This window comes from Lysinibacillus sp. GW823-FHT02G10 (genome assembly GCF_058797135.1).
The window spans coordinates 865074-922744 of the sequence record NZ_JBXAJI010000001.1 but is presented as its reverse complement, the minus strand read 5'-3'; the positions used below and the strand labels follow the sequence as shown (position 1 = coordinate 922744).

66 protein-coding genes (2 of these 66 cut by a window edge) are annotated in these 57671 nt (G+C 40.3%); 10 read left to right on the top strand and 56 right to left on the bottom strand.

What is annotated here, in order from left to right:
* Together AC1RFD_RS04695 and AC1RFD_RS04690 are read right to left on the bottom strand one after the other, a co-directional pair.
* A protein-coding gene (locus AC1RFD_RS04695) for an SDR family oxidoreductase (RefSeq protein ID WP_054548741.1) crosses the window boundary here: on the bottom strand, window positions 1-429 show its 5' portion. The gene continues 192 nt to the left of window position 1, outside the view; 429 of the gene's 621 nt are visible here — the first part of the coding sequence; its start codon is at window positions 427-429; its stop codon lies off the left edge, out of view.
* Between the two features lie 76 nt (window positions 430-505).
* Window positions 506-892: a hypothetical protein gene (locus AC1RFD_RS04690; RefSeq protein ID WP_259949090.1), complete on the bottom strand. Its 387-nt coding sequence runs from the start codon at window positions 890-892 to the stop codon at window positions 506-508.
* Window positions 893-1129: 237 nt separating this feature from the next.
* On the opposite strand from AC1RFD_RS04690, the gene AC1RFD_RS04685 reads away from it, so the two are divergent.
* A complete protein-coding gene (locus AC1RFD_RS04685; protein ID WP_048393879.1) occupies window positions 1130-1630 on the top strand; it encodes a hypothetical protein in 501 nt (166 codons plus the stop codon).
* 116 nt (window positions 1631-1746) lie between these two features.
* Here AC1RFD_RS04685 and AC1RFD_RS04680 read toward each other — a convergent pair whose 3' ends face one another.
* Both AC1RFD_RS04680 and AC1RFD_RS04675 read right to left on the bottom strand, forming a co-directional pair.
* Window positions 1747-2046 carry a GPW/gp25 family protein gene (locus AC1RFD_RS04680; protein ID WP_048393880.1) on the bottom strand — a complete coding sequence of 100 codons (300 nt, stop codon included), beginning with the start codon at window positions 2044-2046 and terminating at the stop codon, window positions 1747-1749.
* Between the two features lie 158 nt (window positions 2047-2204).
* The gene (locus AC1RFD_RS04675) at window positions 2205-2405 is read right to left on the bottom strand and encodes a hypothetical protein (protein WP_048393883.1); all 201 of its coding nucleotides are present in this window, start codon (window positions 2403-2405) and stop codon (window positions 2205-2207) included.
* A gap of 75 nt (window positions 2406-2480) precedes the next feature.
* On the opposite strand from AC1RFD_RS04675, the gene AC1RFD_RS04670 reads away from it, so the two are divergent.
* The gene (locus AC1RFD_RS04670; protein ID WP_054548743.1) at window positions 2481-2786 is read left to right on the top strand and encodes a hypothetical protein; all 306 of its coding nucleotides are present in this window, start codon (window positions 2481-2483) and stop codon (window positions 2784-2786) included.
* Here the strand turns inward: AC1RFD_RS04670 and AC1RFD_RS04665 are convergent.
* The 3 genes from AC1RFD_RS04665 to AC1RFD_RS04655 are packed head-to-tail and all read right to left on the bottom strand — an operon-like array spanning window position 2783 to window position 4655.
* Window positions 2783-3466, bottom strand: coding sequence for a DUF1963 domain-containing protein (locus AC1RFD_RS04665; protein ID WP_054548744.1), 684 nt, complete (start codon window positions 3464-3466; stop codon window positions 2783-2785). The two genes, AC1RFD_RS04670 and AC1RFD_RS04665, sit on opposite strands and share 4 nt — an antisense overlap.
* The gene (locus tag AC1RFD_RS04660) at window positions 3456-4031 is read right to left on the bottom strand and encodes a DNA-3-methyladenine glycosylase I (RefSeq protein WP_048393888.1); all 576 of its coding nucleotides are present in this window, start codon (window positions 4029-4031) and stop codon (window positions 3456-3458) included. The genes AC1RFD_RS04665 and AC1RFD_RS04660 overlap by 11 nt, the downstream gene beginning before the upstream one ends.
* A 27-nt stretch (window positions 4032-4058) precedes the next feature.
* Window positions 4059-4655, bottom strand: coding sequence for a class I SAM-dependent methyltransferase (locus AC1RFD_RS04655; RefSeq protein ID WP_054548745.1), 597 nt, complete (start codon window positions 4653-4655; stop codon window positions 4059-4061).
* Window positions 4656-4777: 122 nt separating this feature from the next.
* Between AC1RFD_RS04655 and aac(6') the strand changes: the two genes are divergently transcribed.
* On the top strand, window positions 4778-5212 hold the full coding sequence (aac(6'), locus tag AC1RFD_RS04650; protein WP_054548746.1) for an aminoglycoside 6'-N-acetyltransferase: 435 nt from the start codon (window positions 4778-4780) through the stop codon (window positions 5210-5212).
* Window positions 5213-5274: 62 nt separating this feature from the next.
* Here the strand turns inward: aac(6') and AC1RFD_RS04645 are convergent, their stop codons facing one another.
* The 8 genes from AC1RFD_RS04645 to AC1RFD_RS04610 all read right to left on the bottom strand — a co-directional run bounded on the left by AC1RFD_RS04645 (window position 5275) and on the right by AC1RFD_RS04610 (window position 14080).
* On the bottom strand, window positions 5275-5466 hold the full coding sequence (locus tag AC1RFD_RS04645; protein WP_054548747.1) for a hypothetical protein: 192 nt from the start codon (window positions 5464-5466) through the stop codon (window positions 5275-5277).
* 456 nt (window positions 5467-5922) lie between these two features.
* Window positions 5923-7434: a right-handed parallel beta-helix repeat-containing protein gene (locus AC1RFD_RS04640; RefSeq protein ID WP_492474554.1), complete on the bottom strand. Its 1512-nt coding sequence runs from the start codon at window positions 7432-7434 to the stop codon at window positions 5923-5925.
* Between the two features lie 227 nt (window positions 7435-7661).
* The gene (locus tag AC1RFD_RS04635; RefSeq protein WP_288580696.1) at window positions 7662-8621 is read right to left on the bottom strand and encodes a hypothetical protein; all 960 of its coding nucleotides are present in this window, start codon (window positions 8619-8621) and stop codon (window positions 7662-7664) included.
* A 71-nt stretch (window positions 8622-8692) separates the two neighbouring features.
* Window positions 8693-10375: a methyl-accepting chemotaxis protein gene (locus tag AC1RFD_RS04630; protein ID WP_288580693.1), complete on the bottom strand. Its 1683-nt coding sequence runs from the start codon at window positions 10373-10375 to the stop codon at window positions 8693-8695.
* A 162-nt stretch (window positions 10376-10537) separates the two neighbouring features.
* Window positions 10538-10981 carry a hypothetical protein gene (locus AC1RFD_RS04625; protein WP_103117948.1) on the bottom strand — a complete coding sequence of 148 codons (444 nt, stop codon included), beginning with the start codon at window positions 10979-10981 and terminating at the stop codon, window positions 10538-10540.
* A 63-nt stretch (window positions 10982-11044) separates the two neighbouring features.
* On the bottom strand, window positions 11045-12601 hold the full coding sequence (locus AC1RFD_RS04620) for a YndJ family protein (protein WP_421926679.1): 1557 nt from the start codon (window positions 12599-12601) through the stop codon (window positions 11045-11047).
* Window positions 12570-13181, bottom strand: coding sequence for a DUF4166 domain-containing protein (locus AC1RFD_RS04615; RefSeq protein ID WP_421926677.1), 612 nt, complete (start codon window positions 13179-13181; stop codon window positions 12570-12572). The genes AC1RFD_RS04620 and AC1RFD_RS04615 overlap by 32 nt, the downstream gene beginning before the upstream one ends.
* A gap of 5 nt (window positions 13182-13186) precedes the next feature.
* Complete coding sequence (locus AC1RFD_RS04610; RefSeq protein ID WP_115673723.1) at window positions 13187-14080, bottom strand: DoxX-like family protein; 894 nt, start codon at window positions 14078-14080, stop codon at window positions 13187-13189.
* A gap of 105 nt (window positions 14081-14185) precedes the next feature.
* Between AC1RFD_RS04610 and AC1RFD_RS04605 the strand changes: the two genes are divergently transcribed.
* From AC1RFD_RS04605 to AC1RFD_RS04595, 3 genes are read left to right on the top strand one after another with little or no spacing between them, the layout of a single operon-like run.
* Window positions 14186-14800 (top strand): sigma-70 family RNA polymerase sigma factor, encoded by a 615-nt coding sequence (locus tag AC1RFD_RS04605; protein ID WP_310794740.1) that lies wholly within the window; start codon window positions 14186-14188, stop codon window positions 14798-14800.
* 52 nt (window positions 14801-14852) lie between these two features.
* Window positions 14853-15581: an ABC transporter ATP-binding protein gene (locus tag AC1RFD_RS04600; protein ID WP_376748000.1), complete on the top strand. Its 729-nt coding sequence runs from the start codon at window positions 14853-14855 to the stop codon at window positions 15579-15581.
* Window positions 15581-18055: an ABC transporter permease gene (locus tag AC1RFD_RS04595; RefSeq protein ID WP_492474553.1), complete on the top strand. Its 2475-nt coding sequence runs from the start codon at window positions 15581-15583 to the stop codon at window positions 18053-18055. The genes AC1RFD_RS04600 and AC1RFD_RS04595 overlap by 1 nt, the downstream gene beginning before the upstream one ends.
* Window positions 18056-18179: 124 nt before the next feature.
* Here AC1RFD_RS04595 and AC1RFD_RS04590 read toward each other — a convergent pair whose 3' ends face one another.
* From AC1RFD_RS04590 to AC1RFD_RS04570, 5 genes are all read right to left on the bottom strand, one after another.
* Window positions 18180-18911 (bottom strand): alpha/beta hydrolase, encoded by a 732-nt coding sequence (locus tag AC1RFD_RS04590; protein ID WP_054548755.1) that lies wholly within the window; start codon window positions 18909-18911, stop codon window positions 18180-18182.
* 32 nt (window positions 18912-18943) lie between these two features.
* Window positions 18944-19468 (bottom strand): tubby C-terminal domain-like protein, encoded by a 525-nt coding sequence (locus AC1RFD_RS04585; RefSeq protein WP_054548756.1) that lies wholly within the window; start codon window positions 19466-19468, stop codon window positions 18944-18946.
* Window positions 19469-19603: 135 nt separating this feature from the next.
* Window positions 19604-20320, bottom strand: coding sequence for a toast rack family protein (locus AC1RFD_RS04580; RefSeq protein WP_054548757.1), 717 nt, complete (start codon window positions 20318-20320; stop codon window positions 19604-19606).
* Between the two features lie 112 nt (window positions 20321-20432).
* Window positions 20433-20813 (bottom strand): SRPBCC domain-containing protein, encoded by a 381-nt coding sequence (locus tag AC1RFD_RS04575; RefSeq protein ID WP_048390658.1) that lies wholly within the window; start codon window positions 20811-20813, stop codon window positions 20433-20435.
* Between the two features lie 29 nt (window positions 20814-20842).
* Window positions 20843-22051 (bottom strand): MFS transporter, encoded by a 1209-nt coding sequence (locus AC1RFD_RS04570; RefSeq protein WP_054548758.1) that lies wholly within the window; start codon window positions 22049-22051, stop codon window positions 20843-20845.
* A gap of 136 nt (window positions 22052-22187) precedes the next feature.
* Here AC1RFD_RS04570 and AC1RFD_RS04565 point away from each other — a divergent pair, with 136 nt between their 5' ends.
* Window positions 22188-23045, top strand: a complete 858-nt coding sequence (locus AC1RFD_RS04565) for a LysR family transcriptional regulator (protein WP_115673718.1) — start codon at window positions 22188-22190, stop codon at window positions 23043-23045.
* A gap of 109 nt (window positions 23046-23154) precedes the next feature.
* Window positions 23155-24024, top strand: a complete 870-nt coding sequence (locus tag AC1RFD_RS04560; protein WP_048390652.1) for a DMT family transporter — start codon at window positions 23155-23157, stop codon at window positions 24022-24024.
* Between the two features lie 34 nt (window positions 24025-24058).
* Here the strand turns inward: AC1RFD_RS04560 and AC1RFD_RS04555 are convergent, their stop codons facing one another.
* The 19 genes from AC1RFD_RS04555 to AC1RFD_RS04465 form a co-directional block, all read right to left on the bottom strand.
* Window positions 24059-25048, bottom strand: coding sequence for a sensor histidine kinase (locus AC1RFD_RS04555; RefSeq protein ID WP_054548761.1), 990 nt, complete (start codon window positions 25046-25048; stop codon window positions 24059-24061).
* A complete protein-coding gene (locus AC1RFD_RS04550; protein WP_115673717.1) occupies window positions 25045-25716 on the bottom strand; it encodes a response regulator transcription factor in 672 nt (223 codons plus the stop codon). Before AC1RFD_RS04550 ends, AC1RFD_RS04555 begins: the two co-directional genes overlap by 4 nt.
* Before the next feature lie 2 nt (window positions 25717-25718).
* Window positions 25719-26702 (bottom strand): alpha/beta hydrolase, encoded by a 984-nt coding sequence (locus AC1RFD_RS04545; protein WP_115673716.1) that lies wholly within the window; start codon window positions 26700-26702, stop codon window positions 25719-25721.
* 126 nt (window positions 26703-26828) lie between these two features.
* Complete coding sequence (locus AC1RFD_RS04540) at window positions 26829-27248, bottom strand: DUF1801 domain-containing protein (protein ID WP_004228761.1); 420 nt, start codon at window positions 27246-27248, stop codon at window positions 26829-26831.
* Between the two features lie 41 nt (window positions 27249-27289).
* A complete protein-coding gene (locus tag AC1RFD_RS04535) occupies window positions 27290-29101 on the bottom strand; it encodes an ABC transporter ATP-binding protein (RefSeq protein ID WP_492474552.1) in 1812 nt (603 codons plus the stop codon).
* Window positions 29098-30831, bottom strand: a complete 1734-nt coding sequence (locus AC1RFD_RS04530; RefSeq protein WP_492474551.1) for an ABC transporter ATP-binding protein — start codon at window positions 30829-30831, stop codon at window positions 29098-29100. The genes AC1RFD_RS04535 and AC1RFD_RS04530 overlap by 4 nt, the downstream gene beginning before the upstream one ends.
* 520 nt (window positions 30832-31351) lie before the next feature.
* The gene (locus tag AC1RFD_RS04525; protein WP_492474550.1) at window positions 31352-32038 is read right to left on the bottom strand and encodes a hypothetical protein; all 687 of its coding nucleotides are present in this window, start codon (window positions 32036-32038) and stop codon (window positions 31352-31354) included.
* Complete coding sequence (locus tag AC1RFD_RS04520; protein ID WP_492474549.1) at window positions 32035-32529, bottom strand: ECF transporter S component; 495 nt, start codon at window positions 32527-32529, stop codon at window positions 32035-32037. Before AC1RFD_RS04520 ends, AC1RFD_RS04525 begins: the two co-directional genes overlap by 4 nt.
* A gap of 30 nt (window positions 32530-32559) precedes the next feature.
* The gene (locus tag AC1RFD_RS04515; protein WP_305193850.1) at window positions 32560-32952 is read right to left on the bottom strand and encodes a bifunctional adenosylcobinamide kinase/adenosylcobinamide-phosphate guanylyltransferase; all 393 of its coding nucleotides are present in this window, start codon (window positions 32950-32952) and stop codon (window positions 32560-32562) included.
* A complete protein-coding gene (locus AC1RFD_RS04510; RefSeq protein WP_492474548.1) occupies window positions 32904-33500 on the bottom strand; it encodes a histidine phosphatase family protein in 597 nt (198 codons plus the stop codon). The genes AC1RFD_RS04515 and AC1RFD_RS04510 overlap by 49 nt, the downstream gene beginning before the upstream one ends.
* Window positions 33473-34249: an adenosylcobinamide-GDP ribazoletransferase gene (gene cobS, locus AC1RFD_RS04505; RefSeq protein WP_054548802.1), complete on the bottom strand. Its 777-nt coding sequence runs from the start codon at window positions 34247-34249 to the stop codon at window positions 33473-33475. Before cobS ends, AC1RFD_RS04510 begins: the two co-directional genes overlap by 28 nt.
* A gap of 20 nt (window positions 34250-34269) precedes the next feature.
* Window positions 34270-34845: a bifunctional adenosylcobinamide kinase/adenosylcobinamide-phosphate guanylyltransferase gene (locus AC1RFD_RS04500; protein WP_492474547.1), complete on the bottom strand. Its 576-nt coding sequence runs from the start codon at window positions 34843-34845 to the stop codon at window positions 34270-34272.
* A gap of 12 nt (window positions 34846-34857) precedes the next feature.
* A complete protein-coding gene (locus AC1RFD_RS04495) occupies window positions 34858-35466 on the bottom strand; it encodes a histidine phosphatase family protein (RefSeq protein WP_048390631.1) in 609 nt (202 codons plus the stop codon).
* Window positions 35463-36557 (bottom strand): pyridoxal phosphate-dependent aminotransferase, encoded by a 1095-nt coding sequence (locus AC1RFD_RS04490; RefSeq protein WP_048390630.1) that lies wholly within the window; start codon window positions 36555-36557, stop codon window positions 35463-35465. The genes AC1RFD_RS04495 and AC1RFD_RS04490 overlap by 4 nt, the downstream gene beginning before the upstream one ends.
* On the bottom strand, window positions 36544-37500 hold the full coding sequence (gene cbiB, locus AC1RFD_RS04485) for an adenosylcobinamide-phosphate synthase CbiB (protein WP_103117929.1): 957 nt from the start codon (window positions 37498-37500) through the stop codon (window positions 36544-36546). The genes AC1RFD_RS04490 and cbiB overlap by 14 nt, the downstream gene beginning before the upstream one ends.
* Window positions 37497-38180 carry an adenosylcobinamide amidohydrolase gene (locus tag AC1RFD_RS04480; RefSeq protein WP_048390626.1) on the bottom strand — a complete coding sequence of 228 codons (684 nt, stop codon included), beginning with the start codon at window positions 38178-38180 and terminating at the stop codon, window positions 37497-37499. Before AC1RFD_RS04480 ends, cbiB begins: the two co-directional genes overlap by 4 nt.
* A 204-nt stretch (window positions 38181-38384) precedes the next feature.
* Complete coding sequence (locus AC1RFD_RS04475) at window positions 38385-38570, bottom strand: hypothetical protein (protein WP_048390624.1); 186 nt, start codon at window positions 38568-38570, stop codon at window positions 38385-38387.
* 104 nt (window positions 38571-38674) lie between these two features.
* Window positions 38675-40033, bottom strand: a complete 1359-nt coding sequence (locus AC1RFD_RS04470; RefSeq protein ID WP_492474546.1) for an aspartate kinase — start codon at window positions 40031-40033, stop codon at window positions 38675-38677.
* A 463-nt stretch (window positions 40034-40496) separates the two neighbouring features.
* Entirely contained in the window at window positions 40497-41249 is a 753-nt protein-coding gene (locus AC1RFD_RS04465) for a glucose 1-dehydrogenase (RefSeq protein ID WP_004228793.1), read from the bottom strand.
* Between the two features lie 202 nt (window positions 41250-41451).
* Here AC1RFD_RS04465 and AC1RFD_RS04460 point away from each other — a divergent pair, with 202 nt between their 5' ends.
* The gene (locus AC1RFD_RS04460) at window positions 41452-42063 is read left to right on the top strand and encodes a TetR/AcrR family transcriptional regulator (RefSeq protein ID WP_009371039.1); all 612 of its coding nucleotides are present in this window, start codon (window positions 41452-41454) and stop codon (window positions 42061-42063) included.
* 80 nt (window positions 42064-42143) lie between these two features.
* On the opposite strand, the gene AC1RFD_RS04455 is transcribed toward AC1RFD_RS04460, so the two are convergent.
* The 15 genes from AC1RFD_RS04455 to AC1RFD_RS04385 form a co-directional block, all read right to left on the bottom strand.
* Window positions 42144-42989 carry a nucleotidyltransferase gene (locus tag AC1RFD_RS04455; protein ID WP_492474545.1) on the bottom strand — a complete coding sequence of 282 codons (846 nt, stop codon included), beginning with the start codon at window positions 42987-42989 and terminating at the stop codon, window positions 42144-42146.
* 107 nt (window positions 42990-43096) lie between these two features.
* Window positions 43097-45226, bottom strand: a complete 2130-nt coding sequence (locus tag AC1RFD_RS04450; protein ID WP_492474544.1) for a type IA DNA topoisomerase — start codon at window positions 45224-45226, stop codon at window positions 43097-43099.
* A 160-nt stretch (window positions 45227-45386) separates the two neighbouring features.
* Window positions 45387-46487, bottom strand: coding sequence for an alpha/beta hydrolase (locus AC1RFD_RS04445; RefSeq protein ID WP_492474543.1), 1101 nt, complete (start codon window positions 46485-46487; stop codon window positions 45387-45389).
* Between the two features lie 502 nt (window positions 46488-46989).
* Window positions 46990-47307, bottom strand: a complete 318-nt coding sequence (locus AC1RFD_RS04440) for a hypothetical protein (protein WP_054548773.1) — start codon at window positions 47305-47307, stop codon at window positions 46990-46992.
* Window positions 47308-47454: 147 nt separating this feature from the next.
* On the bottom strand, window positions 47455-48279 hold the full coding sequence (locus AC1RFD_RS04435; protein ID WP_281216582.1) for a copper amine oxidase N-terminal domain-containing protein: 825 nt from the start codon (window positions 48277-48279) through the stop codon (window positions 47455-47457).
* Between the two features lie 216 nt (window positions 48280-48495).
* Window positions 48496-49611 (bottom strand): hypothetical protein, encoded by a 1116-nt coding sequence (locus AC1RFD_RS04430; protein ID WP_492474542.1) that lies wholly within the window; start codon window positions 49609-49611, stop codon window positions 48496-48498.
* A complete protein-coding gene (locus tag AC1RFD_RS04425; RefSeq protein WP_492474541.1) occupies window positions 49598-50095 on the bottom strand; it encodes an RNA polymerase sigma factor in 498 nt (165 codons plus the stop codon). Before AC1RFD_RS04425 ends, AC1RFD_RS04430 begins: the two co-directional genes overlap by 14 nt.
* Before the next feature lie 243 nt (window positions 50096-50338).
* A complete protein-coding gene (locus AC1RFD_RS04420) occupies window positions 50339-50842 on the bottom strand; it encodes a hypothetical protein (protein WP_131519913.1) in 504 nt (167 codons plus the stop codon).
* Window positions 50843-50981: 139 nt separating this feature from the next.
* On the bottom strand, window positions 50982-51488 hold the full coding sequence (locus AC1RFD_RS04415; RefSeq protein ID WP_081010929.1) for a GNAT family N-acetyltransferase: 507 nt from the start codon (window positions 51486-51488) through the stop codon (window positions 50982-50984).
* A gap of 90 nt (window positions 51489-51578) precedes the next feature.
* A complete protein-coding gene (locus AC1RFD_RS04410; RefSeq protein WP_054548777.1) occupies window positions 51579-51809 on the bottom strand; it encodes a hypothetical protein in 231 nt (76 codons plus the stop codon).
* A gap of 607 nt (window positions 51810-52416) precedes the next feature.
* Window positions 52417-52566 carry a hypothetical protein gene (locus AC1RFD_RS04405; RefSeq protein ID WP_196333027.1) on the bottom strand — a complete coding sequence of 50 codons (150 nt, stop codon included), beginning with the start codon at window positions 52564-52566 and terminating at the stop codon, window positions 52417-52419.
* A gap of 467 nt (window positions 52567-53033) precedes the next feature.
* A complete protein-coding gene (locus tag AC1RFD_RS04400) occupies window positions 53034-53345 on the bottom strand; it encodes a hypothetical protein (RefSeq protein WP_054548778.1) in 312 nt (103 codons plus the stop codon).
* 155 nt (window positions 53346-53500) lie between these two features.
* Complete coding sequence (locus AC1RFD_RS04395) at window positions 53501-54094, bottom strand: VanZ family protein (RefSeq protein WP_054548779.1); 594 nt, start codon at window positions 54092-54094, stop codon at window positions 53501-53503.
* A 177-nt stretch (window positions 54095-54271) separates the two neighbouring features.
* Complete coding sequence (locus AC1RFD_RS04390) at window positions 54272-54766, bottom strand: hypothetical protein (protein WP_250783399.1); 495 nt, start codon at window positions 54764-54766, stop codon at window positions 54272-54274.
* A complete protein-coding gene (locus AC1RFD_RS04385) occupies window positions 54753-54968 on the bottom strand; it encodes a helix-turn-helix transcriptional regulator (protein WP_054548780.1) in 216 nt (71 codons plus the stop codon). Before AC1RFD_RS04385 ends, AC1RFD_RS04390 begins: the two co-directional genes overlap by 14 nt.
* A 227-nt stretch (window positions 54969-55195) precedes the next feature.
* On the opposite strand from AC1RFD_RS04385, the gene AC1RFD_RS04380 reads away from it, so the two are divergent.
* A complete protein-coding gene (locus AC1RFD_RS04380) occupies window positions 55196-55687 on the top strand; it encodes a DinB family protein (RefSeq protein ID WP_048390596.1) in 492 nt (163 codons plus the stop codon).
* A gap of 167 nt (window positions 55688-55854) precedes the next feature.
* Here AC1RFD_RS04380 and AC1RFD_RS04375 read toward each other — a convergent pair whose 3' ends face one another.
* Together AC1RFD_RS04375 and trhO are read right to left on the bottom strand one after the other, a co-directional pair.
* Window positions 55855-56748: an SDR family oxidoreductase gene (locus AC1RFD_RS04375; RefSeq protein ID WP_054548781.1), complete on the bottom strand. Its 894-nt coding sequence runs from the start codon at window positions 56746-56748 to the stop codon at window positions 55855-55857.
* Between the two features lie 286 nt (window positions 56749-57034).
* On the bottom strand, window positions 57035-57671 hold the 3' portion of the coding sequence (gene trhO, locus AC1RFD_RS04370; RefSeq protein WP_054548782.1) for an oxygen-dependent tRNA uridine(34) hydroxylase TrhO. The gene runs 302 nt beyond the window's last position; only the last 637 of its 939 coding nucleotides appear in the window; its start codon lies off the right edge, out of view; the stop codon is at window positions 57035-57037.

Below are 57671 nucleotides of genomic sequence, written 5' to 3'. Positions count from 1 at the left end.
TTGCTGTAGCTGTTCGAATACACGTTGGTGCTCCTGTGCAGCAAAGGTCGATTTTCGTTTCGATTCCGTTGATTGGTAACGAAGAAGAGTCGGCGTTACACGACTTTGTAGAATCCCTGCTGTTCCAATCGTAATGATTCTTGTCACCTGTTGCTTTGTCATCGCTTCAAGAATCAATGGTAAGCTAGCCGATAATGTAGTGCCTCCATCTGTATTTAATGCACTCACCACCACATCCACATGATGCATTGCCTGCTCGATATCCTGCTTGTTTAAAACATCCCCTTTCATTACACACAGCTGTTGATGATGGTGCGGTAATTTATCGGGATTTCGGAGTAATAGGGTGACCTCATGCTGATCCTTTATTGCTAGTTCTACCAAATGGCTGCCGACACGACCACTCGCGCCTAATATTAATATTTTCATTTCTCTCACCTCTTTATCATTATATTACAATTCCCTTTATATGTAAAAAGGCACAGTTCACAGTGCCTCCCGTCTACTATTCACGCTCTAGTAATTGAACATCAACCATAAATAGATGCATATTATTCTTTTCAGCTAGCTCATCGATAATCGATTGAATTTCACTTTCTGTACTTACATCAATTTCTTCCCCATCGTGTAATTGAATAGTGATGACTTGATGCGCTGGAGAGTCTATTAGATAACCAACTGTACTATCAGGCGAGTAACCTGCCGACCGTATCGCCTGTAACACTTGTTTTGTAAAATTCGTAGCTTGTAATTTTTCGCCAAGCTCCTCAGCATAGGGAGTTGCTCTTTCGGTGCTCGGAGCTATAGCTAAAGGCTCCCTTTGTACCATCCACAATGACATCACAACCAGTAAGCACATGAATAAAAAGAAGATTTGCAGGACACTTTTCATACATTCGCTCCATTTCTCCATGAAATTTACAGGCGGAAGTCTAGCAATCTTTTTCCCTGAAATTGTTATTATTCTCACAGCTATGTATGGCTATTTCTCTCTTTAATTATTAAAAAATAATTTTCTTTTTGTACAAAGGGCAAATTACCAAGAAGTTTTGTTTGTGGCTTCATAGATTAGAAATGTAAAGGTTAGCGCTACCATTACTAAAAAACTAACAAAAAGGGAGATTAAAAGATGCAGGATAGTAGATATAGTCAATATATGAATTGGAATCATAAAAAAGAAAAGTGCTGTGAACAATATGTAAAATGCTATTGTCATTTAGAAAAAAAATGTGAACACAAACAAGAAGGATGCAAATGCAAACACAAGCATGAGCATTGCAAATGGGAACAGAAGCATCAGCGATGTAAGTGTCATGAAAAGGATGACCATTGTAAATGGGAACATAAGGAGGATTCTTGCTCTTGCAAAAAAGAGGAGGAAGAGTACTACTACGAGAAGGATTATTCCAAAGATCACAAGTGTAAAGGCTGTATTTGTCATCTATTAAGATGCTTATCTCCTGGCACTTTGGTAGATGTTATTTTAGCAGGTGGCGGTAGCTTTGCAGGAATTTTATTCATCAGCTTAGATCCTAAAACTTGCTGTGCTACATTCTTAGAGGTAGATGCTGCAGCAGCAACACCACTTATCATTGATTGCCAGCAAATTATTGCCATTAGAAACGCGTAACTGTTCCATTATCCTACTTGACACCAATTCATATACCATAATCCTACCACTATAAGCACATTTAATCTTCTGCCAGGTTCGTGAAACCATACCTGGCAGAATTCATATTTTTTCAGCTATTCATTGACAATGACTTTGACAATGGGCTCTAATTTCCCTCTATTCACATCGCCAAGATAATCAACATCTACTACGACAGCTCGTGGCTCAAAACGTTGGATACATTCTATGAGGCGTTTTGTGTTTATTTTCTTCATACGCTGGAAGGGTTTACGAATATCAGACCTTGTCACATATTCGCGGAGCGGACAAGGAATCGTAAACGTCGATAAAATAAATGCTACATTTTGTAATATACCTTCCACGCCTGTAGCATTACCATTAACATTACTTAAAGCCGTTACTTGATGTGTCATTCTATCAACCTTTCTTCTACGTTCATACAATTGGTACTTTGGAAAAGAGCACTTTGTTATTTATGCTTGCTCATTAAAAATTATGAACGCTTTGTTTTTATGTACCCAATGTTATTTTTATTCAAACAACATCTTAGTTGATAGGCTGACCTACAAGCTTAGCGCATGATGGCGTAGTAAATAACATACAGCCAGCTAAAACAGCCATGGATGATTGCCCAAATGATGGAGTGATGCACACTCCAGGAGATCGTAATCGCTAAAACCGAACCAAAGCCAATGCCATTTTTGACCACCGTTTTATGCTCCACTTTTTTCACCTTCCTAGTGCTTTTTAACTCTCCTTCTTGCCATCGCAATCGGTTTCCCTCCTATCGTTTTCTATGTTTATGCAGGAACGAACAAGGGCAATCTGAAAGAAAGGATGTGATGTTATGACAATTGTCATGCTGACTGCCACGATTGGTATCCCCAGCCTTATGGCATATCTTCAGCACAAATGGGCTAGCTTTCGCCTTCTTTTCAACATACTAGGTGTCCTTGCTGCGATTCTGTTTAGCACGATTGCCGCTACAGCTATAACGAACATTATTCTTGAGGATGTAGTCTTTATGACAACGATCCATGCTGTGTTCTTAAACCCTGTCTTTCTAATTACAGGGGCGTACCTTGGCTTATATCTGATTTACCGGTTCATCATGATGACAATTCATGAAAGAGACAGGCCGCCATCCCTTTAGTAGAAATCACAATAGACGTGCCAAGTCTGGATTGTTGGATTGTAGAAAAAATAAAAATTACCATGATCCACGATGTTCAAACGCGCTTTTGCATCGGAGGCAATTTGGAGGACAAATGGCGCATCGTCACCGAAATCAACGCCACTTTGACAAAAGCTTGGATAGCCACCAATTTTATGGAGTGGATAGAGGTCTTCAACAATATCCTCAAAATAGTCGAGCTGCTCTTCATGCTCCAACGTCAAAATCTCTTCCTCCAATTGAGCAGGAATACCACCCCCATCCCATGTTGGATAGTCGTTCGTGATATGCTGTGGTATGAGTGGAAACGCGCGAATTTGTTCATGCTGCCATTCGCGCTTTACTAAGCCTTCCAAAGTGGTGTACGTTCTAATATCAAAATAAGAACAAAGATCATCCTCCATCAGATGATCTAATAGACGTTCATCGACAAAGACTGTGACTAATTGAAAAGGCTGTAATGCCATCGGTACATAGGGTAGACCTTTTAGAAAAAACGTAGCGAGCGGCTGATAGCCAGATGGTGGCTGCTCTTCTGGTAAGGACCAGCCCACATAGCCAATCCAGCTTTCCAATAAATCATGTGTAGGTCGAATACCACCCGTTTGAAAAATCGTGGCCTGCGTGGCTAGTTGAGCCCGAATTTGTTCAATTGCCATCCGCTAGCTCCTTTTGTCGACAGCAGCAATCTGTTGTATGGTCGTTTACCATGCCCACTGCCTGCATAAAAGAATAACAAATTGTACTACCGATAAATTTAAAGCCATCTTTCTTCAATTGCTTGCTCATACGATCACTAATTTCTGTCGTCACAGGCACCTCTTTGATGGATGCCCACTCATTCATAACTGGTTTGTGATCTACAAAGCCCCAAATATAATCTGAGAATGAGCCATGCTTTTCCTGTATTTGGAGATATGCTTTAGCATTTGTCACCACGCTAGCTATTTTTAATTTATTGCGTACAATCCGTGTGTCTTGCTGCAATTCCTCTAGCTTGTCTGCTGTATAATGAATAATTTTTTCCACATCGAATTGATCAAATGCCTCACGATAGCCTTCACGCTTTTGGAGAATCGTCCACCAGCTCAAGCCAGCCTGTGCCCCCTCCAAGCAAAGCATCTCGAATAAATGCTGGTCATCATAGACCGGTACACCCCACTCCTTGTCATGGTATTCCACATACAAAGGCTCATCTAGCTTGACCCAATCACATCTTTTCATTTTTATACCCTCCATTTTATGTATCCTTTACTTAATAGCTGTAATGCAAAGCCATCCTTTACTTGATTTTTCGGTGACATACACGGTTTGAAAACCGATACGTTCTAATAATTGCTTCGTTGCCTCAGGAGTTTGATAGGCTTTCATATGATAGTTCATTTTGTAGAGCTCTGCTATAATAATAAATTTCCCACCGTTTTTCAGAACCCGCCATACTTCCTCTACATCCTGCTCCAAGGATGGCCAAAAATAGTGCGTTTGAAAGGCTGTAATCCCATCAAAAAACTGATCATCGTATGGAATGCTTGAAACGCTTGCCTCTTTCACAATGACGCTACCCCTGGCAACATTTGCTTTATTCAATTTGATTGATTCCTTCACTGCCTGTGTGGAAAAATCTATCCCATATATTATACCATTTGGATTCAATTTGGATAAAATTTGGAGCGTTTTCCCACCACCACAACCTATGTCTAACACACGATCACCGTCATTGATAGCTCCTTGCCTGATGAACCATGCATTCATACCACGATGGGCAAAATTCATAATTTGTAGCATCGTTGAGCCAATCCATCCATTTGGCTTTTTCGCTTGTTCAATTAACGTTTGTAAGAGTGACATGATTGGATTCCCCCCCAAGTAAGATTGTTAAAATAGAATTAGAGCTTTAAAATAAAAACGCTTACTAGTTTGTACGTACTTCAAAACAATTTGTTTCATTTTTTACAAAGGAGGAAGATTTTATGATTCAACAAGCAAACCAGAAGAACGCTCATGCTGCAGCCTCATTAGCCTTACTGCTCTGGCCCAATCATACACTAGAGGAATTTACCGAAGAGATGACACAGCTGCTAAAGGAAGAAAACGCAGCTATTTTCCTTGCCTATGACGATGACGAAGCAGTTGGATTTGCCCAATGCCAGTTAAGAACAGACTATGTAGAAGGGACTGACTCGAGTCCAGTCGGCTATTTAGAAGGCCTTTTTGTGAGAGAGGAATATCGCCAGCAGGGCTATGCAAGACTGCTTGTGGAGAAATGTGAGCAATGGGCAAAGCATAGGGGCTGTCTAGAGTTTGCCAGTGACTGTGAATGGGACAATGACGAAAGCCTAGGGGTTCATCTTCAGCTCGGTTTTACAGAAGCTAATCGCATCATTTGCTTCACAAAAAAATTATAAAATGGCTGACAAAAAAATCACAGGCGTTGCAAACATAGCACCTGTGATTTTTCGACATTTTTTTAGTTTAGATATGTATTGTTGGAAATATTTCGTTCGCGCTCATCTATGATTAATTGGATCATTAATGCGAGTTGTTGTTCGATTCGCATATTATTTAGATGTAAGATATCAGCAATCACATTCTTGTGCTTCTCTGCTAATTCCATCTCCTCTAGCATTAACATAATTTCTTCTTTTGTCAGCCCAAACATACTCATATCACCCCAATACTCTCTCTATTTATTATTGTAAAATCATTACTCCCATTTCATAATTAACGAAAATTTATCTTATTGGATGAACCATTTTTACTAATTATAGGTTTAAACATAGAAAATAATCAATCTATTATCCACATTTATTTAATATTTATTTTACATTAAGTAAAAACTTTTATTATGTTGGTTATAACTTATACAAAGATTGTATAAGTTTTCCTGTGGAATATTTCAAAATATTGCAGTAATTGCAACAAGACATCTATACCATTATAAAAATATTCTTGCATTTTGTCGAATTATAGATTTTTTTTGCACAAATTAAAATTAATTAACAGCCCAAACGTATTCCTTTACCCATTTTTCACATATATGAAATATCAATACACGAATCCATAAAAAAAGTAATTTCAAAATTGAAACTACTTGTCTTATTTGTATAATCGGCTTTTATATTATTTTTTTAATATCATATTTCACTATTTCTAATTTCATGTCCTCAATTTGAGAAACCTTTGATGCTGTATCCTTCTGCCATGTCGCTGACTGCACATGTCCTTGTACAAATAATTGGCTGTTTTCCTGTACCACCGCTGGAGCCTTTACTGCGGCTATATCAGTATGACGCATTTCCAATAATGATTTATTGGACAGCGCTAAGAATGGTCTAGCCGCCTTATCCACCCTACAATTTTCAATACGCCCCATTGATTGATCTGACCAAATCATGGCATAAGAGCTTTCTTGACCATCTTTAAAATAGCTATTAGCTATCTCAAAAATTGCATCAATGCAAGTAATTCCGTTTCCTTCCATTTGTTCAAACGTGCAATATTGTGTAAATAATCGGGCATTGTTGATATAGATATGGTGGCTTTGCAGCTCTCGAATCGTTGTATGATGCATCATGATTTTGGCATGTTCATTACCATAAACACCACCTGATTGCCCAAATTGAATAATCGATTGCTGTAGCTTTAATCCACTAGCATCAACAATAATATGAAATTGCTGATGGTTTTGAATTTTACATTGGTTCATCGAAACATTTGCCTCATCCACAATGGTAAGCCCGACAGCCATGCCATTACGAACATGACATGTATGCAATTCCACCTTGCTATTTTCTATCAACACCTGCGCCTTGACATGCCGAGAAACTTGACAATCATAGAACTTGGCTTCGGTTTTTTCTCCAAGATACACCCCATGACTTTGACCATCTGAAAAAATAGAATCAGAAACCATTAGTTCACTGCGATGAACCACCATATTCGTATCAAAATGCTCTTTTATTTCACAGCCATCCATCCTGAAAGTCGTGCTATCAAACAATTGAATGCCTACCCCTTGCCCTTGGTGCACTAAACAATTGGTCATCGTCATCTCACTCGACGCAGCTATTACTTGTGCCTTATCATGCCCATGAATTTCACAGTCCTCCATTGTCATCTTGACATGGCGAATCGCAAAAATACCATGCTTCTTCCCTTCCAACAGCATACAATTCGTCAAGGTCAGATCACAGTTTTGAGCGATAATCTGTGCCTTACTATGATGCTCAAATGTCGTGTCGACTAGAATAACACTGGATCCATTCGCCACACGCAAACCAAAATGATTCAGTGGCGTAGCAAGCACTGCACAATTTTTCATCAGCAAACTACCATAGCTCACCATCATCTGCGTTCGAATCAATTGCTCCTCAATGACACAATTCTCTAGCTGTAAATCACCTTTCACATATAGCCCCTGCCCTTGCCGGAACCGTAAATTACGCATCGCGACAGGAGTTTGATAGCGAATAAATACACCACCCTTGATGGTCACATTGCCAACCCCATACAACGTCAGCCGCTTGGCAATATCCAAGCTTTCCTCATAAATCCCATCCCGAATTTCAATCATATCCCCAGGTGCCGCCTCTTCAATCGCCTGCCCGATACTTTGATAACGATGCATTATGCTCCTCTTCACCACAAGTACAGCCATTTACACACTCCTAACCAAAAAATGTTCGTACCCTATTTATATACCGAACATGCTTGTGCTTATTCAATTTTGTGTAAAATTGCTGGAATATGCAGGTGTTTATTTGGAATGTTTGACGGTTTAATGAAAGTGGGGAAAAATGAAAAAACCACCAACAACCGAATTCCCTCGGTTATTGCTGGTTTTTTTCATTTACATTATTTCTTGCGTTTCACAAATACAATAACAAAAATAGCGGCTAGTGCTGCTAGGATAGCGATCATCCAAACTGTGTTTGAGTTGGATGCTGTGTCATCTGCTGCGGCTGCTTGTTGCTCTTCTCTTGGTGTAGCGTTCGAAGACTCCATTTCTTTGGCATCCTCTTTCACCACTTGTGCAGTGCTAATTTGCACATATTGTAGTGTTGCTTCATTCGAGCCGGATGCTTCATGCTCGTGGCTGTCGCCATGGCCTTCTGCATGATCCCCGTGGCTTTCCTCTTGCCCACCGTCATGACCATGATGGTGATCCGCTGCTGTTGTAAAAATAGAACGTTCTAGCTGTTGCCCTACCCAGCTTTTGGCATCTGTTGAATCGGCAAAGATGCGAGGGTGTCCTGACAGCATGTATGTTTTACCGTCGATGATGATTCCTGTTTGGTCACCTGTGACAACGTCTTCAATCGTACCCGTTGGTCCTTCTGCAAAGCCGCCCATCTGAATAAGCGTATGTCCGCCCATATCAAATGTAAGGTGCTCTGTTAAGAATGCAATGTACTCTTCTTTCGTCATGGTTGCGTCAGGATTGGCTAGCTCAAGTTTATGATGAAAAAGTGCTGTATTTATTTCCTTGTACGTAATATCTCCCTCTAGCGAAGATACGTAATCCTCTTTTTGAGCTGCTTGTGCTAGCTCATCCACTGTTGCTCCCTCAAGGCCGAAAAAGCCACCTACCCAGCCTGCAAAGTCCTTGCGTGAAAGATTGTCTGTTGGGTTTAAGGCCATATCTTTGCCATTGTACCCAAGAAGCCCAATACTGTGTAGTACCATAATGTCCTGAATATTGGCGGCTGTTTCAGGGACATCTGTGAATAGTGTACTTTTATCCATCGTATGGGCGTAGGCAACGGGTGCCATGAATAAAGTACTCATCAATAATAAAAGTAAATATTTTCTCAAAATGATTCCACCTTCCAATGCCTTAGTATACAGATGAAATGTGAGGGAAGTTTGAAATCCACAGGTATTTTCTATAGCTTAAATTGACGAATCAGGGCATTTAGTTGTTCAGCCATTTCTGCTAAATGCTCGGCACTATGTTTAATTTCAGCCATGGAGCTTGCAGTTTGCTCAATGGTAGCCGATGTTTCCTGAATGCCTGCCGCTGATTGTTCGGAGACAGCAGCAATTTCATCGACTGCTTTATTAATCGTGACAGTATTGTGAACAACTTCAGCTAGCTCCACTGACATACCTTCAATGCCTGTCGCAATGGCCTCAATAGCATCCGCAATTCGATTGAATGTTGTATTGGTTGCGGCCATTTGTGTTGTGCCCTTTTCGACTTCCTCATAGCCTTGCTCTAGCGAGGAGGTTACTGTATCGGAATTATCCTGAATTTTTCTGACAATCGCTGTAATATCATCGACGGAGAAGGCGACCTGTTCGGCTAATGTTCGAACCTCGTCGGCCACCACGGCAAAGCCTTTCCCCTGTTCCCCAGCTCTAGCTGCTTCAATCGCTGCGTTCAATGCGAGTAAATTAGTTTGGGCAGCAATCGTTTGAATGACCGCTACAAGCTTAGAAATCTCCTGTGTTTGCTTACTTAAGCCATTTACCTGATTCACCGCGTCCTTCACTGTATGCTGGATGGCTTCCATTTGTTTTGTGGAAGTGGTCATTAAGCTTCTACCTTCTTGTGTTAAAGCCTTCACACTCTGCGAATACTGTTGAACATCTTTACTGCAGTGATGAACCGTAGTAACTTTGCTAGTAAAATCATTCATGGCGGAAGCGACATCAGAGGCATGATCTGCCTGTAATTCTGTCCCACTTGCCATTTCTGTAACCGTATGAACAATTTGCTCTGTCCCCATTTTGACCTCAGAAGTCGACTGAAGAAGCTCCTCACTATGTGCCGCTACATCATTGGACACCGTTTGAATGTGCTTTAATAGACGATTTAAAATATCTGACATCGTATTGGTCGCTTCCATCAGTTGCCCTACTTCATCCTTCGATTGAACCTTCAAAGGCGGCTCACTTAAATCGCCATTGGTCATTTGTTGCATACGCTTGGTTAACGTCACGATTGGTCTTGAAATACCACGAGCACTTAATAGCTCAATTATCACTGCTAGAAGAACAATCACAATACCTACGATAATGGCGATTCGCTGTTTCTGCTCTCCAGCAGCAATACTGTCCGTCCCTACCTCATTAATGGCTAGCTTCCGTTGCGCCACTAAGTCTTCGTAGCCTTCACGAATGGTCGTAGCTGTGTCATCCATTTTTGTGAGGTTTTGGGTAGCTAGCTCGGTGTTCCCTTGATCATATACCGCAAATACCTCTTGCTCAATATAACGGTTCCATTCCTTAGACATTTCCGCAAATTGTCCGAATTCGCCTGAGGAAGATAATGCTGACCGCTTTTCTTCATTGCTTAGTTCCTTTGCAACATTATCCTGAAATATCTCTTTATACTTTTCTCTCCCAGAAAGCACATAGCCTCTAGCTGCCGCTATTCTTAAATCAATGGACTGTGCCTGCTCGTAATCGATGATTAATAGTTGTAATTCTTGCTGTACAATTTGCTCTGTCGCATCATTGCTTTGCTTGATGGCAAAGTAATTGTAAACAATGTATCCTATCATGATTGCAATCACAATGCTAAAGGAAAAAACAATGCGTCTACTGATTGTTTTGAACTTCATTTGCAAAAACCCCTTATTTTCCTAATCTATTCCATCCTTAAAAATCTACCATTTAATTAGGACGATTAGCGGTTTTAGGAATTTTTGCTATATTTCCAGAAATAACTTGGTCAATATAATGTTTTTTATAGCATCTTTTATCGCACGCCTATAGTACTATCCTTAATCCCAGCCATTGAACATTACATCGCCAATGGTTTGACTATTAAAATAAGAGACGTATTTCCATTCTGTAGCAGATAGGCTATGGAACGCCTCATCCTTTGTTAGTAATGTTGTAAGTGTCTCCGCTTCCAAGCATTTTCGCATAGGAAAATATTTATGCAGGTGAGGCTTGGATAAAAAGGTAAAGCTATTCACCTCCTGCTTGGCAAATGCGATGTACGGCATCAAACGATGATGAAGAATCGTCAGTGTTTCTCCATCGATTTCAATCACTGCCTGCATATAGACAAAGGGCGCTTGATCAATAAATTGCCTTACTTTCGCTCGTTGTTCGCTTGTCACTAAATGGTACACCATCGACTGAAACATGCGCATGTCCTGCTCAATTAAATGCGCTGCATCGAAACCAGAAATTCCTTTTGTTAAACGCAAGCCTTCCATCACTCCTTGTTATTTGTCTCTATAATAGGACCTTCTCGTTCGGTTGAGGAAATTCCTGCCAATCTATGCATTTCTTTTAATATGATAATCAATTTGTAGGAATGGAATACCAAATAACGTCATCTGATGGCGTGCTGACAATGTCTTGTCATCTACCGCAGAAATTTGAAAATGCTCCTGTAGGGGTAGCCTCATCACATTTTTTCCTATCGCCAAATAAATTCCTGCATCTCCATCATGACGACTTGTTAGGTGTAGCTGACCATTTTCTTCATAGGCATACAAAATGCCAACCATTGTTGAGAACGGGAGTGGTAAGGCGATATTCATATAGGTCGTTTCGTCACTTGTGTGCTTCGAATAAATCGCGACAAAAACGGTTTGCAAATGAATTGTCCGAATCCATGCACGTGGAGACGGACGGCTATCTCGTGCAGAATCGACCTGAACAATGCTACCCGTCATCTCAACTTGCTTACTGGAAAAGGGTAAATTGAGCTGTTGGAGCAAACGGCTCATTCCTTGATACAGAAAGGCAAAAGGTCGAAACCAAGCCTTCCATTGCACCGTCGAAAGCAGCCGATAGGTCGTCGTATACTCATAAAAATGTGGAATGACAGGCGGTAGCTTTGTAGTATCGACAAAATCCTGTAAGGCATCGACCAAGCCAGGGTGTGGTATATTCTCATGATGTAGCTTCCCACGAATTTGGCTTACAGGGAACTCAAACGGACGCTGTGTTGTTGGGGGGACAGCCATTAGCCAGGCGATGACCCCTATCCCCCCAAAGAAAACACCATTGATCACACCATGGAATTGAAGCATTTCTGGAATGCCGATGGAAACGTTTCCGCTGACACGACTGTAAACATACAGACAAGATCCAAGAATCGTCAGACAGAGCGCTCCATAGGAAGTCCTCAGCAATAGCCCCTGTCCAAACGGAAGCTTTGTTTTGAGCGCTACGAAAAACAAGCCGTAAATGGCGAAAATATAAAGAGCGACGGCGATGATTTCGATGAGAATGGAAAAGGCAATACCTACCGCAACAAGGATTGGTCCTGCCAGCAACATCATCACCATCACACGGTAGCCGCTACTATCATGTAATCGACCTAAAAGCCCGACTGAAATGGGTAATAAACAAGCCGAATAATGAAAGTGAATGGCCGTTAACCACGTTATTAATGGTGAAAAACCAGTATCCATGTTGGTGACATAGGCGAAAAACCACAGACCACCGAGGGCTAGGTAGAAAAGCCCCATGTCGATAGCAAACTCCGCAATATTCGTAAAACCTCGTTGTAAAAATCTTTTCACGCCTTGCATGGCGATATAGAAGGTATACAGTACATACATGCCTGCCAAAACATTAGCCAAAACGCCATCCGTCGACCAATGCAGCAGTGTAACGGCTAGCATCATCCCCAAAATAATGGCTGTGCCGACTTTCTGAACATCCACAACCATTGATACCATGGTGGGAACGAAAACTAGTTGAGCAACGGTTAGTAACCATAAGTAATTGGGTTGCCCACTAAGCACAAAGCACATCACCGTGAACAAAATCCCTAGTAAAAAAATGAAATTACTTCGATTGTTGCGTAAATTCACCAGCATACATCATGAGCCTCCCTATGAATGGATTATGGATGGAGACATGAATGGTAAAGACATTTTGCGATTCATCAAAGCCTTCCTCTACAATGACTCGACCCTCTAACAGTCTAGGCATCGGGCATTCGAAACGCGAGAGGACAAAGCGCTGCTTACCTGAACGAATGACCAATGTCCCCGCTCGCGTCACCGTAAAGTGCAAATCGGAATAAAAAAGAGCGGGTGTGCCTAAATAATCTTTCACAATTTTGTGGATTGGATCAATGGTCATCCTTGCATCAAAATGCCTTGTTTTCTGCGGGAAATAAAAGGTGCGCTCCCATAGTACCTCTAGTTCCCCACTTGGCAGGGCTCTGCATGTATTCGAAATAGTAAAGGGGATATCCTCCCCTGACTCTGGGAACAGAAATCGCGTTTTCGCAGCCAGTGTATAGAAGGGACACATCCATTTAGCACCAGATTTTATTTGATGCATCACGCCCTTAGCAAAAAATGATTCATCAATTGGTAACGCATAACGCTGTTGTAGCATCGGATGAAGTCTTGCAAAATCATCCCCTAATAATGTTTGATAGATCGTCATCCTTGTTATCCTCGCTTTCTTTTACAACTTTTAGCACTCGGTACATCCTTACTTAAGCTAAATCCGACAATCGACAACACCCATAAAGCACTATTAAAGGTAAGTGGATTAAAGGGTGCTTGTACACTTGTCGGGTCCGCAACAATAGCAGCTATCGTCAAGAGCGGAAAAACGATGATTTGCATGCCAAAGAGCCAGCGTTTTCCTCGCGGGTAAAGCCAACAAAAAGCAAAGAGAATTTCCGCAACCCCTATCCACATAACTAGCTGATCTGCATGGTTTAGTAATGAAGCGGTCATCTTTAATTCCTGCGGATGCAAATGGATGATCTTCGGTACAAGACCATGATAGAACCAGACAAAGCAAAAGAATAGACACAGAAGCATCGTTAAAAAGAATCGACTATACTGTGCGGTAGGATTTTCTCCTTTTTCTAGCCATCTTTTTAAAACGTCAAAGCTGAGTGCCGTCGCCCACCCCATTAATGGACGAAAAAATAAATCAAAGAATACGCCAAGCTTGCCATAGCGTGTATCATAATCATATTGGGTCAGAAATGTCAGCCCCTGTTGATGCGGGATATATTGCCAATAGCCTTTTCCCTCCGCTATGGGTGAGCGCTTTTGAGGCGTACCAAAATGCAGTGAGGATGTTCGCGTGCCATTTTCTTTATGATGCTCCCCCTTGCTTTCTCCCCAGCCGCTTACCTGTAAGCCTGCCATTACCTTCGTTTCATAGGTAAAACGCTGTGGCTCCTCGGGTGCTTTTTTCGGAATATATGTAATCGATGTAAAACGTAAATCCCATTGCTCATGCAGATGAGGATTTTGTGTATAATCCCATGCTTTCTCTATAGGAGCCTGAATGTCTATCTCGACATAAATAGGCTTTCTGCTCATAAACTCACTCCTTTTTTTGATGAAGCCACTATCATTATAGCAGTAAATTGATAACCTTCTATTAAATGGGTATGCTTATGACGTTTCTCAATAAAAATAAAAAACTTGAATCGAAATGATGACTTGCTGAGTCTAATGGTTGAAAAGGAGGCGATTTTCATTACGAGCACCCAACAAACTCTTGTAGCCTTAGCCCAACAAGGTGATGAGCAGGCGTTTTATCAGCTCATTGAGCAGGAGCAGCATAAGCTTTACCGAATGGCCTATGTCTACGTACAAAATGAAAACGACGCCGTAGAAGTTTTTCAGCAAACCATTATTCGAGCCTATGAGGGGCTACCGCAATTAAAGGAGCCTCACTATTTTGCCACTTGGCTTACCCGCATTATGATAAATTGCTGTAAAACCTATATTGCGAAGAAAAAAACAGTTATGCCTGTTGAACCACAAACTTTCGAGGATTTAACAAGCGCATCTCCTACATACATCGAAGAAGAGCTGGATTTATGGCAGGCTCTTTGCCAGCTCGAGGAAAAGTACAAAACGGTGTTATTGCTACGATTTTATCAAGATTACTCTGTCAAGGATATTGCGGCGATTTTGCAATGCCCTGAAGGTACCGTGAAAACACATATTCGCCGTGGCTTGCATGCATTACGACAACAATTAAAGGGGGCATATCTCGATGAGTGGGTTCAATCCGCTGAAAGAAGTCATTAATGCAATACCCATCCCTGAAGGACGTTTAACAGAGGTGCTACGTGTTGAAGGGATGTCCAAAATTTATCAGCAAAAGCATCATACTGTGAATGCCTTGAAAAATATCCATTGCACCATTTATCAAGGAGAAATGGTGGCGATTATGGGGACAAGCGGCTCTGGTAAAAGTACTCTTCTGAATATGATCAGTGCAATCGATGAGCCAACAGATGGAGCATTATTTTTATTTGGCAAGGAAGCGCAGGCTATTTATCAAGAGCCAAAAGCATCGCAATTTCGAAAAGAAAATATCGGCTTTATCTTCCAATCCTTTCATCTGCTAAAGGATTTAACCGTCGAGGATAATATTGCACTTCCCCTTATTTTAAATGATATTCCTAGCAAGGAGATTAAGGTGCGTGTGCAGCACATGATGGAAACCTTAAACATCGCTGCTTGGGCAAAGCATCGACCACATGAGCTTTCTGGTGGACAGAAGCAACGTGTCGCCATTGCGCGAGCGATTATTGCCAATCCTCCTATTTTACTGGCAGATGAGCCAACGGGGGCTTTGGATGTTCATACAACAGATGAAATTTTAGAACTGCTTGTTGCTCTGCAAAAAAAGAACCAGCAAACGATATTACTTGTCACACATGACCCCTATGTGGCTACCTATGCCAATCGGGTATTGTTCTTCCATGATGGGGCGATTGTGGATTCCTATCAAAACCGGCAAAATGAAGAGGATTTAGATTGTATTCTAATGAAATTCAAGGAAATAACGAGGGAGGATCGCTAATGTTTACGATGCGCAATATTGCCCTCAAGCTTTTTCGTGCCGCTTGGGCAAATGTCCTAACGAGTATTAGTATTATTACGATCTCGATTTGCCTGGTGATGACGATGACCGTCTACATTTGGAATGCGAATAGCCAGATGAAGGCAGACATCCAAGCGTTGTATGGGGAAATGGATTTAATGGTTGGTTATAATCCCGATCAGCAAAAATTGTTGACGACAAATCAAATAGAGGAGCTTTCTACTCTAGCCGGTGTCACACAAGTGTCCCGCTTATCGATAGCTCATACAATCGTTGAACATGAAAAGTACACCGCATTTTATACCGTTGGCGTCGAAAATGATGACCTTGTGAAAAGTCGCTACCATTTTGCGGTCAATCTTGGACCGAACGATGCCATTCTTTCGGAAAATGTTGCCCGTCTTTTCAACAAACGAGTTGGGGACTCCATTCATATTCAATCAAAGGATTTTATCGTGCAAGAAATTTTACCGACGATGAAAGGCACTGACAGCCCTAATATCATCCTCTTAGCGAATGACGTAGTTAAGGCATGGATGAACAACAGTCAGCCACAAACGGCAGGCATATTTGCGCTCATTAAAACTGATGAGGGGCGTGCCAAGGCAGTAGGCGCAGAAATCAAACAACTGGATGAAACATTACGTGTTGATGTTATGAGTGATTACGATGTCATTAAAAGAAATTTACAGAGCTTAATGGTTTTTATGATTGTACTATCCGTTTTTATTTTACTCATTTCAAGTGTCCTATTGCTGTCCACATTCCAGCTATTATTTTATAAAATTAAAGAGCAGCTCATGATTTTACGGGCTCTCGGGGCATCCGCGAAACAGGTTGGACGTATAGTCAAGCTCCAACTATCACTGATTATTAGCTTTGGCGTTACACTTGGAACAACGCTGAGCCTTGTGATAATAAAAAGCTGGCTACCACAATTAATTAGCTTTTTGCATTTACCCGAAGCTAAAACAGAGCTTCCTATTGTGTTTATTCTTTTAATTGCCCTTTCCAGCTTCATCATTCTTCAAGTGATGACAAAATGGCAAGTAGCGAAAAGCTCTCGACTACTGCCATTACAAATCGCGACAGATAATGAAAATTTAGAGCTGCGTTGGACAAAATGGAAAACAATTATTGTCAGTATTGTAGGTGTGTCAGCTACCTTCTTCTTTTTACAAGCCTATTTAGCTGGGACAGGAAGCGATCAAGGTGCCCTGTTTATATTACTCGGAACACTACTTGTATGTGGGATTTTACTGTTACTAATCCCCTATCTATTTACAGCCATCCTTCATCTGGCTTTAAAGCCGATTCGAAGGGTACTTGGCAAGGAAGCCTATTTAGCATGCCAGCAGCTCATGCCACAAGTACGCAAAAATATGCCCGTGGTGCTCAGCATGATAGGATTAATGGTTATTTTAACCTTTGGAAGTTCATTAATGAAAACCTTACAACACAATGACCTTGCCTACACAGAATCACAATACGAAACAGCCATAAAAATCAATAATGAATTAAATGATCCAACTATCACGCCTGCAATGATAGAGGAAATAGAAGCATTGCCAAGCGTACAGTACGCGTATACACAAAGTAATAATGCGTATATTGCTCTACAACTCGGCGATGAATGGCTACCAGAGAACTATACAACCATTGATATTAAGAAATTTATGCAATTAAAGAAGTTGCCTCAAATTGAGGAAGGAAATTTGCAAAATGGCCTTGTCGTGACAAAGGGCTTTGCCGAGCGTTATCATTTGGCAGTGGGTGATCGTGTAACGATGGGTACCTATGATTTTACTGCCCGGCAGGATATGCCTACTGGTGAGTTACAAATTATAGGAATTACTGATACACCTATTCACCGTGCTGATTTAATCGTTGATTGGTCATCATTCCTCACGGCACAGGATCACCCAATTATCGAAGACATTATGGTCGAAACATCCCACCCAGAGCAGACATTGGCGGAGCTGTCATTCTTGGAAGAGCGCTGGCCAGCCCTGAAGTTGACAGATAAAGCGACCATATTAGCACAATCCAATGTAATGTTCTTCCAACGGTGGAGCCTATTTGTTGGCGTCTTTGTTATTTTAATAGCTGCCACGGGTCTTGGTGTCCTCCAAACATTACTGCATACCATTTATACAAAACGCAGTGACTATGCCATCCAACGATTAATTGGTCTGTCACCAAATGGGCTGATGAAGCTCATACTGACACAAGTCCTATCGTTTGTCCTTTATGGTCTCACGGTCGGGACATTTCTAGGGTTCGTCTTAACGAGGATGCTAGGCTTCATTGATGATGGCTCGCCGATGTCCTATGACTTTCTAACATTGGGCCTCACAAGTCTCGCCTTCCTAGGGTCAACACTCATTGTCTTTACCCTCCAAGGCTACTGGATGAGCAGACAAAAATTAGCGAATGAGATCTTGGAAATATAAGTAAAACAGCCCCTCTATGGATAGAGGTGGCTGTTTTTTTAGAAGCGGGGCTCTCTCTTGAATGAGCGCTTTTACCCCTCTTTGGAGCGGAGCACCCTCACTCATTTTATAAATGAAATTCTCCCTAAATTTGAAGAAATTCTATCATTTCCTTTATGATAGCCTCTTGATCTCGTCCTAATGTCATGAGATGCTTAGAATTTCCAAAGCCTTTCTTCTGCTTTCTAGATGAATGAACGTGCTGATAGATCGTTTCAGCACTTTGCGTGTATAAGGCATCGTCTTTTTCACCATAGTAGATAGCGATAGGAATGATAATTCTATCAAGCTGTTCCATCGTTGCTTGGATAAATGTTTGGAATACGTTCATTGCATGTAATGGCATGTTCTCAAATGGCTCCATTTCCTGAGCGATTTGAAGTGGTGGCTTGCCCTCTATTGTTTTGTAATTATGGGCATAGTCAATAATCCTTTGTTTTAATTGCTCTGGCTCCTTATCAAACGGCACAGATAAGACAATGATTTGCTCGAGCCTTTCTAATTGAGCAAGCTTCAACGCGAAAATTCCCCCGATGGATAGACCGATGACCGAAATCTTTTGATAGCCTTCATCCAATAAAAATTGATGAGCATTCACTACATCCTGCCACCAGTCGTCTACCTGATAGTGTAATAACTGTTCTGGATGAGTGCCATGTCCACGATACAGCGGCGCATAGCAAGTATAGCCTTGGTTATGTAATGCAGTGGCTACTGTCTTCATATCTCTTGTATGACTTGTAAAGGAATGTAAAAGCAATAGGGCATGCTCATTTCCCTGTAAATAAATCTCTTTTGCTGGTAATATGTTTAGCATTTCATCAAGCCCTTTCTTCCATCTTCCTTTATTTAAGCCCCAACAAACAGCACTGCCTGTCCGATGGCAATAAAAAAGGCTTCCTGCTGAATGGGACTGCTGTCTTCAATTTGTAGTGTAATGTCAAAATGCGTCTCGCAGAAAGTCGCTTGCCAGCGTGCGATAGGCTGTTCATTCACAGTAAAAACAGACCAGTCCTCCATTTCTTTGTTGAGCTTGATCTGCTGTTCGCCATCGGTAATAACTAAATCAGGAATCATAATTTGCCAGCCATCATAGGCAATCATATAGTCTTTACCTGTTACCAAATCCTTGCCACGGAAATGCACGCGCCCGCGACGGGATACTTTTTTACATGTAAAAAGCGGCTGATCATTGCGATCGTGAACATCAAAACGAACGAAATAACGATAGTCCATCGTTTTATCGAATGCTTTTTTTAGTGCATTAGAATACACGCGTTGAACGGTGGATGATACCTCCCCCGCTTCATTTAAAATAGTAACGGTGTCTGTTGACTCGATGGCCGCTGGTTGCTTGTATGTATAGGTCTTCATCTATTCGCTCCTTTGAAACATTGCTTTCTTAAAACTACCATAAAATAAGCGTCAAATACAAAGGATGTATTTGACGCTCCTATTATGGTTATTGAGGTGCAGGTATTCTTTCAATCAAGTAGCCTACTCCATTTTCTATCGATCTAACTTAAAGGTAATTTCCCCGATGCCCAATTCCGAATTGACCTCTAGCAAGACATCCGCCTTGTCGTAAGCTTCGTTGACATAGACACCATTCCCTTTTGATATAAGGCCCTCCACATTAGACGAGCCAATGCCTTTTTCTGTCGTTAATTTCACGCCAACCTTTGAAGGTAAAATAACTGTTGTTTGACCGACACCTGTTTCAATAGTCGTTGTAAAGCTCTTTTTCCAGTCGCCACCTAGATTAACCGTTAGATCACCGACACCCGCTTCAATATCGAGCTTTTCCAGCTGAAGACCCTGTAAATCAAGATTGGCAAGAGAGGCACCCGTTTCCACATTCAGATCTATGGGGATGCTGTCGTTCAGTTGAATCGCCCATGTGTTTTTAATATTGGAGAGCCCCAGCCTTGTTGAGCCCTTATGCTTGATTTCCACTTCTCCTGTATCGCCATGTAGATCATAGTCTACCTGAGGGGCTAGCTTTTTTACATTATATTCTGCGTTGCCCTCAACCCATTCCTTTGCACCACTCGATACATTCATTTCGCCAACACCTAAATCAATGTCTACCTCTAATGCTTTCGCTTTATCCTTTTCCACCAAAATGGCTTCCTCTCGCATTTTATTTGGAATAAAGGAAAAGCACCCTGATAATACCAATGCTGACGTGCCTATCACGACACCTAAACCCACTAATTTTTTCACTATTATTTCCTCCCACCGTATAATCTACCAATAATTTCATTATATAGAAGGGAGGAAATTAAAATACGACCCTCCGCTCGAAATTCATCTAAGACCTAAGACGTAGAGAGGCTTACTGATAAGGAATGTCATGCCCCTCCAGCAATGCCTTTAAATTCGCAAGAGAGGCATCATAGCCTGACGAATTAAAGCTCACCGTAGTGCCATTACCCTGTTGGGCTAGCGTAATAGCAATCAATGTTTCAGGAACTTCTAGATAGAAGGAAAATTCCTCATTTTTCTTCACTTGCTGAATCGTTAGCTCCATCGGCAGTTTTTCAGAAAGCTGGTTATGCGCATTTGGCATTAAGGTAAATGTCATCTTTTCCCCAGCTGTTAGTATAGGGATGTCCCATATGGAGCCTGGTGCGTACCATCGGGAGAGGGATTGCTCCTCTGTAATCGCCTGCCATACTTTATCAATCTTTGCCTCAATCCAAATTGAACTGGTCATTCGTCGCAACCTCCATTTCCTCTTTTCCATTATTTTACCGAACTTTCAGAAGTTAGACTACCTTGGGATGTTCTGTATAAGTGAAATGCCCCCAGTATAACCATCACAGCGATAACATCCAAAGCGAGCTGATAGCTGGAAAAAACAGTAACCAATAAACCATAAACCGTTGGTGCCAAGACAATAAAGAACTGATTAATCGTTAACGCTGCACTAACAGTTAGTCCTACTGCTTGCGAATCGGATTGCTCCGTGACACAAGTGATATATATGGAATACCAGCCAAGCGCTAAAAACCCAAATAAACTGCAAAATAAAATCATGAGGCCCTTGCTATGTATGACAAAGGGCAAAAAGCCAACCATCAGGAATGTAGCGACCATGACGAGCACTAATAATGGCTCTCGTTTTTGAGCGAAATAATGGTCACTCATCCAAGCAAGTACAATTCTCCCAAACATCCCACCAAATAAAATCAGACTTAAATAGCGCCCTGCCTCGGTTAATGTATACCCACCTTCATGATGTAAATAGCTCATAAAGTGAGCTATGATAATCATTTGGAGGGACATCATAACCATGCCCACAAAAAATAAAGGATAGAGCGCCCGATTGTGCCGAATAGCACGCATCTTCTCTTTAAAAGGAATGAGAGGTGCCGTAGCGGTGTCATGCTGTTTTGGTTCTTTGTACAGCAATAAAAATAATAGTCCCCCACCAACCGCCATCAAGCCCTGTGCTAAATGGACAGAGGAAAGATGATGATGTTGATACAAATAGGTCAGCAAAGTGGAAGCCAATGCACCTCCAATCGGAATACCTGTTTGGCGTATCCCAATAGCAAGTCCTCGATGCTTGTTAGGAAACCATTTCACAATAGCAGTACTGCCACCTGTTTGCGCACTGCCATACCATATCCCCACAACTATTAATACGAGAAGCAATGTCGTATAATGATTCACGGGTATTAGCAATAAGGCTGACAGGCCCAGTAGTATCGAGCCCCATCCAATAATCTGCTTTTCTCCCTTTTTATCCATGAGATAACCAAATAGCAGCATGGAGAAAATTGGCCCTATATTGACGGCTGAAACAATTAGCCCTGTCTGGAAGGACGTTAAGTGCCATTCCATTTGATAAAAAGAGGCAACTGGCCCCATTCCGTAGGTCACAAAGGTTGCGGCTGTTTGCGAAAGTGTAGCCACAAGCAAGATGACCCATCGATAATATGTATGCATAATAACCCTCCATCAGGTTACTGCTTTTGCAGTCTACCTTTTCATTATCTAGAGTGTACGTGGACAGCTAGCGTACGTAAAATGGAGGAAAATGATAGCGGCTATTAAAAAAATCTATAGGTATGTGAGGAACAACATGAACATTGAAGAAATTGCCTTAAAAATGGAGCTTTTAGAGAGGCAAAACTTGAGTAAATCGGCTGAAATCACCAATTATACACAATCTGCCTTAACAGCAAAGGTGAAAAAAATGGAGCGTGAAATTGGGCAGGACGTCTTTAAACGAACACCCCAAGGCTTAAAGCTGACAGAGGTAGGTCAACATTATTTACAGTTTTTAAAGAAAGTTGCCGAGCAGTATGAAGACTTTTTACATACCATCGGCCCTACACAAACGAGCATTTTGGTTGGTACATCTCATACAACCATAAAAATATATGGACCATCCATCATGAACGCACTGCAAACTAGTCGAAGTCCGATAGATGTTGATTTCACTGTGGAATCAAGTACAGCCTTAAATCACAAAGTTCATCTGGCGGAAATAGATTGTGCATTGACAAGTAATCCAATCAAGCATTATAGCGATCTACACTATGATGTACTAGCCACAGAGACGTTTGAAGTTATCTCAAGCTCCGCTCATATCATTGACTTTGATCAACGAACACCTGTCACATTGCTTGTTTTAAGTAAGGGCTGCATGTATACCCATGCATTAGCACAATGGCTCACTGACAAGCAGGTACCTTTTACGATGAAGGAAATTAAATCAGTTAGTAGTATTTTAGATTTTCTTGAAATCGAGCATACATTGGCTGTATTAAATACCAAATTACTAGCACTTTATCCTTGTCCCGACCTGCATTTTTATGATTTAGATGGGCTTCACAGTGTGATTGAAACAGTTTATATCTATAAAAAAGATGACAGTAAGCAGCCCTTCATCCTGCAATTAAAACAGGTCATTGAATCCTTGCTTGAGCAGAATTAGCTCCATAAACCTATTTTGTGCTAATATTCTAAAAACCCTATATTATTCATGCGGACTACACTATAATAGGTTTGTCATTATTAATCTTGTAAATGCTTAGGAGTACATCATGTTTTATTACATCTCGTTATTTTTTGCAGTATTTGCATTATCTACCTCAGCAATCTTTGTTAAGCTAGCTGATGCACCACCAGCGATTACAGCCTTTTATCGACTATTTTTTGCGATGCTAGTTCTTCTTCCATTTTTATTGGCACAGAAGAGCTTGCGGCAGGAGCTTACAAGTCTCTCGAAAAAACAATGGGGACTCGGCATTTTATCAGGCTTATTTTTGTCCTGTCATTATGTGTTATGGTTTGAATCATTAAACTACACATCTGTGGCTAGTTCAACCGTTATTGTGACACTACAGCCACTATTCTCTTTAATAGGCAGCTATTTTTTATTTAAAGAGCGATTTTCAAAAGGAGCGATTGTTGGCTGCTTCGTAGCGATCATCGGCTGCTTCATTATTGGCTGGCAAGATTTCCAGATTAGTGGACAAGCCCTTTATGGCGATATTCTTGCCTTTATTGCGGCAGGTATTATTACAGCCTACTTTTTTATTGGGCAATCAGTGCGCAAGGATTTATCGCTCATTCCCTATTCTATTATCGGCTATGGCAGTAGCTCGATCTTTTTAGCCGTTTATGCCCTCTTTATGAAAGAATCGTTTTTCGATTATTCAGCCTCCACTTGGTGGTCCCTTGTAGGGCTGGCTGTCATTGCAACGATTTTCGGGCAAACCATTTTTAATTGGCTATTGAAATGGTTAAGTACAACGGTGATTTCCATGAGTATTTTAGGCGAAACAATCGGCACATGTATATTAGCTTATTTTATTTTAGATGAGATGATTTCCGTTCAACAGGGGATCGGTATTGTGGTCATTTTACTAGGACTTGCCCTGTTCTTACTACAGCAACGAAAATCAGTGTAAAAGAAAAAACAACGGCAAAGGCTGCCGTTGTTTTTTATTGGTGTGTAAAGTAGAAGGTCGTGCCATTTTTGTTTGATTGTAAGGAAGCTTCGATATTCAATGTTTTAGCAATATCCTGAATGATTTTAAGCCCAAGTCCGCCATGCTCATCTTCCGTCGTAAAGCCAATACCATCATCACACATGACAACTTGCCCGTCCTTAATCGTCACCTCTAGCTTGGATGCTTGGGCATGCTTTAATGTATTTTGAAAGACATTATCGAATAAACGCTGTAGCCACAATTCATTGCTAAGCCAAGCTGCTTGTAAATCATCGTGCTGAAAATGCAGCGTAATATTCTGCATGCGATATAGATACTGCCACTTCTTTATCATCATTTGTAACAATGGGACAAGTTGAACCTCCTCCTGCATGACATAGGACTGTTCACTTGTATCAAAGGACTGTAACTGAAATGCATTAGTTAAATTCGTGATATATTGAATTTGTGCATGTAAGGATTCCACCAATTTGGGCTGCCCCTGTAGCTGATCCTCTAGATAAAACAGCTGCAAACGGATAGCCGTTAACGGCGTATGAATGTCATGTCGCAACTTTTGTAGCAACTCTTTTTGAAGCTCCTGCTGCTGGGCAAGCTCTAATTCTCGGTAAGTTGTACGTTCAATTAAAAGATTGACAGATTGGCTAAGCTGTCCAATTTCATCCTCACTTTTTATCGTTAACGTGTCAGGTATTCGCTCATTACTTGCTAGTTCTCGTATTGTTTTATTAAGTAGTGTAATTTTGGATAGTAACGAATGAATCGATGTGGAAAATAGCCATGCGAGCATTCCTAACGCTAGCACAAACGCAATCAGCATCACAGGATAGGCATAGGACTCATGAAACGGAATGCCGTCATTTTTCATTTTAAAGGCCTTGTCATACAAAATTGACATGGCCACACTAATGCCTAATAGTACAACAGGCACACTCCCAATGGCTACAAATAACAAAGTACGGTATTTTGTTTTTAAGGTCATTTTTTATTATAGGTATTTAAACGATACCCTTCTCCATAAATATTTTGCACAATAATGCCTGCTGGGTCTTGTAGCTTTGTTCGAATTTTTTTAATATGGACATTCAAAATATTATGATTGCGTTCATCAAGTGGCCAAAGATAATCAAAAAAATGTTCCTTTGTTAATACTCGATCTCGATTGTCAAATAAATAAAAGAAAATTTTTCGCTCAATCGCTGTTAGGGCGATTTCATCATGGATGCTATGATGAAATACTTGACGGCGCTCCCCATCGATCAATAAATGCTGAATTTGCGTAAGTGTACCATACTGTTGTGCTAGCATTTTTTGCATTCTTAGCAACAGCTCTCGCGGATCAAATGGCTTTGTCAGGTAATCCTCGCCGACCATCAACCCCTCTAGCTTACTTTCAATATCATTACGTGCCGATAGAAAAATGATTGGAATATTTAAGCCTAAACGTTTAATATTTTTGCTTAATTGATAGCCATCCTCTCCTGGCAGCATAATATCCATTATGACTAAATCCACCTGCTGAATCAGCGCCATCATATCCTTGCCATCTGTTTTCCAGATTGCCTCATAGCCCTCACGCTGTACTATTTTTTGCAGTAGATCACCAATCATGTGATCGTCTTCTATAATTAAGATTCTAAATCCTTTCATACTTATCGACCTTTCTCATCACCCGTTGTTTTCATAAATTCCATTGCCAGTTGATAGATTTCATCTGGCTGATAGAGATAAATACTATGTGTCCCACTGACCTCTTTCACCTGTGCATAAGTGAATTGCTTTGCAAAGTCAGCATAATCCTGCCGATTTTGCTTCGTATATTTCGAATATTTGTTTTCTTCCGCAATCGCATCAATCAGTAAGATAGGCGTGTCTTGCGGCTTTTTGAGCTGTTCTGATTGTAAACTATTTTCGTAGACCTGCAACAGCTCATTTTGCATATCTTCATTAAAAAATTGCTTAAAGGACAACGCCTGATAGATTTCCTTTTCCTGTGCTGTTAAAAACGACATTTGAAGTACTTGCGGATTATAGACCTGTGTTGGCAAAAGTCGATGTAAGCCGAGTTTAGTAGCGAGGTGCATGCCTCTCACCCTCCAACGATCGACCGTCCCCATTTTATGCTTTACATATTGACTAGGTAGGCCAATGTCTAGCGCGATGATGCCCTTTACTTCCTCTGGGTATTTTTGCGCCCAGTAAATGGCCTCTAGCCCTGAAATGGAATGTGGCACAAGGACATAGGGCGGTTCAAGCCCACTTTGCAGAAGTGCCTGTCGTGTTTGCGCTAAAATCGTATCGATTCCTCTATCATCATGGGCTACGTCGCTATAGCCATAGCCAGCTCGATCCACTACTGCAATTTGATGATGCTGTGAAAACTTACGATACAGCCCTTTTAGCTCATATACGGGTGCTGCGATACCTGAGCCAGCCATAAAAATATATGTATCCTCGCCAGCCCCCTCCTGATAAACATGGAGATTGTGACCATCTACATTGTTTAATGTGCCGTTAGGTTGTAAAATAGCTGACTCCTTCTGTATTAAGCTATAGTGATAAATACAAATTATCACCATTCCAAGCACAATCAATACCCCCATATAGACAATCATTTTCTTTGCTTTCTTTTTCATACGTATCTCCTCTTTTCGTTGATACTTGCAAGGATACACGGTAAAAATAAATTTCTACTAAACTTTTGAAGAAAATAGATAAATTTCATACAAAAAAGCTACCTAACTAATAGGCAGCTCTCTTGATTAAGCATCTGGATAGGTTTTTCGTAAAAAATCGATGGTTTGTTGTATAAGGGCTTTTAAGATGTCTTCATTCACATCAGCTAGCTTATTAATATAAACGCAGGCTTTTCCTGTTGTGTGTTTACCAAATTGTTGTAATAGTTGCTCTCGTTCATCCCCTGGAGCAAAATATAAGCTAATTTTCGCTTTGCGAGGGGAATAGGCAGCTAGTGGGGCATCCCCTTCATGGCCTGTTTGATATTTGTAATGATATTTACCAAAGCCTATAATACTCGGTCCCCACATTTTGGCTTCATAGCCTGTGACCTCTGTAAAAATGTCCAATAATCGATAGGCGTCTTCTCGCTTTTTTGGATGGTCTACACTTTCAATAAATTCAATGACACTTACATCGGTTTCTTTGGTCTTTAATTCATACATGTCAATCCCTCGCCCTCTGGAAGATGTACCTTTATTATTCCCTATTCTACCTGCTCTAACAATAGTTTTTGTTGAAGATGACGATAGATCCCCTGCTGCTGCATCAGCTCTTTGTGATTGCCCTGCTCGACAATTTCTCCCTGCTGAATCACGAGGATTTGATCGGCATTTTCGATTGTTTTCAGACGATGGGCAATGACAAAGCTTGTGCGTCCCTGCATTAAATGCTGTAAGCCTTTTTGAATATCGACCTCTGTTTGGGTATCCACGCTGGATGTCGCTTCATCCAAAATTAAAATATCTGCATTCTCTAAAATTGCACGGGCGATCGCAATAAGCTGACGCTGCCCCTGACTTAAATTGGCTCCTCCTGCCTGCACGGGTGTTTCGTATTGGGCAGGTAAATATTTTATAAAATGATGGGCATTCGCAATTTTTGCCGCTTCCACAACCTCTTCATCTGTCGCATCTAGCTTACCAAAGCGAATATTTTCACGAATCGTTCCCGAGAACAAATAGGTGTCCTGTAAAACCACACCGACTCTTTGGCGAATCGTCGCCATCTGATAGTGCTCAATATTATGCCCATCAATTAAAATCTCACCTTGATCGACGTCATAAAAACGTGTTAATAAATTGATAATCGTTGTTTTGCCTGAGCCTGTTGGGCCAACAAGAGCAAATGTCTCTCCTGCCTTGGCATGGAAGTCAATGTTTTTTAACACAGGCTTATTTGGCTCATAGCTAAATGATACTTGCTTGAAAACAACATCCCCCTTGAGCGATGCCGTCTTGATAGCACTAGGCTTGTCGGCTACCTCTGAGGGTTCATCTAGTATCTCAAAAACACGCTCTGCCCCAGCAATAGCAGACTGGAAGGTGTTTAATAGATTAGATAGCTGATTAAGCGGACGGAAAAATTGCCGTGTATATGTCACAAAGGCGGCAATAATCCCCACTGTAACAATACTCTTTACTGCTAAAAAGGCACCTGTTCCGATGACGATGGCAAGGCCTAAATTATTCATAAAGTTATTAATCGGACCTAGTAAGCCAGAGGTAATTTCTGCTCGTTGGGCAGAGTTTCGTAGATTTTCATTTTGCTGATGGAACGTATCAATCGTTTGCTGCTCCCTACCAAAAAGCGTAAGTACCTCCGAACCTGTAATCATTTCCTCAATATAGCCGTTGAGCTTCCCGAGATCTCGTTGTCGTGCTGCATAATTTTTACTGCTGCGTTTAATGATTTGCTTGGTTGTGAAAACGATCAGCGGAATAATAATCAATGTCACGATTGCTAATTGCCAGCTTAATGTAAACATGGCGATACTGACACCGATTACAGTTAAAATGGACGACACGATTTGCGTAACACTTTGCGCAAGTGCTGTATTTAAATTATCAATATCGTTGGTCACACGGCTCATTAAATCCCCAAGTGCACGCTGATCAAAGAAACGTAATGTCAGTGTCTGAAGTTTTTGAAATAGTTCCAGACGTAATGTCCGAATGGTTTTCATCGCCACATGAATCATGACATAGGTTTGCAGCCATGTCAGAATAGAGGCTACTGAAAAAATAACGGCCAACAGGATGCCTAAACGAATCGTTCCGTCGATATCCTTTTTCATAATGTAATCATCAATAATATGCCCAATCATATAGGGCCCCGCAAGGCTTAAAAAGGTCGAGGCAATGACAAAAAAGATAGAGAAAAACAGCCCTATTTTTTGTTGCTTGACATAATGCCATACACGTGACAATGTCTCCCTTTGATTTTTCGCCTTCTCAGCTGGTCCCCCCATACGCGGTCCACGTCCAAAATTCATTTGCTTTGGTTGACCTTGACTCATCCTTGTTCACCAGCCTTTTGCTGTGACGCATAAATTGCTTGATAATGCGCATTTGATTGTAGAAGCTGCTGATGGGTTCCTTGCCCAACAATGTCGCCATCCTCTAGTACCAAAATAACATCTGCCTGCTGAATGGAGGCAATTTTCGACGCTACGATGAAGGTCGTTGTGTCTTGATAATAGGTGGCAATAGCTCGCTGCACTTGTTGTTCTGATGCACTATCTAACGCTGACGTTGTATCATCCAACACCAAAATAGCAGGCTTTCGAATAAACGCACGACTTAATGCAAGGCGCTGCTTCTGCCCACCCGAAAGATTCGTAGCACCCTGTGATAATTCATGTGCTAAGCCCTTATCAAGTCGCTCTACAAATTCACTGGCGCAGGCCGCCTCTAATGCCTGCTGTATGTCCTCAGCTGTAGCATTATCCTTACCGAGACGAATATTTTTTTCAATCGGTCCTGAGAACAATAATGCTTTCTGTGAGGTAAATCCGATATGCTCACGTAGGGTTGCGAGTGAGTAGGATTTTAGCGGTTTTCCGTCTATGCGGATTTCGCCACCAGAGGGATCAAATAAGCGAGGTAATAGCTTCACCAGCGTCGATTTACCACTACCTGTTTTTCCAATAATGCCGACCGTTTGCCCTGGTTTCACCGAAAATGAAATCTTTTTGAGGACATCCTCAGCTGTTTCATAGTAACGATAGCTCACCTGATCAAAGTCAATGGCCCCTTTTATTGGATCGGTCAGCGCATGTTCCGCTTCCTTAACAGCAATCTCTTTGTTTAACACGTCCACAATGCGTTCTCCTGAAGGCAAGGCTCGCGCTATTTGCATCAGCACCATACTAGAGGACATCAGTCCATTTAAAATAATCGTTAAATAATTGATGAATGCAAGAATAACACCCACTTGCAGTGTACCCGCGTCTACCTTAATGGCTCCAAGCCAAAGCGCGGCTACAATCCCTAGATTGACAACAAACATCGTAAAGGGTACAAGCACGCCGACAATTTGCTCAGCTGTAATAAAACGTTTCGTCAACGCCTCATTTAATTCTCCAAACTGTGCTACCTGCTGTGTTTCACGGCGAAAGGCTTTAACTACACGAATACCCGCCAAATTTTCCTGTAGCTTCGTATTGACGGCATCAATGGCCTCCTGAACACGACGATACAGCACACCCGAATACTTCGTAAAAAAATACATCGCTATAACCAACATTGGTACGATAATGAGCAATATGGAAAAAAGCTCACGTGCTGTGACAAACACAATAATCACTGCGCCGATAAAGAGCAAGGGCCCACGCACAAAAATACGCAGCGTCATCATAAAGGCACGCTGAATACTTTCCACATCACTCGTTAAAATCGTAATCAGCTTCCCCGTTGTAAAAGCATCTCGCTCCTTGGCTGAGTAAGTCATCATCTTCTCATAAAGAGCCTGTCGAATGTCCGAGGCAAAATGAATCGCCGCCTTCGAGCTATAATACGAGCAACCAACCCCACCAATAAGTCCGAGCACTGCACTGCCAAGCATCCACACAAACATACTCAATACGTAACGATTATCCCCATTGGCAATCCCCGTATCAATCATATGTTGCATGATGGTCGGCTGAATTAAATCCATCGTCACCTCTAGCACCATCAATAACGGTGCAATCAGCGTGAAAAATTTATAAGGCCCCAAATACTGCCCTAATTGTTTAACTGCCTGCATACATTCGTCTCCGTTCTATTTAAATCCCATTCGTTCCTTATTATAACTGAAAATCATTCCCATTTGATAAATAATTTTTCGGGTCTCGTAATATTATTGGGGTGGTTTGATTGTGGTGTAGTGTCTTCATAAGGAGAAAAAATCTAATTTCTAAGCAGATTTTGGAGGGTGGTGACTTTTTAGAGCGAAGTTCCACTTCTTATGAGCGGCTTTCATTCGCTGTGGAGCGGGCGAGGTTGCCTTAAGAACGACTTCCTTCAACTTTGGAGCGCGGTTTCCCTTCTTTGGAGCGGCCTTCTTCCACTTTTGAGCGGGTTTGCCCTGCTTAAGAGCGACTTCCTCACACTACATAGCGAGCCTTTTCCTTTACAAGCAACAGCCAGCTACTTTAGATTCAGCGTCATCCTGTCAATAAGTAAGGAAATACCCAGAGCAAGAATCATATCGAAGTAAAATAACACTTGCTCTGGGTTATCTAGCCCTGTCCCAAGATGCGATCATTTGCTCAAAACAAGCCCCATCACTTTTCAGAAATGCGTAGTTTCTCAAAATTTCGCAGGAAAATTTTTTGTGCCTGTGACTCATTGTCTGGAGAAATGCCTAGCAAAATGACTGTACAGGGGCCTGCTGATTTTGCACCATCAAGGGCGCATTCCACATGTCGCTCCCCAAACAGACGGGCAAATTCTCCTTGCAACCCCCTCGATCCGACTGGCCATACTTGCTGAACAATTTCTGACTGCCATGCCTTGAAAACAGGCAGCAACTGCGCCACATCTTTAGGCTGTGCCAACACCTCTTCACCCACAAGCGGCAGGCCATAGGTGTACCAGCTAAGCTGATCGTGGTCAAATGCTCGACGCTGCTGCTGAATTTCTCCAAGCATTGTAACAGCTAAGCCTGACTGCAATGTAGGCATATTGGATTCCGTACTCCCCGTAATGGCTGGGCATGTAAGACCTGCCTCTGCAAACACTTGCTGTATACCTTTTTCATAGCGAGACCATGCGGCATCTCCAGAAAAATTCGCAAGTAGAACTTGAATAGGTAGTGCCTGTGCAGCAAGCTGTTCTAAAAACGTTACACGGGCTGTCATGTAGGCTGTCAATTGGTCTGGTGCCGACACAACATCTTGCGGTTTTTGTCCAATGGCTGCGGCATTATCCATGGTCGCAATGAATGCCCCTACTTTCATCGCATTTCTCACTGTGCACGACCTTCCTTACACACAAAAACCTTTGATAGGACGGGCATTACTACCGCAACAATGATTAAATTGATCACCGTTGCCATTAGAATACTACCTAAAGCACCCCAGAAAAATGCTGGACTAATAATAAAATAAAATGGTAGTGGCGCAACAATACCATTTAATACTAAGGCAACTGGCCATTTCCAAAAGTGCATGCCTTTTTTATGCATCACCCCGAAGACCCATACGACAATCAACATTTCTACCGCAATAATAATATGTAAAGGTCCTAGGGGGAATCCAGATGTTAATGCTGTAATAAAATGGCCGATTAATCCAGCAACCCCTGCTAAGATGGGGGATAGAAAGACAACACCTAAAAAGGCAGGGGCCGAATCCAGCGCAGCCGTTGAAATAAACGCTGGTACTTTAATCATTGCTCCTACTGCACAGATGGCCGCTACCATCGCCGTCAAAATCAATTTTCTTAATTTTTGTCGTTCCATTTATTTCCTCTTTTCTGTTGAATGTCTACTTTACTTCAATGGCTCAGCTATTCCATACCAAATCCGTACAACTTGCTCCGCTTCCTTGAACAAAGCTTGATATAGTCGACCACAGGTATCGCGTAGCTGTCGGGCTTGTTTTTCCATTGGCACAACCCCACGCCCCATATCCGTCACAATAAGTACGAGTGTGCAATGCTGCTCAAGCTCTTGTAATGTGGCTAGCACCTTTTGAACGATTAGTTCATCTTCCTCCAAGTTTTGTGTCACAAGCCAATTCTCTAAGTTCTTTAGGACAAGGACATCACAGGCGGGCGCTCCCTTAGGTAGTTCGCCAGCAATCATAACCATCTGTTGCTGTTCATACAAGCGCCTCACATAGTCGGTTTTGCCGTTATAGGCACCTCCGATAAAGACATGCATCGTGCTCCCTCCTCCCAAGCCTTTCTAGTAAATGTTAAAACAAATTGTTTATCATGTGGCACCTGATAGGACCAAAAGGGCTGCTCTGTTGGCGCAAAGGCAACAAGTAAGGCACGAATAACCCCACCATGAACCACTAAATAATAGCTATCCTCATTTTTCGGTAAATAATGAAATCCATCTACAACACGTTTCATAAAACCATCGAATGCCTCACCTTGTGGAGGGGGTGTACGGATTGGATCATCTATCCATGCTCGATAGTGAGCATCCATTTTTAGCTCCTCATAGGTTTTCCCTTCGAATGCACCAAAGTTCGTCTCTCGAAGGGATGCCTCTGCCTGGTAGCTAGCATTGGGAAAATAATGAGCAGCCGTTTGTCGACAGCGCTGTAGATCACTGCCATATACCTTTTTAACCAATGCATCCACAACAGCAAGCTTGGCTGTATCTGCTAATGGTGCGTCCGTCCACCCAAGGTAACGCTTTTCAAGATTCTCTTTTGTAGGCGCATGCCGAATTAAGCACACAGTAACAATGTCACCCATAGCACAACCTCCATCCCTTCAATGGAGGCACCCAGTAAATCGCCAGATACTCCACCAAAATTACGCAACGTAAATTGTCGAAAAATAAAAAGTGCAATGGCTAAAACGACGACTAGGACAACAGGAAGAAGTAAGAACTGCGTGCTGATAAAAACAACCGTCATCGCCAATACGAGCGATAACAGCATGATCACTTTTAATCGATTAGCATTCATATGAGACTTAAAAAAATAAGCAAGACCTTTTTCCTTTGAGCAATGGAGTGACATAAAATAAAAGCTCATGCCCACCCTTGTTAGAAATGGAATGAATATCACCATCCACAAGTCGAACTTCTGCTGCACTAAAAGCTCATGTAGAATAACAAATTTCCCCATTAATAAAAACACCACAGCCAATACTCCGAACGCTCCCACACGGGGGTCATCTAAAATCTCCAATCGTTTTTCTCGATCTCGATAGGAAAAATAGGCATCGCCCATATCAATAAAGCCGTCTAAGTGCAAACCACCTGTCCATAAAGCAAATAGCCCTATCACAGTGAAAGCTAGCATCACTTCACTGCTGGCTGTCCACTGCATAAGACTATAAAGCACAGCTGCCACCGTTGTTCCCATTAAAGCACCTATCCACGGTAAGCAAGCAAACATGCCTGTGATGGTGGACCTTGTTAGCGGAAGCTCTTTATGTACTGGCAATACCGTAAAAAATTGAAATGCCAGTAGGAGGCTATGCCAAAAATTTTTCATCCTCTTGCCTTCCTTCTTGATTATTTCCATCTCTTTACAATGCCATAGTTCATTTCATAGGCCTCCTGTGCCATAGAAACCAACCATTGATGGAACTGTCCGAGCGTTCGTCGGTATAATTCTACTTCATCACTAGCATAAGGAGGTTCATCAAACAGTTCATTGGATACCACAAAAAAAGTCAAATCCTTCTTCAGTAGTGATTGGATCGCCTGCTTGACGGCCTGTAGCTTCTTAGCTAAACAACCAGGCTGTTGTAAACAGGGTGTCCCCTTGTCATAGCCTTCGTAAAAAGCATTGGTCAGCCAAGTTGTCACGCAATCCCACAGCACCACATCTCCATCCTGAAATGTCTCAAATACTTCAGAAATTGCATAGGGAGCCTCCACCGTCAGCCATTGTACAGGCTGTGCCTGGCGATCTGCCTGATGCCGTAAGATTCTTTTTTCCATTTCATGATCTAAGGCAATACCCGAAGCCAAATAGAGCAAGCGTTTCGCTGTACATGCCTGTGCCTCATAATGCTGAAGCGCTGCTTGCTCGGCAAAATGGGATTTACCACTACGTACACCACCTGTAATAAAAATAAGCGCCATGTAGGACACCTCCTATTGTAAATGATGTAAATTACCAATATCCTTCACAAGCCATTGTTGACCTTGCCGTTCAATCACTGTCACACTTGTCCCATGAATGTATGGGGCCGCCCATAGCTCACTAATACTGCGCTGTAAAATAGCATTGATAATGCATTTAATCGTTACAGCGTGGGAGACAATGAGGATCGTTTCATTGTGATGTTGGGCTGCTATTTTTTTTAATGTAAACATCGCTCTTTCTGTTACAGCTCCAAAGCTTTCTGTATGACTCGCCACAAACTGCGCAGGGTAGTTCGTATATAGCTCATAATCAAGCTTATGTGTCGCCAGTATATCGTCGATTGTCTGCCCCTGCCATTTCCCTAAATAGATCTCCCGTAAATCATCTTCATAGGCAATAGGCAGCTTGCGATTGGCCATCAAAATAGCCATCGTCTCTCTTGCACGACCACTTGAACTACAATAAGCAGCGGTAAAAGGAATCTGTTGCAGTTGCTTGTGAAGTTTTTCAGCCGCTGCTCTACCGTTTTCCGTTAATGGAGAATCCAGCCACCCCTGTAGTCGATGCTCCTGATTCCATTGTGTTTCCCCATGTCTTACTAGATAAAAAGTTGTCACTTTTCTCTCCCCTTATTTAGGTTAAACCACGTTTGTAGACAATTATGTAAAGATGTCATGGCTGCAATGTCTTTTATGCCAATACGGAACCACTCACCCTGCAAGCCTTGAAAGTTTTTTGTGTGACGCAGCACAACCCCCTGTGCAAGACAATAGGTGAAAAAGGCGTCTGCTTGCTGTGTTTTCGGTAAGGAGAAGCACACATAATTCGTCACACTATTCGTTACTTGGCAGCCATTGTCCTGTAAGTAACGATGCAGCCATTCCCTTTGCGCAGCGGCATAGGTAATTGCCTGCTGACAATAGTGCTGCTCGTCTAAACAGCTTGCCCCAATTACAAGCGCAAAGGCATTTAAATTCCAATGCGGTAGCATTTCTTTTAAGGCGCTCACAATTGTAGCATGCGCAACCAAATACCCAAGTCGTAAACCTGGAATCGCATACATTTTAGTCATCGAACGAACGACAATAACATGTGGGTTTTGTGCACTAAATTGAATCAGCGAATGCGCCTCATCTACCCAATCCATAAATGCCTCATCGATAACAAGCTCACAGTTAACGATTGCTCCGTGTGCGATTAAGGCGAGTAAATCTTCCTTATTTGGCAGTACGCCAGTCGGATTATTAGGCGTGCAAAGATAAACAGCATCTGCCGTCATCATTTCCTGCTGTAGCTGCTCTAATGGCAATGTGTAATTGATAAAATCTGTCACGACAATAGGAACGATCGTAGCACCTGCAGCACGCAATGTTCGCTCATACTCTGAAAAAGTTGGATGCACAATGATAACACGCTTATTGGCATAGCGTCTTGCTAGTACACTAAAAAGCTCTGAAGCCCCATTGCCTAGTAAAATCGTATTCTTTGCTACTTGATGAAAAGCAGCGACCTTCGTTAAAAAAGGCTCCCCATCTGGATCTGGATAGCGCTGAATTAGTGGATAAAAAGTACGCCAACGTGCCTCCACAAAGGCTGGTGGTCCTGCCGCATTGACATTTTCGCTGAAATCATACACCACCTCAGGCATCGTTAAGCCTAATTGCTGATAAACATTTTGCGGATTTGCTCCGTGATTAGGTAACCGCATAAATTAACACCTCCACTGCTAACATAACAAGCGCAAACAGCACTGTGGCAATACGCATATGAATAATGGACGTTGCAATATGCTCTTTCGTTAATGGCACTAATTTTTCCCCCATAATTGCTCGATGAGAAACAACGCCCTGATACGTATTTTTTCCTCCTAGCTGTACACCAAGCTGCACTGCAGTCGCTGCCTCTAAATAGCCACTATTTGGACTAGGATGCTTCTTAGCGTCCTGTACCCAACGCTTTAAGCGCTTGCCAAGCGAACGATCTGTTTCATTTTTCGTACCAAGCACGATCAGTAAGCCTGTAATGCGACTTGGAATAAAATTCAGGACATCATCAAGCTTGGCTGAAAACATACCAAAGTCTTTATATTTTTCATTTTTATAGCCCACCATCGAATCCAAGGTATTGACAGCCTTATAGCCCCATAAACCAATTGCCCCAAATAGAAAGGCATAAAAGAGTGGAGCTGTCACACCATCACTTGTATTCTCAGAAACCGTTTCTACCACACCACGCACAATTTCATCCTCACCTAGTTTATCGGTATCACGTCCGACAATCCAAGACAGCTTAACACGTGCTTCGGCAAAATCCCCTTTGACAAGCGGCTCATAGACAGCCATCGCCGCCTCCTTCAAGCTCCGCTGTGCCAGTCCGATACCAATCAGCAGACCCTCTACAAGGATGCCAAAAATGATACTCACCTGATAGCTTAGTAATAGAATTAGCGTCACCACAAACATGGTCGTGCCAACAACAGCAAGTGCCATCACTGTCCCACGTAGCTTGCGCCATTTGCCCTTATTCCATAAAGCTGTTTGCGATTGAATCAAGTGTCCAATCCAGCGTACAGGATGAGGAAGCTTCGGAGGGTCCCCTACTACTAAATCAAAAATAAGCCCTATGATGCAGGCAATCACGATAGCAATCATTTAGACCTCTCCTCTTTATCTTTTTTGTATTTTCTAACCGCCTCACACATCGTTTCATAAACACCATAGCCAATGACCTTACCAAGCATAGTGATGGGACCTGCATATTGATGGAAGTCCCCTTCTTCTGTCGAGGCAATAAGCAAGCTATCAGTAGATGTACCTGTAGCTAGCGTGCCTGTCGTAGGATCCGTAACACCTTCATCTACTAAAGCCTTGACCTTGGCTTCCGTAGTTGAAATCATTGCCTGAAAAAGTGCCTCATCAGACAGCTTGCCATTGATCAGCACCCAAGTATTAATGGTGCCTGCATGGTACTGCTCCTCTCGTTGAAAAGCACGGGTAATATCCACCGCATTGCCAAGCCCTGCGGTAATCATAATGACAAGGTGGATTCCCTCATATGTAAAGTCACGAATAGTCGCAAACTTGGCTTGGACAGCCGTCATCATAGCCACTGTATTGTCATGCGGGAAATGCTGTGCCTGCAAAAACTGCAGCAATTCCTGATGTGGCTGTCGTTCATCATAGGTAATAGGCACCGTTCGATTCATCAGATGCGTATAATGACCAAAGCCTGGGTTATGCATGGCTGAGGATACAACCTTCATGGCTGAAGCTGTTTGAAGGGCAACATAATCGTCAAAAATATGAATGCAATCCTTAGTAAGTATAGGCAATCAATCGCCTCCTCGCGATAAAGTTATGACGGAACATAAAAAAACAAATTCTTACAAAGAAGAATTTGTACGGTCGATTCTTTATTAAAATTTGAACCTTCTGAACATTTGTACAGAATAACAACTTCATAATACTCAAATTATTTATTTTCTTTGAAATTGTATCATAACTTTGGCTATTGTCACAATTCCATTTTCAAAGTGTTATTGCTGCTTTTGTTTGAGATTCTTAAAGCGGATGACAGAGCCGACGATAATAAAGACCCACCCAATGCCTATGTAAACAATTTTCATTGTTTTTGTCGATGACGGTAAAATATCCATAATCGTTAAACAGACAAAAAGTATCCCGATGATTGAAAAAAGCATACCAATTGTTAAATTCTTCACGAATAACCCTCCCAACTATGTACGCCCTCGATTTTACCGTATTCTTGGCAAAAAGAAAACACTAATCCAAGCAAGAAACACTTGGATTAGTGACGATTGTGTCATTATGCTTTTGCATGGGCAAAAAACTCTTCATATAACGCTTGTAAAATGCGGTTTTCATATTCCTGAAGGACACCAAACACGAGGCTCACTTCAGAAGAACCTTGATTGATCATTTCAATATTTGCGCCAGTTTTTGAAATCGCTGTGGCAGCACGGGCAGCTAATCCTGTGTTATGACGCATCCCTTCGCCCACAATCACGATCATGGAAAAACCGTGACGCATTTCTACATACTCTGCATGTAGCTCTTCTTTCACACGACTAAGAATGCGTGCTTCATTTTCTGGTGTTAGTTGATTCGAACGCATGATGACAGAAATATCGTCTAAACCAGATGGTGTGTGTTCATAAGAAATATTTTCATCTTCTAAAATTTGGAGTAGCTTACGTCCAAAGCCTACCTCACGATTCATCAAATATTTAGAGACATATAAAGTTGAAAAGCCACTGTCTGCCGAAATACCTGTAACTGGACGACCTGTTGCAGGACGGCTTGGTACAATACGTGTACCTGGGGCTGATGGATTATTTGTATTTTTTATGTTAACGGGCACCCCAATCTTGTAGACAGGCATTAACGCTTCATCATGGAACACTGAAAAGCCTGCATATGATAATTCGCGCATTTCGCGATACGTAATTTCTTTAATTTCCACTGGATCGTTGACGACTTTCGGATTCGCGGAGAACACACAATCCACATCCGTAAAGTTTTCATACAGCTCCGCTTCAACGGCTGCTGCTAAAATAGAGCCTGTAATATCAGAGCCACCGCGGTCAAATGTTCGCAATACGCCCGCTTTAGTGTAACCGAAGAACCCTGGGAACACAATAATTTCTTTTGTGTCTTTTAAAGGGGCTAAATTAGCATACGCTTCAGGTAATGCAAAGGTTCTTTCTGGTAAATCATTGACCACTAAACCTTCTTTAGGACTGACATAGCGTGCGGGCATACCAATGGCATTAAAGTAAGCTGCAATAAGCTTGGCGTTATTATCTTCACCTGCTGCTTTAATACTATCGATGAATAATTCCACATTTGTTTTGTCACCTTTTACACGTTCACGTAAATCTTCTGCGATTACGTCACAAATGGCATTATCTAGCCCCAAACCATCAGCAATCGCTCTAAAACGATCCACAACAGTTTGCAATTTTTCCTCTGTATTCTCTTGTAGTAACGCTGCATTTGCTAATTGTATTAATAGGTCAGTTACTTTTATATCGTCACCAGAACGTTTCCCTGGTGCTGAAACGGCAACAATCTTACGCGCCGGATTAGATTTTACAATGTTTGCTACTTTTTGTATTTGTTCTGCACTTGCTACAGATGTTCCACCAAATTTACACACGATCATATCTATCAAATCCTAACTTTTTCAAATTAATTGTATTCCTCCACAAAACAATTGACTGTACACAGTGTACAAATTATCGTTTCCTACGTCAATACAATTTAAAAAATTCACGCAATTTTTCGAGAAATATGGACAATTTTCGTACTGTTTGATTTATTATACGGATTTCACATGAAATAGTTAAGGTTTTTGTGAATTTTTTTTCGTGACGTTCACATAATCGTGAAATTTTCGGTTTTGACTTTCTTCTATATAAATGAAGAAAACGCTTACTCCATTTATGATATGCACAAATATCCACTATGTCTGTGCTATTTTTGTATGTATCAAGGATTCCTTCAGCAAGGCTTTTTCTTTTATTTATGAGGTTTTTCGCTCGTTCCTGAGGCCTTTATGGAGTGACTGTGGATATAAAAAACTAGGCTCACGTCGAGTGATGCCTAGTTTTGATTTTGCTATTGGATTAAATGGCTGTCCAGCCGCCATCGATTACGAGCTCTGCGCCTGTCATAAAGCGGGATTCGTCTGACGCTAAGAACACTACGCCATAAGCTACATCTTCAGGTTCACCGAAGTATGGTAATTGCGTGTAAGCTTGATAGTATGGCAATGCACCGCCCTCTTCCATCGTAGGCGCTGTCATTGGTGTTACAATAATGCCTGGATGAACAGAATTCACACGAATTTTATCTTTACCATATTCAATCGCAGCCGATTTAGAAAGCACACGAAGCGCTCCTTTTGCTGCTGTATAAGGGCTTGTACCAGCCATTCCCACGATTCCACCGATCGAAGAAATATTGATAATTGAACCACCGCCAGCTTTTTGCATTTCAGGAATCACATATTTCATGCCAATGATACAACCATTCAGGTTAATATCCATAATTTTATTCCATTCAGCCATTTCCATGTTGGCAATTGTTTTAGGTGATGAAACGCCCGCATTGTTGACGAGGATATCCACTTTGCCATATGCCTTTACAGCCTCGGCAATCACTGCTTTCCACTCATCCTCAGAAGTAACATTATGTTGAAGACCAATAATGTCCCCACCATTTTCTTTAATTTCTTTTACTAAATTATTCAAGGGCTCGATTTGTACATCTGTTGCAATGACCTTTGCGCCTTCTTGTGCAAATAGTTTTGCCTCAGAAGCGCCCATTCCCATTGCTGCTCCTGTAATAATTGCTACTTTCCCATTTAAACGACCCATCATAAAACTCCCTTTCTTCTATATAAATGAACAATTCGTGAACACGTTAACAACTAGTTGTATTATCGACACGGTGTCGTTAATATAATTATAACGCGCAATTGAAAAAGGGCAAACAACACCAAAGCCCATAATGATGCTTTCACAACACTTGCAATCGGACTGTTGTTTAAATAGAAAATTTAATACAAGGAGCTTCAAAATGTCGAAAAAAATGGACCCTCGCGTCATCAGAACGCGCCAATTATTAAGAGATGCACTAGTGGCATTAATTGATGAACAAGGCTATGAAAAGATTACGGTACAAGATATTACACAACGGGCTACATTAAATCGTGCCACTTTTTATTTACACTACCGTGATAAATTAGACCTTCTCTATCAAAGCTCAGAAGAAGCCTTGCATGAGCTTGTAAGTAGTATTCATCCACCCTTCGAAGAGAAGAAGGATTTTGATTTATTACCAAATTATGACCAGCCACATGAGACATTTATGCATTTATTTGAACAAATAGCGCTGAATAGTAAGCTATACAAGGTCTATCTCACAGAAAAAAATATCCCTTATTTCTCCGATGGTCTTAAAGACATTATTATCAATTTTGTCTCGAGCGGCATTCAAATGATGGAGCCTGACGACCAAAAGCTGACCGTGCCGCGCGAAATGGCCGTCCGTTTTTATGCAGCCGCCTTTCTTGAAGTAATCGTCTGGTGGTTAGAAAATGATATGCCCTATACCCCCAAATTTATGGCGACCCAGTTAATGCGTATTACCATTAAAGGCCCTTATATTGACAACCCTTTTGAAAGATAAAGCAGAACACCAAATTTCAATCAACAACAAAAGGTAATCACAACGCAAATGTGATTACCTTTCTCTATTTGTCTCGAAAGTTATACGATTTTCATGTTTAATTCTCTAGTAGGGTTATAGAATTGTAACCATTTATCCGCTTCACTGACCATCCACGTTCCAAATTCATTTAAAAACAATAACAAAACGTTCGTATCGAATATGGGTGTTATTGCATATTCAAGTGCCCTTCTCATGTCGCTTTCCTTGTCAGGGAAATATTCTGAGAACCGTTTGTAGGCGGGGTATAAATCCCTTGTATAGGTGTTTTCCTTCGTTATGACAAGTGCAAGTCCTGCTCTTACTATAATTTTCATAATCCACTTACAACAATCTTTAATATCCTCTCTATCCGAATTATCTTGAAGATCATCACAGGCATTTTTTATTTGCCCCTGCAAATGAATAAGGTGGTCATTCGCTAAAGCCTCGTTCGCTTTATATCTTGGTAATCGAGGTATTAAATCCTCTCCAAAGACACATATACTATGGGTTTGGAGGATGAAACTAATGATTGAAAAAGATGTCGTATTTAAAATATCTTCTTTGCCGAATACACTTAGCTCAATCCCATCTACACAATCATGGTTTTGAGTTAACGCTTGCTCTACTTCTTTTATCCGCTTTACCTGCTGTTTTTTAGGCTTATGCTTCGTAACCGCTATTGTGTCTAAGTCAGCTACTCCTTCAATACCTATACCCTTTGGAATCGATCCCCTTATATAAATGCTATGTAAGTCATCTTGGAGAAGGGTGCGATAGGTATGAACCACATCGTTGATGACAGCAAGAAAAATAGGGTTGATTTTATTCCAATCTGCATGATTAATAATGTATCCATCACTATCTGTCAGACATAAGCTGCCAATTTCTTTTATAGTCGTCATTACATCGCTCCTTTTAGGTGACTGATTTACTTAAAAATAGGATAGCATGTCCTATACAAACACACTATCCTACTTTCATGTTGGAAGTCCTTTGAAACTATCAGCATTTACTTTTCTTTAAATTCAAATTCAATTTTTCCTTCTACCAAACGTAGGGCTGCATTAAATTGTTTGCCATTCTTTGATTTAAAGCCTTTCATCATAGCAGTTTTCCCACTCTTACATAAATCATGGATGTTTTTTTCCGTTAGTTTTTTTCCTAATAGCCTTTGTGGGAACGTTTGCTTACAACCATTTTTATAATTCGAACATCCGTAAAAGCTTTTACGCAAGCCTATTTTCCCTTCCTTGCATGCTGGGCACATGGCAATATCTTTGACCACGGCTGGTTTAAACTGCTCTGTTTCAATTGTCAGTGACTCTAACTGTTTAGGCACCTCTGCTATTAGTTGATGAATAAACTTGCCTATGCTCTCAATAAAATGCTTGGCAGAGCCTTCCCCATGGCCAATTTTATGTAAGTAAATTTCCCATTTGGCCGTCATGGAAGGACTTGACAGTAATGTTCCTTCAATTGCCTGACATAAAAGCTGTCCTTTCGGTGTAATGCTCACGATATTTTTTCGTACTTCAATAAATCCATGCTTCTTAATCGTCTCGATAATGCCACTTCGAGTTGCTTCCGTCCCAATCCCTTCAATCGATTTCAGCACCTCGATTTCCTCTTCATCCTCAACCGATTTACCACAGGTTTTCATCATCGTAATGAGTTGACCTTCTGTATAGGGCTTCGGAGGTGTTGTCGTGCCTTCTAAAATAGCAATCTTACTTTGTACCAGCTCATCTTGGAAGACAACAGGTAAAGACTCCTCACGCGCCTGCACCTCTGTCTCATTTGAAAATAATTCTTTCCAGCCTTTGACAAGCTCTGTTTTCCCTACTGTTTTAAACTCTACATTTTTGACATTCGTGATAATCGTTTTTTCATCGTATTCATAATCCTGATGAAACATAGCGAGTGTCGTATTGAGGATTTCAAAATAAATATTTCGTTCATCAGCATTCATGGATTGCAACGCTTTGGCGGTCGGTATTTTTTTCGTTGGAATTATCGCATAGTGCTCCCCAACATTGGCACTGTCGACATAGCGCTTGTTCTTCCCTCTATTGATTGGCTGAAATGCTTTTCCCACAAGCTGCTGATAGTTTCCTAATGATTCATTTAAATAAGCAAACTCATTATGTGTAATGAGCTGTGAATCGGTACGTGGGTAAGAAACGAGCTTTTTCTCATAAAGTGATTGCGTAAGTTTCAACACATGTGATGGACTGTATTTCCAACGTTTATTGGCAGCCGCTTGTAAAGTAGATAGCGCATGTAGTTTAGGTGGTGCCATCCGCTTCGTTTTGTTCGTGACACTTGTAATGAGGCCTGTATCATTCGGTTCAATCCCATGCTGTTGCAATAACTGCACTGCCTCAGCCCGCTCTTTTGTCTTTAGCTTCGCCTTCCCTTTATATACACCATGTTGAGCTTTAAATACCCCTTCGATTTCATAAAATTTTTCAGGCTGGAACTGTTCAATTTCCTGCTGTCTTTTATAAATTAAATAGACGGTTGGCGATTGTACTCGTCCGATGGAGATACTGCCCTTGAAGCCCTTTTTCTGCAACAGTAGCGTATAGAGGCGACTACAGTTCATACCTACTAGCCAATCGCTAATTTGACGCGTTTTAGCTTCTTGGTACATAAGCAAATCACGCTCATTACCTTGCATATGATTAAAACCTTTTCGGATTTCCTCTACTTCTAATGAATTGATCCATAATCGTTTAACTGGCTTATTTACTTTTGTCATTTTCAAAAGGGAGTAGAAGATATTTGAACCCTCACGTTCACTATCACAGCAGTTATAAATCATTGTTACTTGGGGATCACTAAAGATTTTTTTGACTGCATTGAATTGTGGATACATTTTAGAGACCACTTTATCTTCAAATTTTTGCGGAATGATCGGTAATGAAGCAAGCGACCACTTCTCCCATTCCTTTTGATATTCTTTCGGCTCCTTTAATTCAACAAGATGACCAACCGCCCAGGTAATAACTGCACCATGAGGAAAAGTAGCACAGGGTTCCAGTTCAATAAAGGTTTTCTCTTTTTGCTTCACTTTAAAGGCGTCTGCATATGCTCTTGCTTGAGATGGTTTCTCTGCTAATATAGCAATTTTCCCCATTAATCATCACATCTTCTTTACAATATTTTAGTAGCTTTTCTATAAAAACATAAAACTCAACTAATCAGATTAGTTGAGTTGATGGTGAAATACCTTACTACTATTTTACTTTAAACCATATAAAATAGCACTTACTAAAATCTTTGACCTCTTAAGCAAATTATAAAGTAGCAAAAATTTTCTTTACCCATTCAAGATACGCTCGCATATAGTATTCCTGCTTAAAGCCATGATTCTGGTCCTCTGCTACTATCACAGTCACATCCGCGTCTGCGTTTCGTGCAGATTGGATATACTCCTGTGGACCTTTTACCTCGATTGCTAAATCCTTTGTCCCATAAGCTATAAACTGAGGTATATGAGCTGTTCTGAAATGCGTAGATAAATCTGTCTGCTGCAAGAGCTCTTCACGTTTTTCTGGATTTCTGACATCTTCATCATTAAAAGAAGCAAAGAGCATGGGCACATTATAGCGATACGTCAATGCAGGGTAAATCATAGCAGCAGATGCTACTTGATCATCAACAGCATCAATGGCATCAGGCTGATAACTAGCAGGAAACAGATTTTCTCCCTGAATAAGGTTAATAAAGCTACCCGTTTGATAGCCTCCAGCACTAAAACCTATTAAACCAATTCGATCTGGATGGAGACCATAATCATTGGCATGATAACGTAGAAATCGGACGGCACGCTGAACATCTAGCTGTGGAATAGGCCACTCATAGGGATTGGAACGATAGTGGAGAACGAATGCATTAATACCTGCTTTATTTAATGATGCAGCTACTTCCTTTCCTTCCGCTGTTCCTCCATCCATTTCCTTAAAGCCATAACCACCACCTGGCATAATAATGACGGCACTGTCACTGTTCGCTACCGTATAAGGAATCAGATAGGGCTCATCTTCATAGGTTGATTTTTCATAGCCCCCTTCAATTTCATGGACATAGGTAAAGGTATCAATAGCCGCTTCATTGTCTTTATAGTCTTCTCCCACAATGCCAGTGGAAAATTTGAATGTCGCCAAAAGTCTGTTAGGATTGCCCTTAATATTCATATCGTCAAGCTTACTTCCCGAATGATTACCTGCCACTTCTTCTCCCCAAATCTCCACCTTGTCTTCAATATCCGCAACTGGCTTGCCTGGTTTATTTCCTAACGGATTAATCACAAGAATAGCGTATCCAACCCCCATAAACAAAGTCAGTATAACTAGAAGGATTCCTGCTATCTTGGCTATTTTCTTCGCTACCCTCATCATCATAACCCCCATTAAATTTACTTATGTATCGTTTACTATTTATTATCTCGGGTAAAGGATTATTAACCTTTAGCTCATTCTTTAGCAAATAACGATTGAAGATCTTGTATAGCATCAATACAGGGTTGTATTCTTGCATTTTCTAATGGATTAAAATGACCTTACTAAAGAAATGTCTGAAGAGCACAAATTTTTTAAAAACTGCATACGTACCTTGCGTAAACTATATTATTAAAACACAACCATAATTTTTTCGGAGTAAGAGGTAGGTATTGTAAAAAAGAAGGAGGGATACAATGTTTGATGAAGCTGCATATTTTATTTTTAGAGCACTGTTAATTTTAACTGTTTTGGTTGTTGTGGTTGGAATCCCACTTGGTGAAACACTGATTAGAAAAAAATAAAACTGCATCTAAATGGATGCAGTTTTTGATTTTTATCCTACTTTGTGTCGGTAATAGATTTTGGGATTGTTGAAATAATGTACTATATAGAAGTCTTAGAATGGATTTTCACCTTTTATAAAAGGAATAAAAACTACATAATTTGAACCAATAAAAATGAGCCAAAAGAGTACTGATGTACGTCGCTGTTTAAAGATATTACTTTCCTGAAAAATAAAAATACCGACAATCAACGAGTATAAGACGAATAAAATATACGATAATCCAAACCAGTTTACCCATACGTCACCTGTAAATTGAATTCCAAAATTCTCGTATATAGGTCTTAAAATATAAGTTGTGAAAAGTAAACCAATCGATAGAATTACAATGATTTCGAGTAAACTAAGTACAACTTTCTTCCATTCATCCAAATAAATTACCTCATTTCTTCTGACAACATGAAAATATAAACCTGCGTAATGGTACAAACAAAGTTGCAATGTTGTTTAAGTAGAAAAAGGCTCTACTCCTTATTAAAGTAAGTCCGTTAAAACAATAGTAAAACACTATCATTCACCTTATGGAACTGTATTACTCATAACTGTCACAAAGCCGTTCAACGAGGCTGTATCAATTAATTGAAGTATTCCCAGTCTTGCGGTATCACTGTAGACATACCAATGATTTGCAGTAGTATCATGCACCAAAACTCCGCCCAAGTCCCCCGTGGAAAAATAAATATCAAACCGTTTGATACTGTTCGAGTCTTGGTCTAAAAAATCAAATTGCGCATTTTTATCATAGTCTCCTACTGGAATGGGATGAGAATTCCAAGGATTATAAGTAGGTGCTTCGATTTTATTTCCATTATTTTTTATAAAAGTATTATAAATAGCTTCGTTATAACCATTCCCATTGATTTGCTGTACGACTCCGCCTAATGTCATATGATATTCGTATTGCAATGCTTTTACTTTTATACCATCAATAAAGAGAGGCTGTGTCTCAACCGTTACTGTACCGTTTTTGTAAGTGATATTGCTGCCAAATGTTTCGGCAAGAAAACGCATCGGAACAAAAGTACGATTATTCTTCATATATGGCTCTACATCAAGCAGTTCTGTTTTACCGTTTTTCACCACTTGATTACGATTAAGTTTTAGTGTTACCTGTATATCGTTTTTAGTAAGGGTGATTTGGGCATCCGTCCATACAACATTTACCCCTAAATTTTCACTAATTACACGTAAAGGAACCATTGTCCGATTACTTTTAACTTCTGGATTTACATCAGATGCAATTGTAACACCGTCAACTTTTATTTGAAAATCGGCTGCATATGCCGGTGACGAAGTCATGATTAGAATCAACCCAAGAAAAATTCCTGAGAACACTTTTTTCAACTTTGAACACTCCTTTTCTTAAAACTCACTATTCTCCCCAAAAATACATTCCACTAAATATTTTACCATAAAAATCCACCTATATCGTTAAACTATCCTGCTCTTTATTCAATCTACATGACCTATAAAAGAAGACGCGTTTCGAAATAAATAAACGCGTCCGATTGTTAGATTAAGATACTGATGAAAATTAGAATTGATGTCCTTTCTAAAAACCTAATAAATTCCCCTACTAAAGGCTGGCTGCCAAATTCCTTGGGCATTTTTCTCCATACCTAGCTCTGTTGGTCCTTCAAGTGAAATAAATTTTACAACACCTGTTGTATCTGTTTGTTGCTCAAACTCCGCATGTTCTAGCCCAGCAAAGAGGTTTGCAATAATAAGGCGATTTATTTCCTTTGTAAACAACTCCTGACGTACGATTTTCGTTTTCTCATAATATCTTCGAACACTTTCTGTTTCTTCGTTCTTATTTGTTGTAAACAATGCTTCATATGTTTCATAATCTTTTTCAATATCACTCAATAAAAACATTTTAGTAATCGCTTGGGGTGTCATATTTTTTAACTTTTCAATATTATAATCCGCTTTAAAGGCATCAAAAACTTGCTGCTCCTGTTCAGTCAATTCAAATGTTAGCTCAAAATTTTGGAAGCCTACGACCTTACCGACTAATTGCCCCTCACTAATTTTCATAATCGTATGGCCTTCGTCACTGTCATAAACAACCATTTCTTTTTCTTTCGCAGAAATCGATCTGTCATTGAATGGCGCTGGTCTTGTTCCATAATTATGAAAAAAGTAAGGATTCTTAAATGGGTCATTAATTTCCTCTTTTTTTATTTGCTCATTTAATCCATGTACTTTTAATGGGGTATCCTCTACTAAAATTTGCCCTTGCTTCATTGTTACATGATCATTCCCTAATCCTAATACAGTTGAAACGACAAGCCCATCCGTTCCATAAAAAGCAATATAATCTCCATACGTAATGGGGGCTTCCTTATCGATAATCATGGGTAAAAAATGCAGCATCCATTGTTTTCCAAGTAGATGGGCATATTTCGGTTGAATGATGTCTAACGAAGAAACATCATCGACAATCGGTAGTAGCTCATTTTGCTGACTTGCGGTTTGTAGGTTATTCTTTTGAGAAAACTCAACGAATAGCATTAACCCAATAATGAAACAAGCTGCAATAGATACGGTGACAACCTGCCAGTTAAACTTTCTTTTTATGGGTTTCTTTTGCAATATACGTTGCTTGATGTCGTTTGTAAATGGGGCATCTTGTCGCAATTCTTCTTTTAGCTTGTCTTTAAACTCCTTCATAAAATATTGCCTCCAGTTCCGGATTTGTTTTCAACAATTCTCTCGCTCGACGAATCCTTGTACGAACGGTGTTTTGTGAGACGTTTAATAAACTAGCAATTTCAGAAACATCAAATTCTTCATAATAAAACAGTACAATGACTTCCCTATAATGAAGTGGTAATGCAAAGACAATTTGCTTTAAAGTTGCAAAATCTTCAGTTGCTATATATGTTTGCTCTACGGAGGGTTCAGTTCTACCTAGTGGTAAAAGCTTTGAAATAAATGATTTTCTCTTTTGTTTACGTAGTTCATCGTGACAGCAATTAATAGCGATACGGGTTAAATACGTTTTCAATGAAGCATCTTTTCTAAAATCGTCTTTATGTAATAAGTACTTCATGAGTACGTCCTGTGTAATCTCCTCTGCAAGCTGAAAATCCTTCATATATAAATAGCTAAGATGATACAAATATTCACCATATTGTTCTACGATTTGTTCCAACAACAGCTCACCTCGTTTCAATCCTACTACTTAGACGCTCGTTTTCTAAAAAATTGTTCAATCTCCTGGAAATATTTTAGAGTAGCCTTTTTATCAAGATTGCAGTAGTATGCAATGCACTTCTAGATGATGCAACAGTACCTATGTATTAGATGGGCTTACTGATAATGGCCCTTTTCATGAAGAAAGACGCTTTCCTATTATTTTAGATAAGCGTCCCAGAAGATCATTATTCAACTTTACCTATAGTTCGTTCAAGAAGGACTGTTCTTTTTTCGATTTGTTAAATAAATCTACTCTTTCTTTTATACTTTCGTTCTTACTAGTATCCCACCATTCAACGACCACATAAATCTCATGTATATCTTTCAGTGTAATAAAGTCACCATTTTTATTGATGTATGGCCCTGCAATAGCACCAGTTGTATATTCTGCTATATTCGTCTCACCAGTAACTGAATCAGTATGAACTACTGAATCATCACTCTCGATAACCACATGCGTTTCAAAGTGGAAGAAATCTGTCATATACGTATTGACGTTTTTCATTTTTAAGGTCCCAAATCCTGCTTTAAAGTCTTCTGGTGTTATAACAATCTCATACCCAGTTAGATTCCAGCTTTCACTTTCACCCATCAATAATAAATAATAAGTATTACCACTTTTTTGAGCATTGCAGCCAGATAGTACAAAGAACGACAACATCAAATAAATGCAAGGCACTAAACCTTTTATATATTTCTTCATTCAATCCCCCTTATAACATTCCTTCTATAAAATAAATATCTAATTCCCAAAAAGAATGCTATTCACCTCTTTAAAAGAAAAAGACACGTTCCTATATTAACGCGCCCTTTTCTGGAATAAAAAATGAGTTACTAACTATTCATAAACTTTTGTAGGCAACTTGAACGATTTGTTGTTCACCATTCTTCTCAAAAATCTTATAATTTTTCATCCCGATTTTTTCCGCAACTTTTTGGGATGGGATATTTTTTAAGGTCGTGTATGAAAATATTTCAGAATAGCCCAGAACATTCCATGCATATTCCTTACAAGCAGATGCCGCTTCTGTCGCATACCCCTTATTCCAATACGCTTTAATAATGTGAAAACCGATTTCAGGTAACCATACACCGTCAATGTTCTGCATGGTTATTCCACAATCACCGATAAATAGATCTCCTTCTTTTAAAACAACTGCCCATAGTCCGTGATTATATTGCTTATAATTTTTCTCATTCCATCTGATCCAATTTTTAACCTCTTCTTGATTAAAGGGATGAGGGTAATATTGCATAGATTCGGGGTCGGAAAGCACTTTTGATAATTCATGATGATCGTCCATTTTTAACGCTCTAAGGTATAATCGTTCCGTCTCGATTATCTTCAAAATGCCCACCCTTTGCTTTTAATATATTTTGCTACAATATTTCATTTAGAAATGTGCAGTATCTGTTTTTACCCATTTGAAGCCAAAAAGTTACCCAAAGTAATGATGGACACACCAAACAACAAGAAACAGACTTACTATCCCCCAAGCAGTGGTACTCCATATCCACCAAACTACAGATCTTGCTTTTGATGAATTTTCCTCTTCTTCCATATTCAACTTTATAAAAGCGACCTTACTTTCCATACCTTTTTTCATAGAAGCGAGCACAACAAATCCAATTATTATGAAACCAATAGTTACCCAAAGTAGTAGGTCCACCTTTACACTCCCTTTATATAATTGAATTTCAGCGCAATTTATTATAATAATTAGATTCTACAAAGATAACAATATACCTTGTGTTAATTCAAGTGCGTTTTAGTATATCATGTATTAAAATGCTGAAACTTAAAGTGCCAGAAGCTTTGTTTGAAAACTTTACTTAAAAGAATGTTATTCAACAATTGGACCCAATGTTAAGATAGACACGCAAATGTAAGATGTATTGCTTTACTCAACAATATGACCCTTAAATGAAAAGGAGCAAAATAGATGGCCCTATCCCTCACTTTGGCTGCTCTATCCATCACTTTTCACGTTGTATCCGCTACTTTTCATGTTTTAACCACTACTTCAGAGCCTATCCCTCACTTTGCCTACTCTATCCATCACTTTTCACGTTGTATCCGCTACTTTTCATGTTTTAACCGCCTTTTTAGAACCTATCCCTCACTTTGCCTGCTCTATCCATCACTTTTCACGTTGTATCCGCTACTTTTCATGTTTTAACCGCTACTTTAGAACCTATCCCTCACTTTGCCTGCTCTATCCATCACTTTTCACGTTGTATCCGCTACTTTTCATGTTTTAACCGCTACTTTAGAGCCTATTCCTCACTTTGCCTGCTCTGCCATTTGAGTGGTTGAACTAGAGTCATAAAATAAACCGACCCAATGGATCCGCCAAGTGCAATTAATTGCATGTGACGCGTACTTAATTCCCGCTTTAGTTGTGAATCTTGATGATTATCTTTCATAATGCTTACTCCTCATACGTTTAGATTTTCAAATACTTGTTCAAAAAAGGAATAAAAAAAACGCCCTTTTGGATTAACCAAAAGGACGATTCAACTTGTGTTACCACCTTATTTATAAGCAATTCACATTACTTACCTTAAGAAGTACGGTCATTTGACGATACTCTCGAACATGATTACGGGTGCTTACCGGCGTAGCCTACTTAGAATAATCCTTTCGGTACATAGCTCCAAGATGAATTCTCACTCGTTTTACATGCACCTCTCATCAACCGGTAGCTTTCTGTTCGTAAAAATAATTGATACTATTTTTTTCATAGCCTTTGTTCTAGCCATCTCACGAGAAAGAGTAGATTTTCGCTAAATAAAGCGCCCGATTGTAAAAGTCCCAAAAATTACCATTCTCTTCATTACACTCTCTGAAAACCAAAAATATATTTCAATCATACGAACAGGCAACGAATATCTTACTTTTTGTTCTTTTGATATACAATAAAAGTAAGGCCATTTAATAGCAATGTAAAAATGAGAAGAACTGCTGTGGCTATCACGACTGCACGTGTCGTGTCCATGAGTGCCGTCCAATCCTCAATTTTTACTAAATGATAATTATAAAACATCTGAAAACTAATTGAAATAGCGCAGGCACTGATGCTGAGAACGGCAAGGATGCCCCAATTAGAATGTTCATGTTTTTTATTTCCCATTAGATAAATAACCGGAAGTATCCAAGCGATTATTCCTAGTAAGAGACTGCCAATATTAAGCCAACCAATCATAACGAATCCCTCTTTCTATTTGTATTACCGTTTAACAATACTTAACGGTAAATTGTAGGAAAGGTTTCAAATAACTGTATTATTCAACAATATCGACCTTTAAAAGAAAAAGACACGTTTATAAATAAACGCGCCCAATTGCCGAAAACTATTATTCAATTAAAACTACCATTATAAACTTTATCTTTTCGCTTCATTTGTATATGCGTAAATATTTTCACTATTAATATACCAATTATTCCACCAAGTATATTACATAACAAGTAGATAGCATCTATAGAACTAATGTTCCTAGGAACTAAACTAAACGACCCTAATAGTAGACGTAAAAGCTCTGTACCTAAACAACACAATATCACTAGAAAAATGGCTTTATTTATATTTTTAAAATGGAAAAGAACGCATAAAAATATCCCTAAAGGAAGTAATAATAAAAAATGATAAACTATAGATGAATAGCTCCACAAATACATATTGAAGTGGATACTATCAAAAATTCCAAACCAATCATTAGCTGTAATAAAACGTCTACTCTTGTCTGCTGGATTTAGAGGTAAAAGTGTTATTCCCCCTACTTTAATTTGAAGTAAACATAGTAAATAGAAGAGAAAGCTGTATAAAGTAACACGTCTTTGATTACTCTTGATTTCTTTTCTAAAGTAATCAAGAAATACATCTATAAAAATATAGACCAACAACACTAAAAATCCGAAAGGAACAATATTATATAGAACATAGTTTGTATGCAAGTAAACACCTCCCAAATTTTGTAACAACTATCATTTTACTTATTTTAACAATGTTAGTCAAATAGTGTTCTTCCACTACCATTTTTTCATTTAGCTGTTTTTATTGTCATTATAAAAAACACCCCCATAGACCACCATATCTATAGGGGAAAAAACGGTACGATATTCGTATGAAGTTTAGTAGGTTACCTCGGAATCTTTTCGCTTCGGAATAAGTGCAGTAAAAAGTGCAATTAAATTAGGTGGAATGCTAAATAATAAAAACAGCCAGTTTGTCGTCAGGATCGAGATGATCGTGAATACAATAATGGACGTCATGAAGACGAATAGGCCCACCTTCACACGCGAGGGCTGTAACGGGGCTGCGCTGGACATATTGATGGTCATCATAATTCCGATGATTCCCCAACTCGCTACGTGTGTTAATAAAAGGATACCTAAAACCATGGCAGTGCTTAATTCAATCCCAAAACTGAGTAACGTAAAGAAAACATACAGCGCTCCTAATGTCACATACCATGAATAGGATCTCGCCTTTTGCCAAATATGATAGTACAGCTCGTCTAAACCTCTGTTTTTTCTAGCTTTCTGTCGCCCGAACCACCATCCAAGGAGTCCACCAATCACTCCCCCATACAATCCAATCATACCCCAGATATTAATCTCCATCATTCATTCTCCCCTCTTCAAATATAAACACTTCTTCAATTGTGCTATTGAACGCTTTGGATATGTTGTAGGCAAGCTCTAAGGATGGATTGAATTTGCCTGATTCAATAGCAATGATTGATTGCCGTGAAACGCCAACTTGTTTCGACAACTCTTCCTGCGTAATCTTGTTCAATTTTCGTAATTCTCGAATTCTGTTTTTCATAATGCCTCCTTTATAAATGTAAAGCAAACTATACATTTAATGTTAAGTAAAGTTTACTTTACATCACTACGTATGTCAAGCAAACTTTACAATTTGATTTTTAGTTAGATGAAATGGCAATGTCGAGTAAAGAACAACAAAATTCTATTACTATGTACTATTTTCGGAAAATTTGATAAATTAATAGTAAGGAATGTTTTGAGCGTTACAAAAAGGAGGTTATCCAAATGAGTAAAAAAGAGCTCTTGCAAAATGGAGTCAATCAGGTTTTTTACGAAGAGGAATGGTACCCACCGTTATCAGAAGCATTAAAGAATCTCACTGCTGCGCAAGCTAGTTGGCAACCAGAAGGAAATGCCGCTAATACGATATGGGAAAATGTAAACCATTTATTAATCTTTAAAGAGCGCTTACTTTCTCGCTTACATAAAGATGAGACATTTGTTGCTCCACAAAATAATGATGAAACGTTTGTCCAAGGCGGTGCTCATGATGAAGATGCTTGGCAAGAAACAGTGAATCGAACCCTTCACGTACATGATGCCCTACAATCTTCATTAGCATCCTTGCAAGAAGAGGCATTAGATCAACCTAGTCCCGCTCTTCCAGTTTGGCAACAATATCTAAATATCCTTTTGCACGACGCTTACCATACAGGACAAATTGTTCAACTTCGTAAACTACAAGGTTCATGGCCAGCTAAGCGCTCCTACTTATAAACGAGGATTCCAATTGGTGATTGAAAAGCAGATGCCCCCTTAAGTTAGAGACAAACTACTAACTTATAGGGGGCATATCATTTAATTCGTTTTCATTATCCATCTTAAGCTGTTTATCTACCATAATCAGTAGAACATCACTAATGTCGAGAGTGGTTTTAGTAAGTTTATAAGTCTATCGGCTTACCACCTGTCACTCCATAAATCTGACCCGTGATATAACTTCCTTCATCCGAGGCCAGAAGAACATAAACGGGTGCAAGCTCTACTGGCTGTCCCGCACGGCCGAGAGGAGTATTTTGACCAAACTCAGGTATTTCTCCTTCTAATTTCCCGTTATCTAGCTGAAGCGGCGTCCAAATCGGGCCAGGTGCAACACCATTGACACGGACACCTTTAGAAGCAAAGTACGAGGATAGGGATACCATAAAGTTGCTTATTGCACCTTTTGTCGCGGCATAATCCATTAAAGATGAGGATGGATCGAAAGATTGAACCGATGTGGTGGTGATAATTGCACTTCCTGGTTCCAAATGTTCTTCAGCAGCTTTTACGGTCTCGAACATGCTGATGATGTTTACTTTGAAAGTGTCTTGCACTTGTTTAATTGTTAAGTCACTTAGGGATGGCTGTGCGATCTGTTGCGCAGCATTTAATACAAGAATGTCCAATCCGCCAAAGGCTTCTACGGTTTTTGTAACAATCTCTGTCGCTGTGCCGTCTTCTCGCAAGTCATACGGTAGCAGTAATGCTTTTCTTCCTGCTTTTTCAATTAATTCTTTAACGACGTTGGCATCTTCCTCTTCACCAGGGAAGAATTGTATGGCTACATTGGCTCCTTCACGTGCATAGGCAATAGCGGCAGCACGGCCAATCCCAGAATCGCCTCCTGTAATTAAGGCATTGCGCCCTTCTAAACGATTGTATCCTTTATATGATTCTTCTCCGCAGTCAGGTTTGGGGATCATTCCATGCTGTAGCGCTGGCGTGTTCTGTTCCTGATTTGGGAATTTTTCGGTATGAAATTTTTTACGTGGATCGGTTAGATGTGGGTTTCCCATCAGCTATCATCTCCTATTTTGATTAATTAGTGACAAACACTTTGTGTGCTTACACTGTTACATTTTGTTGAATACCCTCTGAACATTTACTTTAAACAGCATCAGATTCTTCCGCCCTTCCACCAATGATGGAGTCATTTACATTTTCCTTACAAAAGAAAAAACACCCTATATAAGCGAGCAGACTAGTCCACTGTTGAAATGGATAGTTTGAACACTTACATTGAGTGTTTGAAGAACCTCTATAAAGTAGGTTATGAAAGATATTTAATAACGCTTTGTTTGTTTAAATTAACGCCTCAATTGCTTGAGCTACTTGCTCTTCTGTTAAATTGTGACGCACGATGTAGCGATTGCGCGCATGCTTTGTACATTCGATTGTACAGCCACCTAAATGCTTTGCTTCATTTTCTTCAGATGCGATGATTTGCTTGTTACATTCAGGATTTGCACAGTTAATGTAGCGTTCACAAGGTTCACCGTCATAGTGATCACGACCGACAATCACATGCTCTACTTGATTGATTGGCACCGTTAAACGCTCATCGAAAACGTACATTTGCCCATCCCATAATTGACCTTTCGCCACAGGATCTTTTCCATATGTTGCTACACCACCATGTAATTGACCGACATTGCCAAAGCCTTCACGTTTCATCCAACCCGAAAACTTCTCACAACGAATACCACCCGTGCAATATGTTAAAACATTTTTCCCTTCGAATAGCTCACGGTTTGCACGGACCCATTCTGGTGTATCACGGAAATTTTTTACCTCTGGTCGAATCGCGCCACGAAAATGGCCGACATCGTATTCATACGTGTTACGCACATCTAATACTACTGTATTTTCATCTTGCATTTCAGCAAGGAATTGTTCTGGTGACAGGTAGCGACCTGTTAATTCATGTGGGTTGACGTCT

Coding starts and splice junctions, on each gene's coding strand:
- AC1RFD_RS04390 (WP_250783399.1), bottom strand. CDS start 54,766: ATGATGGAGATTAATATCTGGGGTATGATTGGATTGTATGGGGGAGTG.
- AC1RFD_RS04575 (WP_048390658.1), bottom strand. CDS start 20,813: ATGACCAGTTCAATTTGGATTGAGGCAAAGATTGATAAAGTATGGCAG.
- AC1RFD_RS04690 (WP_259949090.1), bottom strand. CDS start 892: ATGAAAAGTGTCCTGCAAATCTTCTTTTTATTCATGTGCTTACTGGTT.
- AC1RFD_RS04610 (WP_115673723.1), bottom strand. CDS start 14,080: ATGAGCAGAAAGCCTATTTATGTCGAGATAGACATTCAGGCTCCTATA.
- AC1RFD_RS04555 (WP_054548761.1), bottom strand. CDS start 25,048: ATGACCTTAAAAACAAAATACCGTACTTTGTTATTTGTAGCCATTGGG.
- AC1RFD_RS04420 (WP_131519913.1), bottom strand. CDS start 50,842: ATGAAGAAATATATAAAAGGTTTAGTGCCTTGCATTTATTTGATGTTG.
- AC1RFD_RS04595 (WP_492474553.1), top strand. CDS start 15,581: ATGTTTACGATGCGCAATATTGCCCTCAAGCTTTTTCGTGCCGCTTGG.
- AC1RFD_RS04680 (WP_048393880.1), bottom strand. CDS start 2,046: ATGACACATCAAGTAACGGCTTTAAGTAATGTTAATGGTAATGCTACA.
- AC1RFD_RS04560 (WP_048390652.1), top strand. CDS start 23,155: ATGTTTTATTACATCTCGTTATTTTTTGCAGTATTTGCATTATCTACC.
- AC1RFD_RS04455 (WP_492474545.1), bottom strand. CDS start 42,989: ATGACGACTATAAAAGAAATTGGCAGCTTATGTCTGACAGATAGTGAT.
- AC1RFD_RS04550 (WP_115673717.1), bottom strand. CDS start 25,716: ATGAAAGGATTTAGAATCTTAATTATAGAAGACGATCACATGATTGGT.
- AC1RFD_RS04670 (WP_054548743.1), top strand. CDS start 2,481: ATGACAATTGTCATGCTGACTGCCACGATTGGTATCCCCAGCCTTATG.
- AC1RFD_RS04515 (WP_305193850.1), bottom strand. CDS start 32,952: ATGCATGTCTTTATCGGAGGTGCCTATAACGGCAAAACCGACTATGTG.
- AC1RFD_RS04490 (WP_048390630.1), bottom strand. CDS start 36,557: ATGCGGTTACCTAATCACGGAGCAAATCCGCAAAATGTTTATCAGCAA.
- AC1RFD_RS04445 (WP_492474543.1), bottom strand. CDS start 46,487: ATGAGGGTAGCGAAGAAAATAGCCAAGATAGCAGGAATCCTTCTAGTT.
- AC1RFD_RS04540 (WP_004228761.1), bottom strand. CDS start 27,248: ATGTATGAATTAAAGACCAAAGAAACCGATGTAAGTGTCATTGAATTT.
- AC1RFD_RS04375 (WP_054548781.1), bottom strand. CDS start 56,748: ATGGGAAACCCACATCTAACCGATCCACGTAAAAAATTTCATACCGAA.
- AC1RFD_RS04625 (WP_103117948.1), bottom strand. CDS start 10,981: ATGGAAGGCTTGCGTTTAACAAAAGGAATTTCTGGTTTCGATGCAGCG.
- AC1RFD_RS04510 (WP_492474548.1), bottom strand. CDS start 33,500: ATGGGTGACATTGTTACTGTGTGCTTAATTCGGCATGCGCCTACAAAA.
- AC1RFD_RS04535 (WP_492474552.1), bottom strand. CDS start 29,101: ATGAGTCAAGGTCAACCAAAGCAAATGAATTTTGGACGTGGACCGCGT.
- AC1RFD_RS04530 (WP_492474551.1), bottom strand. CDS start 30,831: ATGCAGGCAGTTAAACAATTAGGGCAGTATTTGGGGCCTTATAAATTT.
- AC1RFD_RS04570 (WP_054548758.1), bottom strand. CDS start 22,051: ATGCATACATATTATCGATGGGTCATCTTGCTTGTGGCTACACTTTCG.
- AC1RFD_RS04500 (WP_492474547.1), bottom strand. CDS start 34,845: ATGGCGCTTATTTTTATTACAGGTGGTGTACGTAGTGGTAAATCCCAT.
- AC1RFD_RS04380 (WP_048390596.1), top strand. CDS start 55,196: ATGAGTAAAAAAGAGCTCTTGCAAAATGGAGTCAATCAGGTTTTTTAC.
- AC1RFD_RS04430 (WP_492474542.1), bottom strand. CDS start 49,611: ATGAAGGAGTTTAAAGACAAGCTAAAAGAAGAATTGCGACAAGATGCC.
- AC1RFD_RS04565 (WP_115673718.1), top strand. CDS start 22,188: ATGAACATTGAAGAAATTGCCTTAAAAATGGAGCTTTTAGAGAGGCAA.
- AC1RFD_RS04545 (WP_115673716.1), bottom strand. CDS start 26,702: ATGAAAAAGAAAGCAAAGAAAATGATTGTCTATATGGGGGTATTGATT.
- AC1RFD_RS04460 (WP_009371039.1), top strand. CDS start 41,452: ATGTCGAAAAAAATGGACCCTCGCGTCATCAGAACGCGCCAATTATTA.
- AC1RFD_RS04400 (WP_054548778.1), bottom strand. CDS start 53,345: ATGATTGGTTGGCTTAATATTGGCAGTCTCTTACTAGGAATAATCGCT.
- AC1RFD_RS04465 (WP_004228793.1), bottom strand. CDS start 41,249: ATGGGTCGTTTAAATGGGAAAGTAGCAATTATTACAGGAGCAGCAATG.
- AC1RFD_RS04405 (WP_196333027.1), bottom strand. CDS start 52,566: ATGAAAGATAATCATCAAGATTCACAACTAAAGCGGGAATTAAGTACG.
- AC1RFD_RS04640 (WP_492474554.1), bottom strand. CDS start 7,434: ATGCATCGTTATCAAAGTATCGGGCAGGCGATTGAAGAGGCGGCACCT.
- AC1RFD_RS04655 (WP_054548745.1), bottom strand. CDS start 4,655: ATGTCACTCTTACAAACGTTAATTGAACAAGCGAAAAAGCCAAATGGA.
- AC1RFD_RS04685 (WP_048393879.1), top strand. CDS start 1,130: ATGCAGGATAGTAGATATAGTCAATATATGAATTGGAATCATAAAAAA.
- AC1RFD_RS04470 (WP_492474546.1), bottom strand. CDS start 40,033: ATGATCGTGTGTAAATTTGGTGGAACATCTGTAGCAAGTGCAGAACAA.
- AC1RFD_RS04660 (WP_048393888.1), bottom strand. CDS start 4,031: ATGAAAAGATGTGATTGGGTCAAGCTAGATGAGCCTTTGTATGTGGAA.
- AC1RFD_RS04645 (WP_054548747.1), bottom strand. CDS start 5,466: ATGTTTGGGCTGACAAAAGAAGAAATTATGTTAATGCTAGAGGAGATG.
- AC1RFD_RS04615 (WP_421926677.1), bottom strand. CDS start 13,181: ATGACGATCTATCAAACATTATTAGGGGATGATTTTGCAAGACTTCAT.
- AC1RFD_RS04450 (WP_492474544.1), bottom strand. CDS start 45,226: ATGGGGAAAATTGCTATATTAGCAGAGAAACCATCTCAAGCAAGAGCA.
- AC1RFD_RS04665 (WP_054548744.1), bottom strand. CDS start 3,466: ATGGCAATTGAACAAATTCGGGCTCAACTAGCCACGCAGGCCACGATT.
- AC1RFD_RS04585 (WP_054548756.1), bottom strand. CDS start 19,468: ATGAAGACCTATACATACAAGCAACCAGCGGCCATCGAGTCAACAGAC.
- AC1RFD_RS04385 (WP_054548780.1), bottom strand. CDS start 54,968: ATGAAAAACAGAATTCGAGAATTACGAAAATTGAACAAGATTACGCAG.
- AC1RFD_RS04520 (WP_492474549.1), bottom strand. CDS start 32,529: ATGGAACGACAAAAATTAAGAAAATTGATTTTGACGGCGATGGTAGCG.
- cbiB (WP_103117929.1), bottom strand. CDS start 37,500: ATGATTGCTATCGTGATTGCCTGCATCATAGGGCTTATTTTTGATTTA.
- AC1RFD_RS04590 (WP_054548755.1), bottom strand. CDS start 18,911: ATGCTAAACATATTACCAGCAAAAGAGATTTATTTACAGGGAAATGAG.
- cobS (WP_054548802.1), bottom strand. CDS start 34,249: ATGAAAAATTTTTGGCATAGCCTCCTACTGGCATTTCAATTTTTTACG.
- AC1RFD_RS04600 (WP_376748000.1), top strand. CDS start 14,853: ATGTCCAAAATTTATCAGCAAAAGCATCATACTGTGAATGCCTTGAAA.
- AC1RFD_RS04620 (WP_421926679.1), bottom strand. CDS start 12,601: ATGCTGGTGAATTTACGCAACAATCGAAGTAATTTCATTTTTTTACTA.
- AC1RFD_RS04630 (WP_288580693.1), bottom strand. CDS start 10,375: ATGAAGTTCAAAACAATCAGTAGACGCATTGTTTTTTCCTTTAGCATT.